47 protein-coding genes, 1 tRNA gene and 1 riboswitch (2 of these 49 only partly in view) are annotated in these 57671 nt (G+C 65.4%); of the genes, 26 read left to right on the top strand and 22 right to left on the bottom strand.

Annotation, left to right across the window (positions count from 1 at the left end; genetic code table 11):
• Positions 1-93, top strand: partial view of an outer membrane beta-barrel protein gene (locus BRSPCE3_RS14265; protein WP_375709912.1) — the 3' portion only. The gene continues 1659 nt to the left of window position 1, outside the view; 93 of the gene's 1752 nt are visible here — the last part of the coding sequence; its start codon lies off the left edge, out of view; its stop codon occupies positions 91-93.
• Between the two features lie 23 nt (positions 94-116).
• On the opposite strand, the gene BRSPCE3_RS14270 is transcribed toward BRSPCE3_RS14265, so the two are convergent.
• The 3 genes from BRSPCE3_RS14270 to gltB all read right to left on the bottom strand — a co-directional run bounded on the left by BRSPCE3_RS14270 (position 117) and on the right by gltB (position 7359).
• Complete coding sequence (locus BRSPCE3_RS14270; RefSeq protein WP_244066440.1) at positions 117-815, bottom strand: haloacid dehalogenase type II; 699 nt, start codon at positions 813-815, stop codon at positions 117-119.
• Between the two features lie 211 nt (positions 816-1026).
• Positions 1027-2484 (bottom strand): glutamate synthase subunit beta, encoded by a 1458-nt coding sequence (locus BRSPCE3_RS14275; RefSeq protein WP_244066441.1) that lies wholly within the window; start codon positions 2482-2484, stop codon positions 1027-1029.
• 138 nt (positions 2485-2622) lie between these two features.
• Positions 2623-7359 carry a glutamate synthase large subunit gene (gltB, locus tag BRSPCE3_RS14280; protein ID WP_244066442.1) on the bottom strand — a complete coding sequence of 1579 codons (4737 nt, stop codon included), beginning with the start codon at positions 7357-7359 and terminating at the stop codon, positions 2623-2625.
• A gap of 491 nt (positions 7360-7850) precedes the next feature.
• Here gltB and BRSPCE3_RS14285 point away from each other — a divergent pair, with 491 nt between their 5' ends.
• Positions 7851-8594 carry a hypothetical protein gene (locus tag BRSPCE3_RS14285; protein ID WP_244066443.1) on the top strand — a complete coding sequence of 248 codons (744 nt, stop codon included), beginning with the start codon at positions 7851-7853 and terminating at the stop codon, positions 8592-8594.
• A gap of 179 nt (positions 8595-8773) precedes the next feature.
• Here BRSPCE3_RS14285 and BRSPCE3_RS14290 read toward each other — a convergent pair whose 3' ends face one another.
• Positions 8774-9250 (bottom strand): Hsp20 family protein, encoded by a 477-nt coding sequence (locus tag BRSPCE3_RS14290; protein WP_244066444.1) that lies wholly within the window; start codon positions 9248-9250, stop codon positions 8774-8776.
• A 222-nt stretch (positions 9251-9472) separates the two neighbouring features.
• On the opposite strand from BRSPCE3_RS14290, the gene BRSPCE3_RS14295 reads away from it, so the two are divergent.
• On the top strand, positions 9473-10420 hold the full coding sequence (locus tag BRSPCE3_RS14295; RefSeq protein ID WP_244066445.1) for an alpha/beta hydrolase: 948 nt from the start codon (positions 9473-9475) through the stop codon (positions 10418-10420).
• A 46-nt stretch (positions 10421-10466) separates the two neighbouring features.
• Here the strand turns inward: BRSPCE3_RS14295 and BRSPCE3_RS14300 are convergent, their stop codons facing one another.
• On the bottom strand, positions 10467-11126 hold the full coding sequence (locus BRSPCE3_RS14300; protein ID WP_244066446.1) for a hypothetical protein: 660 nt from the start codon (positions 11124-11126) through the stop codon (positions 10467-10469).
• A gap of 60 nt (positions 11127-11186) precedes the next feature.
• Positions 11187-12986 (bottom strand): adenylate/guanylate cyclase domain-containing protein, encoded by a 1800-nt coding sequence (locus BRSPCE3_RS14305; RefSeq protein WP_244066447.1) that lies wholly within the window; start codon positions 12984-12986, stop codon positions 11187-11189.
• A 227-nt stretch (positions 12987-13213) separates the two neighbouring features.
• Between BRSPCE3_RS14305 and BRSPCE3_RS14310 the strand changes: the two genes are divergently transcribed.
• Complete coding sequence (locus BRSPCE3_RS14310) at positions 13214-13849, top strand: LysE family translocator (RefSeq protein WP_244066448.1); 636 nt, start codon at positions 13214-13216, stop codon at positions 13847-13849.
• A 48-nt stretch (positions 13850-13897) separates the two neighbouring features.
• Here the strand turns inward: BRSPCE3_RS14310 and BRSPCE3_RS14315 are convergent, their stop codons facing one another.
• Positions 13898-14650 (bottom strand): sulfite exporter TauE/SafE family protein, encoded by a 753-nt coding sequence (locus BRSPCE3_RS14315; RefSeq protein ID WP_244066449.1) that lies wholly within the window; start codon positions 14648-14650, stop codon positions 13898-13900.
• A 91-nt stretch (positions 14651-14741) separates the two neighbouring features.
• On the opposite strand from BRSPCE3_RS14315, the gene BRSPCE3_RS14320 reads away from it, so the two are divergent.
• Positions 14742-15635 (top strand): LysR family transcriptional regulator, encoded by an 894-nt coding sequence (locus tag BRSPCE3_RS14320; RefSeq protein WP_244066450.1) that lies wholly within the window; start codon positions 14742-14744, stop codon positions 15633-15635.
• An 8-nt stretch (positions 15636-15643) separates the two neighbouring features.
• Here the strand turns inward: BRSPCE3_RS14320 and BRSPCE3_RS14325 are convergent, their stop codons facing one another.
• The 3 genes from BRSPCE3_RS14325 to BRSPCE3_RS14335 form a co-directional block, all read right to left on the bottom strand.
• Positions 15644-16618 carry a Bug family tripartite tricarboxylate transporter substrate binding protein gene (locus BRSPCE3_RS14325; RefSeq protein WP_375709906.1) on the bottom strand — a complete coding sequence of 325 codons (975 nt, stop codon included), beginning with the start codon at positions 16616-16618 and terminating at the stop codon, positions 15644-15646.
• 77 nt (positions 16619-16695) lie between these two features.
• Positions 16696-17475, bottom strand: a complete 780-nt coding sequence (gene hisN / locus BRSPCE3_RS14330) for a histidinol-phosphatase (RefSeq protein ID WP_244066451.1) — start codon at positions 17473-17475, stop codon at positions 16696-16698.
• Between the two features lie 564 nt (positions 17476-18039).
• Positions 18040-18927, bottom strand: coding sequence for an N-formylglutamate amidohydrolase (locus BRSPCE3_RS14335; RefSeq protein WP_244066452.1), 888 nt, complete (start codon positions 18925-18927; stop codon positions 18040-18042).
• 304 nt (positions 18928-19231) lie between these two features.
• On the opposite strand from BRSPCE3_RS14335, the gene cpdR reads away from it, so the two are divergent.
• Together cpdR and BRSPCE3_RS14345 are read left to right on the top strand one after the other, a co-directional pair.
• Positions 19232-19591 (top strand): cell cycle two-component system response regulator CpdR, encoded by a 360-nt coding sequence (cpdR, locus tag BRSPCE3_RS14340; RefSeq protein ID WP_016843340.1) that lies wholly within the window; start codon positions 19232-19234, stop codon positions 19589-19591.
• Between the two features lie 79 nt (positions 19592-19670).
• Positions 19671-19745, top strand: a tRNA-Val gene (locus BRSPCE3_RS14345).
• A 339-nt stretch (positions 19746-20084) separates the two neighbouring features.
• On the opposite strand, the gene BRSPCE3_RS14350 is transcribed toward BRSPCE3_RS14345, so the two are convergent.
• The 3 genes from BRSPCE3_RS14350 to BRSPCE3_RS36110 all read right to left on the bottom strand — a co-directional run bounded on the left by BRSPCE3_RS14350 (position 20085) and on the right by BRSPCE3_RS36110 (position 23309).
• Positions 20085-20921 (bottom strand): hypothetical protein, encoded by an 837-nt coding sequence (locus tag BRSPCE3_RS14350; protein ID WP_244066453.1) that lies wholly within the window; start codon positions 20919-20921, stop codon positions 20085-20087.
• Positions 20918-22492, bottom strand: coding sequence for a bifunctional diguanylate cyclase/phosphodiesterase (locus tag BRSPCE3_RS14355; protein ID WP_244066454.1), 1575 nt, complete (start codon positions 22490-22492; stop codon positions 20918-20920). The genes BRSPCE3_RS14350 and BRSPCE3_RS14355 overlap by 4 nt, the downstream gene beginning before the upstream one ends.
• Positions 22493-22877: 385 nt before the next feature.
• Entirely contained in the window at positions 22878-23309 is a 432-nt protein-coding gene (locus BRSPCE3_RS36110) for a hypothetical protein (protein ID WP_309296301.1), read from the bottom strand.
• 245 nt (positions 23310-23554) lie between these two features.
• Between BRSPCE3_RS36110 and BRSPCE3_RS14365 the strand changes: the two genes are divergently transcribed.
• The 5 genes from BRSPCE3_RS14365 (at position 23555) to BRSPCE3_RS14390 (ending at position 32566) form a co-directional block, all read left to right on the top strand.
• On the top strand, positions 23555-23989 hold the full coding sequence (locus BRSPCE3_RS14365; protein ID WP_244066455.1) for a hypothetical protein: 435 nt from the start codon (positions 23555-23557) through the stop codon (positions 23987-23989).
• 732 nt (positions 23990-24721) lie between these two features.
• The gene (locus tag BRSPCE3_RS14370; RefSeq protein ID WP_244066456.1) at positions 24722-25774 is read left to right on the top strand and encodes a helix-turn-helix domain-containing protein; all 1053 of its coding nucleotides are present in this window, start codon (positions 24722-24724) and stop codon (positions 25772-25774) included.
• Between the two features lie 336 nt (positions 25775-26110).
• Positions 26111-31231, top strand: a complete 5121-nt coding sequence (locus tag BRSPCE3_RS14380) for an S-layer family protein (RefSeq protein WP_375709907.1) — start codon at positions 26111-26113, stop codon at positions 31229-31231.
• Positions 31228-31803: an invasion associated locus B family protein gene (locus tag BRSPCE3_RS14385; protein WP_244066457.1), complete on the top strand. Its 576-nt coding sequence runs from the start codon at positions 31228-31230 to the stop codon at positions 31801-31803. Before BRSPCE3_RS14380 ends, BRSPCE3_RS14385 begins: the two co-directional genes overlap by 4 nt.
• A 7-nt stretch (positions 31804-31810) precedes the next feature.
• Entirely contained in the window at positions 31811-32566 is a 756-nt protein-coding gene (locus BRSPCE3_RS14390) for a hypothetical protein (protein WP_244066458.1), read from the top strand.
• A 31-nt stretch (positions 32567-32597) separates the two neighbouring features.
• Here BRSPCE3_RS14390 and BRSPCE3_RS14395 read toward each other — a convergent pair whose 3' ends face one another.
• Entirely contained in the window at positions 32598-33479 is an 882-nt protein-coding gene (locus BRSPCE3_RS14395) for a 3-oxoacyl-ACP reductase family protein (protein ID WP_244066459.1), read from the bottom strand.
• Positions 33391-33957: a TetR/AcrR family transcriptional regulator gene (locus BRSPCE3_RS14400; protein ID WP_244066460.1), complete on the bottom strand. Its 567-nt coding sequence runs from the start codon at positions 33955-33957 to the stop codon at positions 33391-33393. The genes BRSPCE3_RS14395 and BRSPCE3_RS14400 overlap by 89 nt, the downstream gene beginning before the upstream one ends.
• A 191-nt stretch (positions 33958-34148) precedes the next feature.
• On the opposite strand from BRSPCE3_RS14400, the gene BRSPCE3_RS14405 reads away from it, so the two are divergent.
• The 10 genes from BRSPCE3_RS14405 (at position 34149) to uca (ending at position 46092) form a co-directional block, all read left to right on the top strand.
• Positions 34149-35021, top strand: a complete 873-nt coding sequence (locus BRSPCE3_RS14405) for a helix-turn-helix domain-containing protein (protein WP_244066461.1) — start codon at positions 34149-34151, stop codon at positions 35019-35021.
• A gap of 121 nt (positions 35022-35142) precedes the next feature.
• A complete protein-coding gene (locus BRSPCE3_RS14410; RefSeq protein ID WP_244066462.1) occupies positions 35143-36339 on the top strand; it encodes a CaiB/BaiF CoA-transferase family protein in 1197 nt (398 codons plus the stop codon).
• Between the two features lie 65 nt (positions 36340-36404).
• A complete protein-coding gene (locus BRSPCE3_RS14415) occupies positions 36405-37148 on the top strand; it encodes an SDR family NAD(P)-dependent oxidoreductase (RefSeq protein WP_244066463.1) in 744 nt (247 codons plus the stop codon).
• Between the two features lie 4 nt (positions 37149-37152).
• The gene (locus tag BRSPCE3_RS14420) at positions 37153-37797 is read left to right on the top strand and encodes a glutathione S-transferase family protein (protein WP_244066464.1); all 645 of its coding nucleotides are present in this window, start codon (positions 37153-37155) and stop codon (positions 37795-37797) included.
• Between the two features lie 299 nt (positions 37798-38096).
• A riboswitch (guanidine-I (ykkC/yxkD leader) is annotated at positions 38097-38207 on the top strand.
• Positions 38208-38285: 78 nt separating this feature from the next.
• Positions 38286-39359 (top strand): putative urea ABC transporter substrate-binding protein, encoded by a 1074-nt coding sequence (locus BRSPCE3_RS14425; protein ID WP_244066465.1) that lies wholly within the window; start codon positions 38286-38288, stop codon positions 39357-39359.
• A 34-nt stretch (positions 39360-39393) separates the two neighbouring features.
• A complete protein-coding gene (locus BRSPCE3_RS14430; RefSeq protein WP_244066466.1) occupies positions 39394-40212 on the top strand; it encodes an ABC transporter permease in 819 nt (272 codons plus the stop codon).
• Positions 40209-41042: an ABC transporter ATP-binding protein gene (locus BRSPCE3_RS14435; RefSeq protein WP_244066467.1), complete on the top strand. Its 834-nt coding sequence runs from the start codon at positions 40209-40211 to the stop codon at positions 41040-41042. Before BRSPCE3_RS14430 ends, BRSPCE3_RS14435 begins: the two co-directional genes overlap by 4 nt.
• Positions 41039-41884, top strand: a complete 846-nt coding sequence (locus tag BRSPCE3_RS14440) for an urea amidolyase associated protein UAAP1 (RefSeq protein WP_244066468.1) — start codon at positions 41039-41041, stop codon at positions 41882-41884. Before BRSPCE3_RS14435 ends, BRSPCE3_RS14440 begins: the two co-directional genes overlap by 4 nt.
• Positions 41881-42546 carry an urea amidolyase associated protein UAAP2 gene (locus BRSPCE3_RS14445; protein WP_244066469.1) on the top strand — a complete coding sequence of 222 codons (666 nt, stop codon included), beginning with the start codon at positions 41881-41883 and terminating at the stop codon, positions 42544-42546. Before BRSPCE3_RS14440 ends, BRSPCE3_RS14445 begins: the two co-directional genes overlap by 4 nt.
• Before the next feature lie 3 nt (positions 42547-42549).
• Positions 42550-46092, top strand: coding sequence for an urea carboxylase (gene uca, locus BRSPCE3_RS14450; RefSeq protein WP_244066470.1), 3543 nt, complete (start codon positions 42550-42552; stop codon positions 46090-46092).
• A gap of 60 nt (positions 46093-46152) precedes the next feature.
• Here the strand turns inward: uca and BRSPCE3_RS14455 are convergent, their stop codons facing one another.
• Complete coding sequence (locus tag BRSPCE3_RS14455; protein WP_244066471.1) at positions 46153-46770, bottom strand: GNAT family N-acetyltransferase; 618 nt, start codon at positions 46768-46770, stop codon at positions 46153-46155.
• A gap of 68 nt (positions 46771-46838) precedes the next feature.
• Between BRSPCE3_RS14455 and BRSPCE3_RS14460 the strand changes: the two genes are divergently transcribed.
• Together BRSPCE3_RS14460 and BRSPCE3_RS14465 are read left to right on the top strand one after the other, a co-directional pair.
• The gene (locus BRSPCE3_RS14460; protein ID WP_244066472.1) at positions 46839-47753 is read left to right on the top strand and encodes a LysR family transcriptional regulator; all 915 of its coding nucleotides are present in this window, start codon (positions 46839-46841) and stop codon (positions 47751-47753) included.
• A gap of 107 nt (positions 47754-47860) precedes the next feature.
• Entirely contained in the window at positions 47861-49636 is a 1776-nt protein-coding gene (locus BRSPCE3_RS14465; protein ID WP_244066473.1) for an adenylate/guanylate cyclase domain-containing protein, read from the top strand.
• A gap of 116 nt (positions 49637-49752) precedes the next feature.
• Here the strand turns inward: BRSPCE3_RS14465 and BRSPCE3_RS14470 are convergent, their stop codons facing one another.
• From BRSPCE3_RS14470 to BRSPCE3_RS14495, 6 genes are all read right to left on the bottom strand, one after another.
• Positions 49753-50448: an ABC transporter ATP-binding protein gene (locus BRSPCE3_RS14470; protein WP_223966928.1), complete on the bottom strand. Its 696-nt coding sequence runs from the start codon at positions 50446-50448 to the stop codon at positions 49753-49755.
• Positions 50448-51197, bottom strand: coding sequence for an ABC transporter ATP-binding protein (locus tag BRSPCE3_RS14475; protein ID WP_244066474.1), 750 nt, complete (start codon positions 51195-51197; stop codon positions 50448-50450). The genes BRSPCE3_RS14470 and BRSPCE3_RS14475 overlap by 1 nt, the downstream gene beginning before the upstream one ends.
• Positions 51194-52486: a branched-chain amino acid ABC transporter permease gene (locus tag BRSPCE3_RS14480; RefSeq protein WP_244066475.1), complete on the bottom strand. Its 1293-nt coding sequence runs from the start codon at positions 52484-52486 to the stop codon at positions 51194-51196. The genes BRSPCE3_RS14475 and BRSPCE3_RS14480 overlap by 4 nt, the downstream gene beginning before the upstream one ends.
• The gene (locus BRSPCE3_RS14485) at positions 52483-53430 is read right to left on the bottom strand and encodes a branched-chain amino acid ABC transporter permease (protein WP_244066476.1); all 948 of its coding nucleotides are present in this window, start codon (positions 53428-53430) and stop codon (positions 52483-52485) included. Before BRSPCE3_RS14485 ends, BRSPCE3_RS14480 begins: the two co-directional genes overlap by 4 nt.
• 134 nt (positions 53431-53564) lie before the next feature.
• A complete protein-coding gene (locus tag BRSPCE3_RS14490) occupies positions 53565-54803 on the bottom strand; it encodes a branched-chain amino acid ABC transporter substrate-binding protein (protein WP_244066477.1) in 1239 nt (412 codons plus the stop codon).
• A 273-nt stretch (positions 54804-55076) separates the two neighbouring features.
• A complete protein-coding gene (locus BRSPCE3_RS14495) occupies positions 55077-56303 on the bottom strand; it encodes a TetR/AcrR family transcriptional regulator (protein ID WP_244066478.1) in 1227 nt (408 codons plus the stop codon).
• Between the two features lie 122 nt (positions 56304-56425).
• Here BRSPCE3_RS14495 and BRSPCE3_RS14500 point away from each other — a divergent pair, with 122 nt between their 5' ends.
• Together BRSPCE3_RS14500 and BRSPCE3_RS14505 are read left to right on the top strand one after the other, a co-directional pair.
• The gene (locus BRSPCE3_RS14500; RefSeq protein WP_244066479.1) at positions 56426-57490 is read left to right on the top strand and encodes a ketopantoate reductase family protein; all 1065 of its coding nucleotides are present in this window, start codon (positions 56426-56428) and stop codon (positions 57488-57490) included.
• A 138-nt stretch (positions 57491-57628) separates the two neighbouring features.
• Positions 57629-57671, top strand: partial view of a hypothetical protein gene (locus BRSPCE3_RS14505; protein ID WP_244066480.1) — the start only. Its footprint extends 152 nt past the window's final position; 43 of the gene's 195 nt are visible here — the first part of the coding sequence; its start codon is at positions 57629-57631; its stop codon lies beyond the right edge, outside the window.

Raw genomic sequence — 57671 nt, forward strand, 5'->3', positions numbered from 1 at the left:
GGCACCATCCGCCGCGACTGGCTGGATTCAAACCTGGCGGGACAGAGCTCGGCGTCGACGGTGGTGATGCTCGGCGTGCGGGTGCAGAACTAGCTGATTTCGCTTCCCCTGCAGCCTCACATCCAGCCGGTCGCGTGCAGCAGCTCGGGCACCCGATCGAGCGTGCCGGCCGTCGCGTTCGGCACATAGTCCGGCAACGGCTGCCGTCCGGTGCCGCGATCGATCCAGATCGCCCTGAACCCAAGTTCGCGCGCGGCCGCGAGGTCGAGATGCGGGCTGGCGCAGATGTGCAGCAGCTGGTCCTTGCCGACGCCGATGGCGCTCCAGGCGTGTTGGAAGATCCGTGGCGACGGCTTGTAGGCTTCGGCCTGCTCGGCGGTGATGACGCGATCGATGTGGCCGCCGAGTTGCGCGACATTGCCGGCGATGATCGCATCATCGGTGTTGGAGATGATCGCAAGCTTGAAGCCGGCGGCCTTGAGGCGGCTCAGCGTCCCGACCACCTCCGGAAAGGGCGGCATCGCGCTGATCGATGTTATCAGAATCTCGGCCTGGCTGGCGTCGAAGGGCAGCGCCAGTTCCGCCATCGTCAGGCGCAGCGCTTCGGCACTGACGTCCCTGAATGACATATGCGGGCGCTGCTGCTCCAGGCGATGCTCGTGGCGGTCGTAGATCGCGAGCAGCTCATTCGGATCGGCCGATCCGCCGCTGCGGGACAGGATGCTGCGAACCGCAGCGGCCAGGCCTTCGTCCCATTGGATCAGCGTCCCGTAGCAATCGAAGGTCAGCCATTCCGGCCGCGGTCCTGCCAGCATCGTTTCAATTCCTCGCCATGCGGCGATCCTGACAGCTGTGACGGGCGCGGTGAAATGAATTGAGCCACTGATCCTGATTAAGAATGCAAATGGTGGCGATCAGCCGTGGCGCCGGAATATCGAGCAGACGCTTCTGGAATACTGGATCGCCCGCTTTCGCGGGCGATGACAGTTCAGCTGTGGAGATCGTTTGCCGAAACGGCCGGGGCGCTTACCCCGGCAAGTCGGTCTTGCCCATCAGGAAGCTGTCGATCGAGCGCGCGCACTGGCGGCCTTCGCGGATCGCCCAGACCACCAGCGACTGGCCACGGCGCATGTCGCCGGCGGAGAAGATCTTCGCCCGCGAGGTCTGGTAGTCCTGCAGGCTGGCCCGCACGTTGCCGCGCTGGTCGAGCTCGACGCCGAGCGTCTTGAGCAGGCCCTCATGCACCGGATGGACGAAGCCCATCGCCAGCAGCACAAGCTCGGCGTCGAGCGTGAACTCGGTGCCGGGCAGCGGCTTGAACTTGTCGTCGACCTTGACGCAATGCAGCTTTGTGACCTTGCCGTCGGCGCCTTCGAACTTGGTCGTCAGCACGGCGAATTCGCGCACCGCGCCTTCGGCCTGGCTCGACGAGGTCCGCATCTTCAGCGGCCAGTTCGGCCAGGTCACGCCCTTGTTCTCGTGCTCGGGCGGCGCCGGCATGATCTCGAGCTGGGTCACCGACTTGGCGCCCTGACGGAACGAGGTGCCGATGCAGTCCGATCCGGTGTCACCGCCGCCGATCACGACGACATGCTTGCCGTCGGCGAGGATGTCGGCGGTGCCGTTCAGCGGCTCGCCGGAGACGCGGCGGTTCTGCTGCGGCAGGAAGTCCATCGCGAAGTGGATGCCGGCGAGGTCGCGGCCGGGGATCGGCAGGTCGCGCGGGGCTTCCGCGCCGCCGGTCAGCGCCACCGCATCATACTGCCTGGCGAGCTCCTGCGGATCGATCGCACCCGGCGTCGAGCCGCCGACGGCCTTGCCGTAGTGGAAGGTGACACCCTCGGCTTCCATCTGCGCCACGCGGCGGTCGATGACGTCCTTCTCCATCTTGAAGTCGGGAATGCCATAGCGCAGCAGGCCGCCGGCCTTGGCGAACTTCTCGTAGACATGCACCTCGTGTCCGGCGCGCGCGAGCTGCTGGGCTGCGGCCATGCCGGCGGGGCCCGAGCCGATCACGGCGACCTTCTTGCCGGTCTTCGAGGCTGCGATCTCCGGCTTCAGCCAGCCATTGTCCCAGGCGCGGTCGACGATCGCGCATTCGATGGTCTTGATGGTGACCGGGTTGTCGTCGATGTTGAGCGTGCAGGACGCCTCGCACGGCGCCGGGCAGATCCGGCCGGTGAATTCGGGGAAATTGTTGGTCGAGTGCAGGTTGCGCGAGGCCTCTTCCCAGTTGCCCTGATAGACGAGGTCGTTGAAATCGGGGATCTGGTTGTTGACCGGGCAGCCCGGCGTGCCCGGCGCGGTCGAGCCGGTGCCATGGCAATAGGGGATGCCGCAATTCATGCAGCGCGCGGCCTGGTCGCGCGTGTCCTTCTCGCTCAGCGGAATGACGAACTCGCTGAAGTTCTTGAGCCGATCGGCGACCGGCTCGTACTTGCGGTCATGCCGCTCGATCTCGAGAAAACCTGTGATCTTACCCATTGAAACCCGATGCCCCTGCATCTCAGTTGTCCGTCATTCCGGGCTACGCCGCGAGGCGCAGACCCGGAGGTCTCGAAGTGGTTTGGCGAGATTCCGGGCTCGCGCTCATCGCGCGCCCCGGAATCACGCCCGGTGATATTACGCGCCGATCGCGATTTTCGGCTCGGCGTCGGCGTTGGCCTTCATTTCCTTCAGCGCGCGGCGGTACTCCACCGGCATCACCTTGCGGAATTTCGGCAGCCAGGCCTTCCAGTTGGCGAGGATCTCCGCCGCCTTCCTCGAGCCGGTCAGCTTGGCGTGACGCGTGATCAGAACGTGCAGCCGCTCCACGTCGGAGTCGAGCAGGTTCTGGAACACGTCGACCCGGCCATGCGCCTCGAGATCGCCGGAGTGATGGTAGGTGTCGGCGTTGATCATCTCTTCCGACAGCACGGGCTCCAGCTCGACCATCGACAGGTTGCAGAGCTTGCTGAAGTCGCCGGCCTCGTCCAGCACATAGGCGATGCCGCCGGACATGCCGGCCGCGAAGTTGCGCCCGGTCTTGCCGAGCACCACCACGATGCCGCCGGTCATGTACTCGCAGCAATGATCGCCGGCGCCTTCGACGACCGCGACCGCACCGGAGTTGCGCACGGCGAAGCGCTCGCCGGCGATGCCGCGGAAGTAGCACTCGCCCGCGATCGCGCCGTACATCACGGTGTTGCCGACGATGATCGACTCTTCCGGCACGATGCCGGAGTTCCTCGGCGGCTTGACGATGATGCAGCCGCCGGAGAGGCCCTTGCCGACGTAGTCGTTGCCTTCACCCTCGAGCTCGAAGGTGACGCCGTTGGCGAGCCATGCGCCGAACGCCTGTCCCGCCGTGCCCTTCAGGCCGACATGGATGGTGTCCAGCGGCAGGCCGGCATGACCGTAGATCTTGGCCACCGCGCCCGACAGCATCGCGCCGGCGGAACGGTCGGTGTTGTTGATCTCTTCCTCGATCCTGACCGGTGCGCCGCGATCGAGCGCGGACTGCGCCTGCTCGATCAGCCGGCGGTCGAGCACGGCGTCCAGATGATGGTTCTGGCTCTCCGAGTGATAGATCGTCTGGCCCTTCTCTTCCTTCTGCCGCACGAACAGCTTGGAGAAATCGAGGCCCTTGGCCTTCCAGTGCGAGACCAGCGCGGTCTGGTCCAGCATCTGGACCTGGCCGACCATCTCGTCGAACGACTTGTAGCCGAGCTGCGCCATGATCTCGCGGACTTCCTCGGCGACGAAGAAGAAGTAGTTGATGACGTGCTCGGGCTGGCCGGTGAAGCGCTTGCGCAGCACCGGATCCTGGGTCGCAACGCCGACCGGGCAGGTGTTGAGGTGGCACTTGCGCATCATGATGCAGCCCGCCGCGATCAGCGGCGCGGTGGCGAAGCCGAACTCGTCGGCCCCGAGCAGCGCGCCGATCACGACGTCACGACCGGTGCGGAAACCGCCGTCGACCTGGACCGCGATGCGGCTGCGCAGCTGCTGGCGCACCAGCGTCTGATGGGTTTCGGCAAGGCCGATCTCCCACGGCGAGCCGGCATGCTTGATCGAGGTCAAAGGCGAGGCACCGGTGCCGCCCTCGAAGCCCGCGATCGTGACATGGTCGGCGCGCGCCTTGGCGACGCCTGCTGCAACCGTGCCGACGCCGACCTCGGACACCAGCTTGACTGAGACCTGGCCGTCAGGATTGACGTTCTTGAGGTCGTAGATCAGCTGGGCGAGGTCTTCGATCGAGTAGATGTCATGATGCGGCGGCGGCGAGATCAGGCCGACGCCGGGCGTCGAATGCCGGACGCGGGCGATCGTCGCGTCGACCTTGTGGCCGGGCAATTGGCCGCCCTCGCCGGGCTTGGCCCCCTGCGCCATCTTGATCTGCATCATGTCGGAGTTGACGAGGTATTCCGTCGTCACGCCGAACCGGCCCGAGGCGACCTGCTTGATCGCCGAGCGCATGCTGTCGCCGTTGGGCAGCGGCTTGAAGCGGTCGGATTCCTCGCCGCCTTCGCCGGTGTTCGACTTGCCGCCGATCCGGTTCATCGCGATCGCGAGCGTGGTGTGCGCCTCGCGCGAGATCGAGCCGAACGACATCGCGCCGGTCGAGAACCGCTTGACGATGTCCTTGGCGGGCTCGACGTCCTCGAGCTTGACCGGCTTGCGCTTGTCGTCCTCGGCGCTCTTGATCCGGAACAGGCCGCGCAGCGTCAGCAGACGCTCGGACTGCTCGTTGAGGATCTTGGCGAACGCCCGGTAGCGCTCCAGCGAGTTGCCGCGCACGGCATGCTGCAGCGTCGAGACCGATTCCGCGGTCCAGGCGTGGTCCTCGCCGCGGGTGCGGTAGGCATATTCGCCGCCGACATCGAGCGCGGTCTTGTAGATCTGGCCGTCACCGAACGCGTCGGTGTGGCGCCGCACGGTCTCCTCGGCGATCTCGCCGAGGCCGACGCCCTCGATCCGGGTGTGGGTGCCGGCGAAATACTTGGCGACGAAATCCGCCTTGAGGCCGACCGCGTCGAAGATCTGCGCGCCGCAATAGGACTGGTAGGTCGAGATGCCCATCTTGGACATCACCTTGAGCAGGCCCTTGCCGATCGACTTGATGTAGCGCTTGACGATCTCGTAGTCGTCGAGCGCGCCGGGCAGCCGGTCCTTCATCGCGAGGATGGTTTCGAACGCGAGATAGGGGTTGATCGCTTCGGCGCCGTAGCCGGCGAGGCAGGCGAAGTGATGCACCTCGCGCGGCTCACCTGACTCCACGACGAGGCCGACCGAGGTGCGCAACCCAGTGCGGATCAAATGATGATGCACGGCGGCGCAGGCGAGCAGCGACGGGATCGGAATCCGGTCGGTGCCGGTCATGCGGTCCGACAGGATGATGATGTTGATGCCCTCGCGCACCGCGCCCTCGGCGCGCGCACAGAGCTCGTCGAGCACCTGCTCCATGCCCGCCGCGCCGAACCCGGCGTGGAAGGTGGTGTCGAGCGTGCGCGACTTGAAGTGGGTCTCGGCGACGTCGGAGATCGAGCGGATCTTCTCCAGATCCGCGTCGGTCAGGATCGGCTGCCGCACCTCGAGGCGCTTGGTCGAGGCGACGCCCTGCAGGTCGAACAGGTTCGGCCGCGGCCCGATGATCGAGACGAGGCTCATGACGATTTCCTCGCGGATCGGGTCGATCGGCGGGTTCGTCACCTGGGCGAAGTTCTGCTTGAAGTAAGTGAACAGCTGCTTCGGCTTGTCCGACAGCGCCGAGATCGGCGTGTCGTTGCCCATCGAGCCGGCGGCTTCCTCGCCGGTGGCGGCCATCGGCGTCATCAGGATCGCGATGTCTTCCTGGCTGTAGCCGAACGCCTGCTGGCGGTCGAGCAGCGGCAGGTTGGAGCGCACGCCCTTGGCCGGCGCGTCCGGCAGCTCCTCAAGCTGGATCTGGGTGCGATGCAGCCAGTCGCTGTAGGGATGGCTCTTGGCGAGGTCGGCCTTGATCTCGTCGTCGGGAATCAGGCGGCCCTGCTCGAGGTCGACGAGCAGCATCTTGCCGGGCTGCAGCCGCCACTTGGTGACGATCTGGTCCTCCGGAATCTTCAGCACGCCCATTTCGGACGCCATCACGATGCGGTCGTCCTTGGTGACGAGATAGCGCGCCGGGCGCAGGCCGTTGCGGTCGAGCGTGGCGCCGATCTTGCGGCCGTCGGTGAAGGCGATCGCGGCCGGGCCGTCCCACGGCTCCATCAGCGCGGCGTGATATTCGTAGAAGGCGCGGCGCTGCTCATCCATCAGCGGATTGCCGGCCCACGCTTCCGGAATCATCATCATCACGGCATGCGGCAGCGAGTAACCGCCCTGCACCAGGAATTCGAGCGCGTTGTCGAAGCAGGCGGTGTCGCTCTGGCCCTCATAGGAGATCGGCCACAGCCGGCTGATGTCCTTGCCGTAGAGCTCCGAATGCACGGAAGCCTGCCGCGCCGCCATCCAGTTGACGTTGCCGCGCAGCGTGTTGATTTCGCCGTTATGGGCGATCATCCGGTAGGGATGCGCCAGCGACCAGGTCGGGAAGGTGTTGGTCGAGAAGCGCTGATGCACCAGCGCCAGCGCGCTGTCGAAGTCCGCTTCGTGCAGGTCGGGATAGTACTTGCCGAGCTGGTCGGCGAGGAACATGCCCTTGTAGATCACGGTGCGGCACGACAGCGAGCACGGATAGTAGCCCGCCATGCCGCGGTCGCGGCGCTGATAGATCGCCTGCGAGATCGACTTGCGCAGGATGTAGAGCCGGCGCTCGAAATCGTCCTCGTTCTTGGCCGCACCGTTGCGGCCGATGAAGACCTGCATGTGGTAGGGCTCGGTCGGCTTCACGGTGACGCCGAGCGAGGAATTGTCACTGGGCACATCGCGCCAGCCGAGCAGCTTGAAGCCCTCGTTCTTGATCTCGTCGGCGATGATGCTCTTGATCACGTTGCGCCACGCGGCATCGCGCGGCATGAACAGCGCGCCGATGGCGTATTCGCCGGGCTGCGGCAGCTTGAAGCCGAGCTCGGAGGTCTTGCGCGCGAAGAAGGTGTGCGGGATCTGCACCAGGATGCCGGCGCCGTCACCGGCGCGCGGGTCGGCGCCGACGGCGCCGCGATGCTCCAGGTTGCACAGGATGTTCAGCGCGTCGGAGACGATCTGGTGCGACTTCTGGCCCTTGATGTTGGCGATGAAGCCGACGCCGCAGGAGTCCTTCTCCAGGCTCGGATCAAACAGGCCTTCGGCCTCGGGACGCCATGTGTGGAGCTCACGCGCGGGTTCGGCGGCTTTCGAGTCCGCGGTCGCCGACAGCGTTTCTGCCACGATGTTTTCGCGCTCGAATTCCGACCCGCTCATGTGTCCTCTCCCTTGCGTAAGGGCCCCACCGTATTTGGCGCACCTTGGACGTTGCGGCACCCACCGGGCCACCGCTCGTCCGCCGCGAGCCGCATTTTCCTAAATTCAGACGACGGGCATTTCAACGTCCCCTGCGGGACGGCCCTGCCTGCAGCATTCTCGGAGCCCGGGGCGCCGAGGTCCTCCTTGCGGAGGGTCTCGTTGCAATCCCTGTGCCGGGATGGCCTCGAAATTGAGACAGTCTTACTGTCCTAACTCCGACCTTGCCAAATTTTTGTCTATCACACAAGCGCGAGTAAGTCCTCGCCCGCATGCTTGGATCGAGCGGCTCGGCCGGCGGCACGGCGCCCCTGATTCGAAGCAAACACGCCGTGATCTGGCCCAAGGAGGGACCAAGGACCGCCGAATTTAAAACCGAAATTTTGCCCCTGGGCAAGCCAGCGAGAGAGAGCGGGAACGCTTCCAGGGCGGGGCAGACAGGAGTTACGGCGATGAAGTTGTTCACAGGTTCGGTTGCAGCCGCCGCCCTCGCGCTCAGCGTAGCCTCGGCCCAGGCCCAGCTGGCGACCTCCGCCAGGATCGGCAGCCCGCTTCTGGTCAGGGTATCCGACATGGACGGGCCCTACGCCGCCATGCCCGAGGTTCCGCCGCCGCCGCGCTTCGGCCGTGTCCCGAGCCTGCTGCCGCCGGTGGAGGTCTACACAGTGCTGCGCGAGAACGGCTATCTGCCGCTCGGCGCGCCGCAGCAGCGCGGCTTCGTCTACACGATCTCGGTGATCGACCAGGGCGGCGACGACGGCCGGCTGGTGATCGACGCCCGCGACGGGCACATCATCCGCTTCACCCCTGCCTATCGGCTCGGCGACAATTACGAGGAGGAGATGAGCGCGACCTACGGAGCGGTCGGTCCGATGCTGCGGCCGATCCAGGCGAGGGTGCCGCGGCCACCGGCCCCGATCCCGCATGTCGCGAACCGCGTGCCGGTGCCGAAGCGGAGCCCGCTCGCGGCCAAGGCCCAGGTTCCAGCGGCCCCCGTGCCGGCCGAACAGGCAGCCGCAGCACCGAAACCGTCCGAAGCCCAAGCGACCCAGGCCCAAGCGACCCAAGCCCCGGCGGCGCAGCAGCCCGTTCAGCGGGCGGAAGTGCCGACCGTCGGTCAGGCCGCTCCGCCACCGGTACCCCCGCCGGCGATCCTGCCGACCCAGGAAATGCCCAAGGTGCAGGGGTTGGAGTGAACAAGGTCGCTGCGTAGCCCGGATGGAGCGCAGCGCAATCCGGGGACCTTCGCCGCGGCGGGACCGTCCCGGATTTCGCTGCGCTCCATCCGGGCTACAAACTGTCGACAACAAAAAACGCCCCGGTTTCCCGGGGCGTTTTCGCGTTCAGCCAATATCTGCTGACGCGGATGTGTCGCTTAGGCCGCGACCTTGCCGGCCGAGCCGTCAACCACCTGCGGAGCCCTCTCGGCGCCGCCGATCGGAATGCTGCGCGGCTTCTTGGCCTCGGGAATCTCGCGGACGAGATCGACGTGGAGCAGGCCGTTCTCGAGCGAAGCGTTCTTCACCTGCACGAAGTCGGCAAGCTGGAAGGCGCGCTCGAAGGCGCGGGAGGCGATGCCGCGGTAGAGCACTTCGGAGCCATTGCCGGAGTTCTCATTGGCGGATTTCTCGCCCTTGATCGTCAGCGTGTTCTCCTTCGCGACGATCGAAAGCTCGGCCTGCGAGAAGCCGGAGACCGCAACGCTGATCCGGTAAGCATTCTCGCCGGTGCGCTCGATGTTGTAGGGGGGATAGCCGGGGCTGCCGTCCGAGGTCACCTGATCGAGCAGGTTGAAGAGGCGGTCGAAGCCGACGGTGGAACGGTAAAACGGAGTGAGGTCGTAGCTACGCATAGAATAGTCCTCCAGTGAGCGACTGTTTCAGTTACCCGCCCGCCATCGGGCCGGGCTTAGATGTGTGCAGCCTCATGTTCGGGGTCCCGAAACACTGGTAGCGGCCTGCACTGAAGTGATATGGGAGGGGCCACGTCGCGTTCAAGAGGCGGAAACCGCGTCGCTTTTTTCGGGCGCCGGCGTCCTTGATCTCCACCCTGTCTCACCATTCCGGTCTCCTGCATGACGCTCGTCTCGATTCCCGCCAACCCGGTTCCGGACGACGTTGTCAGTGGCACCATCAAGACGCCTGACGGCGCCGAGCTGCGCTTTGCGCGCTGGGCGCCGCCGCCGGGCCGCAAGGGCACGGTCTGCGTGTTCGGCGGGCGCGGCGAGATGATCGAAAAATATTTCGAGACCGTGCGCGATTTGCGCGATCGCGGCTTCGCGGTGGCGATGATCGACTGGCGCGGGCAGGGCCACTCGTCGCGGCGGCTGCGCGATCCGCGCAAGGGCTATGTGCGCGACTTCGCCGACTACGAGGTCGATGTCGAGACCTTCGTGCAGCAGGTGGTGCTGCCGGATTGCCCGCCGCCCTATTTCGCGCTGGCGCATTCGATGGGCGGCGCGGTGATGCTGCGGGTCGCGCATGCCGGCAAGCGCTGGTTCGACCGCATGGTGCTGTCGGCGCCGATGATCGACCTGCCGCGCCGCCGCGTCTCGTTCTTTCCGAGCGCGCTGCTTCGCATCATGCGACTGGCCGGACAGGGCGGCCGCTACGTGCCTGGCGGCAGCGACGAGCTGGTCGGGCTTGCGCCTTTCGTAGGCAATCCCGTCACCAGCGATCCGGTGCGCCACGCGCGCAATGCCGCGATCCTGGACGAAGACCCGACGCTCGGCATCGCGGCGCCGACGATCGCCTGGGCCGACACCGCGTTCACCGCGATGCGCACCTTCCGCGGGATGTCGTATCCGTCCGAGATCCGCCAGCCGATCCTGATGCTGGCGGCAAGCAATGACGAGGTGGTGTCGACGGCAGCGATCGAGGAATTCGCCTATCACCTGCGCGCCGGCTCGCATCTCGTGATCGCCGGCTCCAAGCACGAGATCCTGCAGGAGCAGGACCGCTACCGTGCGCAATTCTGGGCGGCGTTCGACGCCTTCGTGCCGGGCACACCGCTGTTCAAGTGAGCCTTGGCGTTGTTGAAGTGAGCCTTGGCGTTTTCGAAGGCGCTATCTAGCCCTTGAGCAGCGCGACGATGCGCTCGGGAAAGCGCTTCTCCACGAACAGGGTCCTGACTTCGGCGACGCTGAGATAGCGGTCCTTGCCTTCGCCCTTGCCCATGATGTCGAGCAGCACCGGCCACTCGCCGAGCATCAGCAGCGGATAGTAGCAGTGCAGGACACCGTAGGACGGCGGATGCTCGTCCTTGGCGCGCTGGAAGTTCGCCGCCATGAAGGTCTTGATCTCGGCGGCCGACAGCCCGCGTTCGACGCTGCCGCCGGGTGCCTTGTAATCGCTGCCGAAGGTGGCAAGCCGCGCGATCTCGTCCTCATGCACCACGGCATGCTGGTCGAGGATGCGCGAGCCGGCGCCGTGCTTGTCGAGCGGGCCGTTACGCAGCTCGTCGAGGATCGCGCCCTGCAGCAGGCTGCGCACCTGGCTGAAGGGACCGACGCCGTTGGCCATCTGCGCGACCATGAAGATCTTGGCCTTTGCGTCAGCGCCCGCCAGACCGGTCTTGCCGGTTGCGCGCCCGATCGTCCCGGTCAGTTCGGGCAGCGGCACGATATGACCGCCGACATAGTCGCCGGCGACCAGCGCGCGCAGGAACGGGCAGGGATTGTCTGGGGAGACCTGCGGGGCGGGCAGAGCGCTTGCAGCCGTATCGGACATCAAACCACATCCTGAAAAGCGTCAGCCTAAAAAGCATCCATTACCGGTGGATGAATTCGCTCAGGAATCAACGGCGAATTTCGATGTGGATGCAACCAGAGCGAGTTTGCCGAAGGGGAGGCCGGCTTTCAAGAGGCCGTCGCGATAATGCGCGATGTCGGCCGGGTTCTTCCAGTGGAAATTGCGCAAGTGACGTTCGACCGTCAGCTCGGGATGGTTGGCGAGCAGCGCCTCTGCCGCCTGCGCCGCCTCGTCGGTGCGGCCGAGCTGGGCGAGCGCCGCGGTGCGCACCGCGAGGCACTGCAGATGGTTCGGATTGAGATACAGCCCCTCGCGCGACCACGACAGCGATGCATCGTACTGTCCGAGCAGATAATGGCTGAACGCGTTCAGCGCGGCCCATTGGTAGCGCGGGTCGCTGTTGCCGCGCTGGACCGCCGTCGAGAACAGATCGACCGCCTTGCGATGATCGCCGATCACCATGTGGCAGATGCCGAGCACGCCGCGCGCGCCCATGTCGTAGGGGTTGAGCTCGATCGCCCGCTTGATTGCGTCCATTGCGGCCTCGTAATGGCCCTGCATCGCGTGCAGATAGGCCAGCAGCGAGAACGCGAACGAGGAGCGCGGGTCGAGCCGGACGCTGCTCTCGGCCAGGCTGACCGACGAGGCCCACAAGTCGCGCGTGCTCGCAATCCAGCCGAACTGCACACTCTGGATCTGGATCAGCGCCAGATAGGCGCGCGCGATCGAGAGCGCGGGGTCGAGCTCGATCGCCTCCTTGAACAGCGCGATCGCGGTTTCGCAATCGTCCTTGGTCTGGTGGTAGTAGTGCGACAGGCCCTTCAGGAAGCGATCCCACGCGGTCAGTTCGGCGTTAGGCGAGCGCGCCGGTGCCGAGGCCTCGGCGCGATAAATCTCCTGGGCGACTGCGGCGGAGAGATTCGCGGTGATCTCGTCCTGCATCGCGAACAGGTCGCCCATGTCGCGGTCGTAGCGTCCGGTCCATAGCTGCTCGCCCTTCTCGGGTGCGATCAGTTCGGCGGAGACGCGGATCTTGTTGCCGGCTCGCCGCACCGAACCCTGGATCAGATAGGTCGCGTCGATCTCACGCGCGATCAGCCGCGTGGAGACGTTCTTGCCCTTGTAGGCGAAGGTCGAGTTGCGGCTCAGCACACGATAGAAGGATTGCAGCGACAGCGCGTGGATCAGGTCCTCGGTCAAGCCGTCCGAGAAATACTCGTCGGCGCCGCCGCTCAGATTGTCGAACGGCAGCACGCCGACGATCGCGGTCCGGTATTGCCCCGGCAGATGCGGTCCGTCCTCCGGAACCTGCTCCTGGAGATCGGATCCGGCCGGCGCCCAGGTCCAGACATTGACCGGTTCACTGATGTTCTTGAAGCGGTGCGGGCCGGCATCGATCAGGCTGACGGCAAGCCGCCGCCCGGCCTCGGTGCGGGCCTTGTCCGATACCGCGATGCCGCCGGGCACTGCGACCGTCTCAAGACGGACGGCGATGTTGACGTCGTCGCCGAACACCTCGTCCTCGTCGGCCATGACGTCGCCCATGTGGACGCCCATCCGGAAATGCATGGCGCGGTCGGCCGGCAAATGCTCGTTGCGCTCGGCCATCAGGGTCTGCATGGCGACGGCGGCCTCGATCGCGCCGATGATGCTCGGAAATTCCAGCAGGAAGCCGTCGCCGGTGTTTTTGACGATTCGGCCGCCATGATTGAGGATGATGGGGTAGATCGCGCTGCGGTGCGCCTTGAACGAGGCATGCGTCCCCGCCTCGTCGACCCCCATCATGCGGGAATAGCCGGCGATATCGGCGCAAAGAATGGCAGCGAGCCGTCTTTCCATGTCTCCTGTGCCCTGGAATGGCCACTCAGCCGATGTGACCGAATCCGATACTTACAAGATGGGCCGGGTCCGGCGGAAGCTCGGTTTGCAGGCACCTATAATGCATAGTAGCAGGAATTGGCATGCGACCAACGGATCGTACAGTCGTTTCTCTACTGAATTCGTGTGTCGCCGGGATGGCGGGTCGCCTTTCCGGACGGTTACTCACATAGGTTAAGTTCGCTGACATGCTGGGAATTCACGAACTTTGGCTCTTCGTCCTGTCCGGGCTGCTGCTCAACATCACGCCGGGGCCGGATACCGCTTATATCATTGGGCGCACGATTCAGCTCGGATGGCGTGGCGGCGCCGCTGCGGCGATCGGTATCAGCGCCGGCTGCCTGGTTCACGTGCTCGGGGCGGCGATCGGGCTGTCGGCGCTGCTGATGGCGTCCTCGACCGCCTTCCTGGCCGTCAAGCTGATCGGCGCGGCCTATCTGGTGCTGACCGGTCTGCAGATGCTGCTGTCGCGCGCCAAGCCGGTCGCCGACATCACGGGGCAGGGCGGCGAAACCTCGATCTCGCGCGTGTTCTGGCAGGGCGCGCTGACCAACATCCTCAATCCCAAGGTGGCGCTGTTCTTCCTGGCCTTCCTGCCGCAATTCGTGGCAGCGGACTCAGCCCACAAGACGCTGGCCTTCCTGGTGCTCGGGCTGATCTTCATCACCGGCGGCACGCTGTGGTGCTTCGGTCTCGCGGCCTTTGCGGCACGGGCCGCCGGCCGCATCCGGCAATCGGCCGGCGTGATCGCCTGGATCAACCGCTCGCTCGGCGCGCTCTTCATCTATCTGGGCGTCCGCGTCGCGATGCTGGAGGCGCGCTAGTCATCACTTGCGCATGATGAACCGCTACACGCTTTTCCGGATCATGCTCTAGCCGTGGATCTTGAGCAGCGCACTGCCGGCCAGATAGATGCCGAGCAGGATCATCGAGATCAGGAACCAGCGGCGGAACACCTCGGGCTGCATCCGGGTGCGGACCGCCTGGCCGATGAACATGCCGATGAAGGATGCCGCCATCGCCACCGCGCCGGGCAGCGCGGTCGCCGCCGTCAGCAGGCCCGAGGCGGTGAGGTTGAAGGCAAGCGCGATCGTTGCCGTGGTGAAGAAGACGCCGAGCGCCTGCACCAGCTCGTCCTTGTCCATGCCGATCGCCTGCATGAACGGCATCGACGGGATGACCTGCACGCCGGTCGCCGCCGAGATCATGCCGGTGATGACGCCGACGATGCCGCCCACCCATTTCTCGTGGCGCCGCGCGACCTTGAAGTTGAATCGGCTCAGCCCGACGATCGCGTAGATCACCAGCAGCGCGCCGAGCACGACGGTGCCGTAGGCCGCGTACGGTCCGGTCAACAGCCCGGCATTGATCCAGATGCCGAAGACGGTGCCGAGCATCAGTGGCCATAGCCGCTTGAGGATGTCGCGCAGATAGGGACCGACGAAGGTCTGCCAGATATTGGTGACGATCGCCGGCACGATCACGATCGCAATAGCCTGGCCCGGCGCCATCGTGGTCGCGAGCAGCCCCATCGCGACCGTCGGCAGACCGAGGCCGAGCGTACCCTTGACGAAGCCGGCGAGCAGGAAGGCGAAAGCGATGAAGATCAGAAGATGGTCGACCATGCCGACACATTGACCGGTCGAGCCGATCGGCACAATCTGGAGGTTACGGAGTCAGCCTTCGGGCAGACCGAAGGGCGGGGTGGGAAACGTCATGCGATTCGACCTGATCGATCTGCAACTGTTCATCGCGGTGTCGGATGCACGCAGCATCACCCAGGGCGCGGCGCGCGCAAACCTTGCGCTGGCCTCGGCCAGCGAGCGGATCAAGGGGCTCGAGGAGGCGCTCGGCGTCGCCTTGCTCAAGCGCGGCCGCCGCGGCGTCGAGCTGACAGCGGCGGGCGAGAGCCTGCTCGGTCACGCCCGCATCGTGATCCACAATGTCGAGGCCCTGCAAAGCGATCTCGCCGCCTACGCCAGCGGCGTCCGCGCCAACGTGCTGCTGCTCGCCAATACCTCGGGCCTGTCCGAGCATCTGCCGCGTGCGCTGGCGGCCTTCCTGCACGAGCATCCCGACATCAGCGTCGACGTCGAGGAGCGCGAGAGCACCGATATCGCGACCGCGATCGCCAGCGGTGCCGCCGATCTCGGCTTCGCCGCGGAACACGCGCTGCCCGACAGCGTCGAGCGCTTCCTGTTCAGCGAGGACCGCCTGATGCTGGTGGCGTCGCGGCGCAGCGATCTCGGCGGCCGCCGCCAGATCGACTTCCAGGAGGTGGTCGGCCGCGATTTCGTCGGCCTCACGGCGACGTCAGCGCTGCAGGTCCATATTTCCCGGCACGCGGCAAAGCTCGGGGCGCGGCTGCGCTTCCGCGCCCGGCTGCGCGGCTTCGATGCGATCTGCCAGATGGTCGCCGCCGATGTCGGCATCGCCGTGATCCCGGAAACCGCGGCGCGGCGCTGCGCGGCGGCGATGCCGATCACGACGATCCGGATCCGCGACGCCTGGGCCAACCGCCGGCTGACGATCTGCGCCCGCAGCTTCAAGGCGCTGCCGCGGGCGGCCAAGCAGCTGGTGGAATATTTGCGCGCCGAAGCGCAGCGCTGACCGCGCTCCTACTTCGTCGTCACCACGCCGGCGTCCTGGATCACCTTCGCCCATTTCTTGATGTCGGCGGCGATGAAGTCGCGGAAATGCTCCGGCGTGTCGCCGGCCAGTGTCAGGCCTTGCTCGGCGAGCTTTGCCTTGACTGCCGGATCGGCCATCGCATCGGTTGCGAGCTTGTTCAGCCTGGCAACGATCGCAGGCGGCGTTCCGGCGGGGGCGACCATGCCGTACCAGTTCTCGATGATCAGGTCGGGCATGCCGGCCTCCGCCGTGGTCGGCACGTCGGGCGCGGTCGGGGCACGCTCGCGATCGCCGAGCGCGATCGGCCGCAGCGCGCCCGCCTTGATCTGCGGCAGGATCACCGGCAAATCGAGGAAGGTCATCTGCACCTGCTGGCCCAGCAGATCGTTCACCGCCGGCGCCGCGCCGCGATAGGGCACGTGCACGATGTCGATCTTCGCCGTCAGCTTGAACAATTCGCAGGCAAGATGCGGCAGGCTGCCGGGACCGGAGGAGGCGAAGTTGAGCTTGCCCGGCTGCGCCTTGGCGAGCGCGACCAGCTCGCTCATGTTGTTCGCCGGCACGTCGGTGGCGACCACCAGCATCTCCGGCACGGTCGCGACCAGCGTGACGGGCGCGAGATCCTTCAGCGCGTCGTAGGCGACCTTCTCCATGCTCGGGCTGATCGCCAGCGCCCCGGCGCTCGCGATCGCAACGGTGTAGCCGTCGGGCGCCGACTTCGCGACCGCGTCGGTGCCGAGCACGCCGCCCTGGCCGGCGCGGTTGTCGACGATGACCGGCTGCTTTGCGAGCTCCGACATCTTCTGCCCGATCACCCGCGCGATGATGTCGTTCGGCCCACCGGGCGGGAACGGCACGATCAGCCGGATCGGCTTGGTCGGGAACTGCTGGGCACTGGCTGTGACGGACGCGAAAAGGAGAATGGCTGCCAGCAGCCTGCCGCACATCGTCATGTCGCCCATCCCTGACGTTTCTGGTTGCGGTCAGGATGGGCGCAGACCGATCGCCCGGCAACTCAAGAAATCAGGCGAAGGAAGACTCAGCCGTTGAGCAGCTTCATCGCGGCCTCATGCACGCGCGGATCGCCGGCGGCGATGATGCGGCCGCCGGTTTGTGCCGGCTTGCCGTCCCAGCTGGTGACGACGCCGCCGGCGCCGGTGACGATCGGGATCAGGCCGGCAATATCGTAGGGTTTCAGCTCGGTCTCGATCACGAGGTCGAGATGGCCGGCCGCGAGCATGCAATAGGAATAGCAGTCGCCGCCATAGCGCGACAGCCGCGCCGTATTCTCGACGCGGCCGAAGCGGGCGCGGTCGTCCGGATTCATCAGCAGCGGGCTGGTGGTGAAGACGGTCGCTTCCTTCAACGCGCCGCAGCGCCGCACCGAGAGCCGCCGCTGGCCCGACGGGCCGGAGTAATGTGCCGAGCCGCTGTCGCCGGAGAAGCGCTCGCCGATATAGGGCTGGTGCATCATGCCGAATACCGGCGTACCTTTGTGCAGCAACGCGATCAGCGTGCCCCAGATCGGAAAGCCGGCGATGAAGGACTTGGTGCCGTCGATCGGATCCAGCACCCAGACATAATCGGCGTCCTCGCGCTCATTGCCGAATTCCTCGCCGACGATGCCGTGCTGGGGGAAGTTCGACTTGATCAGCCGCCGCATCACCGCTTCCGCGGCCCGGTCGGCCTCGGTGACCGGATCGAAATCGTTCGAGCTCTTGTTGTCGACCGACAGCGAGGTGCGGAAGAAAGGCAGGATGGTTTCGCCGGATGCGGTCGCCAGGCGGCCGATGAAGGCGGTAAAGTCGATGACCGTCACGGCATGTCCCTGAAAATGCGCAAACGACGCGATAGATGCGTTCTTGCCTAGCCCAATCCGATCCGGCGCGCACGATTAACGGAGTGTTATCCCAGTCTGATGGCGGGTTCCGGACTTTCGATTTGCTTCGGATTCGAAAGCCTCCCCGGCCCAAACCCGGATCACGAAGTTGCGAGTTCTGGTATACAAGCTATGCGCAGAGCGCTGGCCGGCCAGGACTTCCGCTGTAAGATATTGATACTACATACGGAAAGCCGTTCCCGTCGGCCTGTTGCAGTTTCGCCAGCCTTTCTAACATTACCCAGGAAATGTTTCGAAAGTTCTTGCGTTTTGTGCAGCGCGGTCGCATATTGTTGCGGTGCGGTAGCGCCTCGCGCTATCGCTGCCCTCCTTGGGCGTTTCCTCCCTAGACTTGGGCCGCTTGTTCATTCAAGCGGCCCTTTTTTCTTTGGGCCGTCATTTCCGCAAGTGAACTGAGAATCCAATTCGGCGCTTAAGCGCGTCGTCGATTTGAATTCCCGGTTCACGACTTCATCGGCATCGCAGTGCCCGACCAAGGATTGTCTATTCCGCAGCCGCCTGGAACGGGCCGAGATCCCCGAACGGAATCTTCGCCAGCGCATCCGCAAGCGTCGCAAAGTCTGTCGCCACCTGGGCGAAGCGCGGTCCGCGCTCGCGCCGCCGCTCATCCATATAGACCGCGCGGTTGAGCTCGATCTGAACGGTGTGCAGGCCGCTCGCCGGGTTGCCGTAATGCTCGGTGATGAAGCCGCCGGCATAGGGCTTGTTGCGGCCGATCGAATAGCCGAGCGAGCCCATGATCTCCTCGACCAGGTCGGGCAATAGCGGCGCGCAGCTTGTGCCGTAGCGGTCGCCGATCACGACGTCGGGCCGGCGCGGCTCGTCGCGCGACACGCCGACCGACGGCATCGAGTGGCAGTCGACCACGATCACGGCGCCGAACGCCTGATGCGCCTTGTTGATCAGCCGGCGCAGCGCGCGGTGATAGGGCTTGTAGAGCACCTCGATCCGCCGCAACGCCTCGTCGACGTCGAGCCGCTCGCGGTAGATCTCTTGGCCGTCGCCGACCACGCGCGGGATGGTGCCCAGCCCGCCGGCGACCCGCATCGAGCGGGTGTTGGCAAAACTCGGCAGCCGCCCGGTGAACATGCGCGGGTCGAGCTCGTAGGGCTCGCGGTTCACGTCGACATAGGAGCGCGGGAAGTTGACGCGGACGATCGGAAAGCCGCGATCGCTCAGCCCCGCGATCAACTCGTCCATGAAGCTGTCTTCGGAGCGGCGCAGCGCCGCCACATCGATTCGCGACGCCTCGAGGAATTCGGCCGGATAGACCGAGCCCGAATGCGGGGAATTGAAGATGATGGGCGCGCGCCAGGCCGGCGGCTCAACGATCTCGAACGGGGGCGACAATTCGCCAGCAAATTCGCTCATTCCCTTGGCGCCGTCCCTTGCGTCCGCCTCGCCCCGCAACAACTGATTCTGCCGGAAAAGCGGAGATTTATAGGCGGGCATTGTCGGTAATCGCGATCATTCTGCCAAGTGAAAAGAGCGTGCCATCGACTGGAACGCGTCTTAAAGGCAGCAAATGCCGCACCAGGTTGCTTCGCGGCGTGGTTCAGTCCACAAATAGGTGCCGCTCGACGCCTCAGGCTTGACGCAAATTTCACCCGAAATTTACCCTCTGTCGGGCTTACTGTTCGGACAGGTCCTCCAGCCGGATTCGACGATTCCAGTCATGCCTAAAATTCTTCTCGCCGAAGACGACACCGATATGCGCCGCTTTCTGGTCAAGGCGCTGGAAAACGCGGGTTTCAAGGTCTCGCCGCACGACAACGGCATGTCGGCCTACCAGCGGCTGCGCGAGGAGCCGTTTGAAATGCTGCTCACCGACATCGTGATGCCCGAGATGGACGGCATCGAACTGGCGCGCCGTGCCTCGGAACTCGATCCCGATATCAAGATCATGTTCATCACCGGCTTCGCCGCGGTGGCCCTGAATTCCGATTCGGAGGCGCCGAAAAACGCCAAGGTGCTGGCCAAGCCCGTGCACCTCAGGGAATTGGTTAGCGAAGTGAACAAGTTGCTGGCGGCCTGATTCGCCAAAAAACCTTCACTTTGTATCCTTGCCTGCCCCGTCCGGGTCCGTTATAGGGACCCGATCCAAACATGGCTTTGGGTGCGTAGCTCAGCGGGAGAGCACTACCTTGACATGGTAGGGGTCACAGGTTCGATCCCTGTCGCACCCACCACGCTTCGCCCTGACGGGCTTTGCGTGGCGCAGCCACGCTGGAGACCGTCAGGTCGAAGCGTGTCCGGCGTAGCTTGAGCTTGCGAAAGCGAAGACGGACTGTCGCCGCAAGCAAACTGGTTCGTCACGAAGCGAAAGAAGGATGCCGCGCCCAAGCCCAACGGCGGCGGGCCGTTGGCCGCGAGCTTCGGCTCGGCAAGGCACACTTCGCGATGACGGCTGCTTTCAGATTCAACCTGTCAAACGGCGCGTTCGACGGCACGTCCCTATCCGCGTCGTCCTGGCTTTCGCCAGGACGACGATGTGGATGCGTCGCAATTCAAGATGGCGCGGCGTTGATTCAGTGCTGCAGGTTCCTGCCGCTCCAGGGCGAGGGCCGCGCCGGCGCGGCTGCGGCGCCGACCAGCGGACGCCGATTCCAGTCCAGCACGGAATCGCTGTGCAATTGCTCGACCACCCACAGGAAATAGACCGAGGCGGGAATCCCGATCAGGTCGAACATCAGCATCGACCCGCTGCCGTGCGTCGTGGCGTCGATCAGATGGATCAGGGCGCAGCTGAAGAATACACCCGCCAGCGCCGTCCCCGACAGCGACCAGACACCGGTCGCCAGATAGCGGCGCACCTGATGGTCAGCCAGATACCAGCCGACCAGGCCGTAGGTCACGGTGACGAACACATTGGCGTAGAACGTGGCCGAGGCAACGTCGATCCAGCTGCCTGGGGCCGCCACCCGCGCGGCAAGATCGGCCGACGTGCAAAGGAACGGGACGTTGGCGCCGGGCTGGGCCATCGCCCAGGCCGCAAGCCAGCCGGCCGTGATGGCGAAGCCTGCGACCAGCAGCATCGCGCGATGCGGCGAGAGGGCGATCGACCGCTCTCCCTGACCGCCCAATATCGTCTCGAACCGCAGGAACACGAAGGTCAGACCCGCCGGCAGCCCAAGCAGGGTGACGGCGAACATCGACCAGGACACGCTCTCGCCCTGCAGCACCTGGACGCCATGCACCAGATGATGCGGGCCGCAGCTCGCGGCCATCATCGAAAATCCGATGCCGAAGCGGGACCAGCCCCGATAACGATGCAGGCTGACGGTCTCCCAGGCCGACAACACGCCAAGGCCGGCGTAAGCCAGGCCAATCGCCAGATTGCTCAGACCAATGACGAGATACATCATCGCGAAACCATCGCCTTGGTGCCCATCGGAGCGCCGATGTGATCGAGGAATTCATCGATGAAATAGTGATGGCCGCGCCGCACCGGTCCTTCCACCGGCTGCGCGGCGTGCAGTGCGCGTCCCGAACTCGGATGCCAGAGCGCCTTGCTCAGCATCGGCGCGATCTGGTCGGCCGCAACGGGCCGCGAAAAGAAATAGCCCTGGGCGACGTCGCAACCCATGCGGAGCAGCATTGCGGCCTGCTCGCTGCGTTCCACGCCCTCGGCGATGGTATGCTTGCCCATCGCGTAAGCGAGGCTGAGGATCGACGACACGATCGCCGTATCGCCGGGCTCGCTGCTGAGACCGTCGATGAAGCTGCGGTCGATCTTCAACACTTCGGCCGGCATGTCGCGCAGGCGCGACAGCGAGGAGTGCTCGGTGCCGAAATCGTCGATCGCGACGAACACGCCGAGCTGGCGGATCTGATCGAGCACCTGGACGACCTCCTCCGGCGCGCTCATCATGACGCTTTCGGTGATCTCGAGACACAGCGTGGTCGGATCGACATTGGTGTCGGCGAGAACCTGGCACAGCTGCTGGATGAAGGTCGGCTCCGCGATCTCGCGCGGCGACACGTTCACGGTCATGGCGAGCGGGCAGCCCGGCATCTGCCGGGCCCATTCGGCGAGCTGGCGGCAGGATTCCTGCAGCACCTGCCGTCCGATCTTGACGATCAGCCCGCATTCCTCGGCGACCGGGATGAAGTCGGCCGGCGAGATGATGCCACGCTCGGGATGCCGCCAGCGCACCAGCGCCTCGACGCCGACGACGCATCCGTCCTTCAGGCGGACCTGCGGCTGATACTCCACGAACAGCTGTGATTCCCGCAGCGCCGCCCGCAGATCGGATTCGATCTGGACGCGCTTCTCGGCGCGGGCATGCAGCTCGTCGTTGAACTCCGCCAGGCGCGCACGGCCACGGACCTTCGCCGCGTAAAGAGCGGTGTCCGCCTCGCGCAGCAATTGCTCGGCGCGCTTGGTGCCGGGATTGCAGTGCGCGAGCCCGACGCTTGCCGATACCACGACCTCCTTGCCGGAGAGCAGGATCGGCTCGGCCAGCGCGGCAAGGATCCGCCTGCCGAGGTCCGCTCCGGAACCGGCCGAGGCGCGCGGATGCAGCACCACCATCTCGTCGCCGCCGAACCGGCTCGCGGTGTCTTCCGGTCCAAGGCAGGTGAGGATACGCCGGGCCATTTCGCACAGCACCTTGTCGCCGCTGCTATGGCCGAGTGAATCGTTGACGAGCTTGAAGTTGTCGAGATCGACGAACAGAACCGCGATCCGCGTGTCGTCGTCGGCCTCGCGCGCCAGCTCGCGATCCAGCCGTTCGAGCAGCAGGCTGCGCCTCGGAAGCCCGGTCAGCTGGTCGTGCGCCGCCGTGTGCATCAGGCGCGCAATCACGCCGCGCAGGCGCTCGATCTCCGAGATTGCTCCGGTCGACGGAACGGCAGCATCACCCCCGACGCCGGAATGCAGTTCCCTGATCGCGGCCCCCAGCCGTATTGGAATATTCGGCCGCAGCCCAGCCATTTGCCGTCCCCACTATCAATAGAATATCCGGCGACGGTAGGCAGTCTGGAGTTTGCAAAAGGTTGCGTGAAGGCGGTGCACGAGTTTTGCGCGATAACGATTTGCAAGATGGTTACAAATCTACGACGGGTGCGCGGTCCATTTGTTGAGACTTTCGTCGTGAGTAAAATTACCGTGCCGACCCAAGGGTTATTCGAGGTTGTTCGGAGACGGATATGGTGGAACGCATGATCGGCAACCCAATGGTTCCAACATGCGAGACGCGCGACCATCGGGTTCCGCGGACGCGCAATGTCCGCCGGCGGTGCCATCGCCGGTGGGTCTCGTCATCATGCCGGACGAGCAGCCAAGCCCGCGCGCAATGCGGCGGGCTTGTTTTTGATCGTTACCAATGGTGCCAGCGATGATGCCAGCGCGGATAGCCGCCGCGATAATAGGCGTATGCCGGCCGCACCACGTGACGATGGCGGTAGCCGTAATAGCCCGGCTGATATCCGCTGTAATAGGTCGTGGTGTATCCGCCGCCCCAACGATACGGCGCGTAGCCGTAGTCGTCGTCATAGCCGTAGGCGCCGTAGCCGGACCCATAGTAGGCGGGTGCGTAGCCATCATAACCGTACGCTGGATAGCCGCCGTAGCCGTAACCGGGGCCCCAGCCATAGGCTGACGAGGCGATGCCGCCGACCACGGCGCCGGCGATCAATCCGCCTGCGAGCGCGGGACCGAATCCGCCGCGCGCTTCGGCCGGCGCCGGGGCCGCGACTGCGCTCACCCCAAGCGCAGCGGCTGTCGCCAGAACAAGGGCTGTTCTCCTCATGAGATCCTCCTCGATCGTGACTGCCCGGCCGGTCAACGGCGCAGGATAGTATTGGTTGCAAACGTCAGCGCTGCGCGGAACAGGTTCGCGAAGCGAACGTCGGACCGCAACACGCATGGCGCCGGGCCGCCGGGCAGTTCGGCGATCCGCGTCTCGACGATCGCCGCGCGCCGGGTAATAAAAGGCGAGGAGCAGGTCGCACGGGGCTGCTGGCGCGATCACGGACGGTCGAAGGAGACATCGCAGTGCTCGATCATATCCTGAAGTTCATGACGCTCGGGACCATCATCGTCGGCATCACCGCGATCTACACGGCGCTGCATACCAACAACCGGCGTCTGGGAGCCGACATCTTCCTCAGATATTCCGAGCGCATATCCGATCTGCGGCGTCGCCTGCCGACGGCGGCGTTTCATGACGCGGGTGCTGACGGCACCATCGAGATGACGCCGGACGAACGCCGCATCGTGCATGAAGTCATCTTCTCGATCTTCGAGCTCTATGAGCTCAAGGTGCATGGCTTCGTTCCGCCGGGAATCTGGAAGATCAGGGAGCCCGACATCGAAAGGGTGCTCTCGCTGCCGGTCTTTCAGCAGGAGTTGGCGGTCGTGCAAGGAAGGTTCGCAAGGCATCCGCGCTTTACGGCATGGCTCGATCGGATCGGGCAAAGCGGGGCATAGCCGGGCGACGCGCGATCGCGGATTGCATTCTCCGCCGTTGCGGGCGTCGGTGCATCGCTGGCACGGCGCGTGCTAGCCGGGCAAATATGACGACCGTTGTGACGTTCGTCATCTCGACGTCGACGTGAGAATGTCGCAGCCTACGACAAATTGTGCGCCTTGTGCGGTGCGCGCATTCGCATCGATTGCATTCACGTCGCACGTGGTGGATTGCCGCATGATTAGGCAAACGGTCTCGGGCGCGGTCGACGCGAATCCCATGCGCCGGCTTCCGGATATGTCGCGTACCGTGCGTAGATCGTGGTTCTCTTGCGAGACGCGTTTCGTCGCAGCGCGGAGATCGAGAAAATTTTCTGAAGACTCCGCGATGATGCGTTGCCCGAGCGCATCGCATCAACGCAATCTTGATTTCTGCACGGCGTCGCGTTGCCGCCCCTCTGGTTCTCGCGCAGATTGTTGTCTAGATCAGTCAAATCGACTCGGTGATGAAGCTTCCGAGCCGGACCCGGCCATGACGCGACAATGATGAATGCCATGTGTGAGCAAGACTGCCGCAGGAACCGTCGGCCGTATCAGGAGCGGCCGGCGTAGGCGGGTGATGTCCGCAACCGAAATTCCGCTTCCTTGTCCGCTCGAAATTCGCCGGCCCGCCAGCGGCCGGCGACGCAACCTTGGGAATGCGCCCCCGTTGAGACGACGTTCGTCGTTTGCGACAGCGGGGGACGAAAGTACATGCAAGAAGACGACAACACGCCGGTGAGCGCAGCGAAGCTCCTGGAGCAAGTTCCCTTGCCGCGTGAACCCAGCAACATCAGGGACAGGGCTGCGGCGGCGCCGCGGCTCTTCACGACGCTTCTGTATCCGCCGTCGGAGCAGTTCGAGGTCTGGCAGACGCGCATGGCCTCGCTGGTCGATGTGGCGCCCGCGGACGGCCACAGCCCTGCGCAGGGATTCGAGGTCGAGTATCTGACCTGCAACATGGCCGATGTCATCTTCACGTCAGGACGCTTTGCCGCGCAGACATTCGCGCGCGCCGCCGAGCCGTCGCAGGGCGCGCCGGTCGATCTCTGGTGGCTGTTCCGCCTGCGCTCGGGCGAAGCCCGCTTCGAAACCGCTGGCCGGCACCTTCACGCCGGGCCGGGCGCGATGTTCCTGATCTCGCTCGATGACGATTTCCGCGGCAGCTTAACGGACTTTGAAGGCCTGGTGCTGGCCTTGCCGCGCCGGTCGTTCGTCGATGAGGCCGATCAGCTCAACGACGTCTGCAACATCCTGCTCTCGGGCAATTTGGTCGAGCTGTTGGCCGACTATCTCGACAGGCTGGAAACGCGCGTCGTGCTGATGTCCCCCGATGAGTTGAGACGGGCGGGGCGAGCGACCGCGCAGATGATCGCCGCGTGCATTCAGCTGTCCTCGGATCGGCTGGAGCAGGCGCGCGGCGCGATCGAGCCGGTGCTGTTCGAGCGTGCGCGTCTTTATATAGAGACGAACCTGCGTGACTTCGACCTGACGCCGGATCGCATTGCGCAGCAATTGCGGACCTCGCGCTCTGCACTCTACCGTGCATTCGAGAGCGTCGGCGGCGTCGCCGGCTATATCATGCGCAAGCGGCTGCGCGCGGCGCATGCCGAGCTGATCGCGGCCACCGACCGGCAGGTGCAGGAGATCGCCTATCGTCACGGCTTCAAGCTGGCGTCGGATTTCACACGTGCGTTTCGCCGCGAATTCGGCGTCAGTCCACGCGAGATGCGCGAACGCGCGCGCCGCAAATCAACTGGCGGTTGAGGTGTGCGAAAACAACTCATGGTGCATCGAACATATCATTCAACTTGTGAGACGATCTGCCCGATATTTGGACGGCCTGCTGAGTGACGTTGCGGAATATGTGTCTATCATTTTCATTTATGACGACTCGGGGCACATTGATGGGGCAGTCGAGCGGGCGCGGGGTGGCAACATGCGCTCGTTGAGTTCGACACATCATCGGCCAGGACAAGAAGGCAGGCGCAGGTCGCGCTGTCTTCATTTCGTCACATGCGGTCCCAAGGGGCGCGCATGTCGGCACAGTCCGCGGCATGGCACCCCCGACGTCTGGACAAGATGTCACAAAGGGGTCGCACCATGGTTGTCGCACGCAACGCATCCGAATCGCTGAAGCGTCAAGGCCGCGCCGGCTTCGTCCGGAGCTGGGTTGCTTCGGGCGACGCGGACAGCCGCTCGCTGCGGCGCCGGCTGCTGGCGGTGCTGCGCCAGGCGCATCGGGTGCTCGGCGTGAAGCGCGACCGGCTTGGGCTGGGTTCGCTGGGCGTCTCGGGAGCCGTAGCACCACGGTTGTTCAGCGGTGGGTTCGCTGGTTGGGCGTCGTTCGTGCTGGTAGCAGCGAGTTTTGCTGCCATCCCTCAAACGGCGAGCGCGCAGGCCTACCAGGCAGGAGGAGGTTCCGCGACAGGCGGCAATGCCGTGGCGGTCGGACCTGGCTCGACGGCCAGCGGGTTGCGTGGCCTCGCGCTTGGAAGCGGAGCAGCGGCTTCGGGACTCGATTCCGTCGCCCAAGGCACGAGCACGAGCGCAGGCGCTCAGAATGCCGTCGCGATCGGCTTCCAGGCGATCGCGTCCCAGTTGAACTCCATCTACCTTGGCTCGCGCACTGTTGTGGGATCGGGTGCTACCGCTGCAAGCGCCATCGGCATTGGCACGGACGTGACAGCATCCCAGGCCGACGCCATCGCGCTTGGACGTACGTCCGTCGCATCGGCACAGTATTCGGTGGCGCTCGGCCTGAACGCGAAGGCCACGGGCACTGGCGGCGCGATGGCGTTGGGCCAGGGCACGGTCTCAAGCGGCGTCAACTCGGTTGCGCTCGGCGTTCAATCCGTCGCGACCGGCGCCGGCACGAGCGCCTTGGGCACTTTCGCCAATGCCACGGGAGGCAATGCCACCGCGGTCGGCGTCAGCTCCTTGGCGAGCGGCAACTTTTCGTGGGCCGGAGGCTGGGCATCCGTTGCCTCGGCGGACAGCGCGACCGCGCTTGGCAAGCAGGCGACCGCGTCGGGGATCAACTCATTCGCCGGAGGCAGCTCCAGCAACGCAGCCGCAGATTTCGCCGTGGCTGTAGGCAACCAGGCGCAGGCGCTGAGCACCGGCGGCTCGGTCGCGATCGGATCGGGCGCAATCGTCAACAGTGCAGCGACGGGCGGCATCGCGATCGGCAACAATGCGGCATCCGCCGGCATCAGTTCGATCGCGACCGGCGTTGGGGCTAGTGCCTCCGCCGCCGCCAGCACTGCGGTTGGCAATACGGCCGTTGCCAGCGGCCAAAACGCCTCCTCATTCGGATCTGGAGCGAGCGCGGCAGGAGACAATTCTCTCGCTGCCGGCGTCAGTGCCAGCGCCAGCGGAACCGCCAGCACCGCGCTCGGCATCGGCGCCAAGGCGTCGGCTACAAGCGCCGTCGCTGTCGGTAACAATGCCGCGGCCAGTTCCGCCAATGCGGTCGCCGTGGGCACCAATTCGATAGCCGCCGGCGGTCAGGCCGTCTCGATCGGCGCGAACAACACCGCCTTTGGCAACGGCGCCGTGGCGATCGGCGATCCCAGCTATGCCAGCGGCACCGGTGCCTTCACCGGCGGCGCCAACAACATCGCCAACAGCGACGGCACGGCCAGCGCCACCGCCGCGAACCAGGCCAACGGCGCGGTTGCGATCGGCAACAACAACAAGGCGATCGGGCAGGGCTCCGTGGCGCTCGGCAACGGCTCCACGGCGGGCGGTGCCGGTCTTGCCGGCAATATCGCACTGGGCGACGGCGCCACCGCGGCGGCGAAATCCGGCGATGTCGCGCTCGGCTCGGGCAGCGTCACGGTTGCCGCGGTCGGCACGCCTAACGCTGTCATCAACGGCATCACGTTCGGGAACTTCGCCGGCACCACGCCCGGGTCCACCGTCAGCGTCGGCGCGGTCGGCGCCGAACGCACCATCACGAACGTGGCGGCAGGCCGGGTCACGCAGACCTCGACCGACGCCATCAACGGCTCGCAGCTCTACAGCGTCGCCAATACGCTCTCGAGCCAGATCACCGCCGGCGCGATCCACGACTACAGCGTCAACAGCGTGACGCCGGGAACCGACACCAACTACAACAACGCCGGAGCCACCGGCGCCAACGCGCTCGCGGCCGGCGTCAGTGCGAGTGCCGCCGGCGCGAGCAGTGTTGCGGTCGGCGCTGGCGCCGCGGCAGCGGCGTCATCCGACACGGCACTCGGTTCGGGCGCGCGTGCCGCGTCGCTCAGCAATTCGCCGCTGACCGGGGCGATTGCCGTCGGTGCGGGGCAGGCCACGAATGATGGCGCCATCGCGATCGGCGACGGCTTCGGCGGCGGTCCGAAGGCATCCGGTCGCGATTCGGTTGCACTCGGCACCGGTACCACCGCGTCAGGCTCGGCGTCCACCGCCCTTGGCGCCGGTGCGACGGCGTCGGGCACCAGCGCCTTTGCCGGCGGTACGTCCGCGACGGCCAGCCAGGCCAATTCGCTGGCGCTCGGCGCCGGCGCGAACGCCGCCAACGCCGGTGCTGTCGCGCTCGGCTTCAACAGCGTCACCGTCGCCGCGGTCGGCACGCCCAACGCTGTCATCAACGGCATCACGTTCGGGAACTTCGCCGGCACCACGCCCGGGTCCACCGTCAGCATCGGCGCGGTCGGCGCCGAGCGCACCATCACCAATGTCGCGGCGGGCCGGGTCACGCAGACCTCGACAGATGCCATCAACGGCTCGCAGCTCTACAGCGTCGCCAATACGCTATCGAGCCAGATCACCGCCGGCGCGATCCACGACTACAGCGTCAACAGCACGACGCCGGGAACCGACACCAACTACAACAACGCCGGAGCCACCGGCGCCAACGCGCTCGCGGCCGGCGTCAGTGCGAGCGCCGCCGGCACGAGCAGTGTTGCGGTCGGCACCGGCGCCACGGCAGTGGCGTCATCCGACACGGCACTCGGTTCGGGCGCGCGCGCCGCGTCGCTCAGCAATTCGGCGCTGACCGGGGCAATTGCCGTCGGTGCGGGGCAGGCCACGAATGATGGCGCCATCGCGATCGGCAACGGCTTCGGCGGCGGTCCGAAGGCATCCGGTCGCGATTCGATAGCTCTCGGCACCGCTGCGACCGCCGCCAATGACGGCGCTGTCGCGCTCGGCTCGGGCAGCCAGACCACCGCGGCGGTCGGCACCTCAGGCATCACCATCGGCACCACCGCCTACAGCTTCGCCGGCACGACACCGCTCTCGACCGTCAGCGTCGGCGCCGTTGGTGCCGAGCGCACCATCACCAACGTCGCCGCGGGACGGATCAGCAACGGCTCGACCGACGCGATCAACGGTTCGCAGCTGTTCGCCGCGACCTCGGCGATCGACAGCCTTTCGACCGTCGTCAACAGCGGCCTGACGCATTACTATGGCGTCAACGACGGCGGCACCCAGCAGGCCAACTACAACAACAACGGCGCGACCGGGACCAACTCGATGGCGGCCGGCGTGGCCGCGTCGGCAGCGGCGGCGAATTCCAGCGCGATTGGCTTCAACAGCAGCGTCACGGTCGCCGACGGCGTCGCGATCGGTTCGGGCTCGGTGTCCAACCGCGCGATCGCGCCGGCATCCGGCAAGATCGGCGGCACCGTCATCCCCTACAACACCACCGATCTCACCCTGCTCGGTGCGCTGTCGGTCGGCAATGCGACGAGCTATCGGCAGATCACCAACGTCGCCGACGGCACCCAGGACAGCGATGCCGTCACCGTGCGGCAGCTGACCGGCGCGCTGACCTCGTTCGCGACCACGACCACGAAATACTTCCACGCCAACTCGACGCTCGCCGACTCGCTCGCGGTCGGCAACAACTCGGTCGCGGTCGGACCGCAGACCGTGGTCAATGGTGACAACGGCATCGGCATGGGCAATGGCGCAACCGTGGCGCAGACCGCGCCCGGCGGCATCGCGATCGGCCAGAACTCGACGTCGAACTTTGCCGACTCGATCGCGTTCGGCACCAATGCGACGGCCAACGGCATCCAGTCGGTATCGATCGGCGCCGGATCCCAGACCACCAACCCGACCAGCGTCGCGCTCGGTCCGAACGCCAAGGCGACGGCGCAGGCCGGCGACGTCGCGCTCGGCGCCAATTCCACCACCTCGACGGTGGTCGCGACCAAGAGCACCACGATCGCCGGCACCACCTACAACTTCGCCGGCACCACGCCGACCTCGACCGTCAGCGTCGGCAGCGCCGGAGCTGAGCGCACCATCACCAATGTGGCCGCCGGCCAGATCAGCGCGATCTCGACGGACGCGATCAACGGCTCGCAGCTCTGGGCCACCAACACCTCGCTCGCCGCTCTCTACACCACGGTGAGCAACATCTCGACCGGCGGTGGCGGCGTGAAATACTTCCACGCCAATTCGACGGCGGCGGATTCCATCGCGAGCGGCGCGGAGAGCGTTGCGATCGGACCGCAGTCGGTGGCAAGCGGCGCCAATGCGATCTCGATGGGCAACGGCTCGGCCGCCTCGGCCGACAATTCGGTCGCGATCGGCGCCGGCGCCAAGGCAACGGCGGCCAACTCGCTGGCATTGGGCGCCAACTCGACCACGACCGCGAATCTCAGCGATGCGGCCTATACGCCCGTGGTCGGCAAGGCCGTCGCGGGCGTTGCGACCGGCGAAGTCTCGGTCGGCTCGGCCGGCGCCGAACGCCGCGTCACCAATGTCGCCGCCGGCTCGGCCGCGACCGACGCAGTCAATGTCAGCCAGCTGCAGGCGGTTGCGTCGAGCTCGATCCGCTACGACAGCGACGGCGCCGGCGGCACCACCAACAGGGTGACGCTGAACAGCGGCAATACCGGGCCGGTGACCATCAGCAACGTGGCGGCGGGCGTCGCCGGCACCGATGCGGTCAACGTCAACCAGCTCAACAGCGCGTTCCAGCAACTCAACGGCCAGATCGGCGAGGTGCGGCAGGACGCCTGGCGGGCAGCCGCGATCGGCATGGCCGCGGCATCGCTGCGCTATGACGACCGGCCCGGCAAGATCAGCGCCTCGGCCGGCGGCGGCGTCTGGCGCAGTCAGGGCGCGCTTGCCTTCGGCATCGGCTACACCAGCGAGAACAGCCGGCTGCGCAGCAATCTGGCGGCGACCACCGCCGGCAGCGACTGGGGCGTCAGCGCCGGCGTGAGCCTGACGCTCAATTGACCCTGACGGCGACGAGGCGGCTGGCGTGTCTGGCTTTGGCGATCTGGCTCGGGGCGGCGGCAAGCGCCGCCGCGCAGGGCACGCCGCCACCTGCCTACAGCGTGAAGCCGTCCGACGTCGTGGTGCCGGAAGGCGAGACGCTCGGCGAGTTCAGGCGGATGATCCAGCCGTTCAAGAACTGGACGCTGATCTGCGACGAGAGCCTCAAGTCGAAGCGCCGGGTCTGCAACGTGACGCAATCGATCGTCAACGCGCAGGGCGCGGTTGCCTTCAACTGGTCGCTGATCGCGACCGCCGACGGCAAGCCGCTGATGGCGATGCGGATCCCCGCAGCCGCCGGTGCCGGTGCGCGGATCGAGCTCGCGATGGGCGATAGTCCGGACCACATCGTCGCGCAGACCGATCGCTGTGACGGCAATTTCTGCTTCGCCACGGTCGCAATCGGCAACGTGCTGAGGCGGCACATCCGCGCCGCGACGCCGTGCCTGGTGTCCTATCAGCTTCCGCAAGGGCCGGTCGCGCTGGAGGCGCCGCTCGACGGACTGTCCGGCGTGCTGGCGAAACTCAAATGACAGGGAATTGGATGCGGACCGCAATTCGGAGCGCCGCGTCGAGCTGCAGGACAACACGATGAAGACGCCGATGCGACTGAAGACCCCCATCCTGATTTTCACGGCGGTCGTCGTGGCGGCGCTCAGCGCGGCCGGCGTCGTCGTCTACGCGCAACAGAGCCAGCCGGTCCCATTGCAGCCGGCCGCGCCAGCACCGGCCAAGAAGCCCGCTGCCGCCGCGAAGCCGCAGCCGCACAAGCAGCGTGCGCCGGAGACGCCGCCGGCCGCAGCGGCGGCCGTTCCGCCGCAGCAGGGCGGACAGCAACCGACCGTGTTCGACGAGCAGGCGCGGCAGGCCAACATCGCGACCTGTGCCAATCTGTTCGGGACACTCGGCCGCGGTCTCGCGATGAACTCCACCTACACCGCGCAGTCGCAGTGGGACGCCAAGGCCGGAAATTCGCATTCGGTGCAGTCGCTGGTCGCGCTCGCACCGAACCAGGCCCCGCAGAGCCAAACCGCGCAGGGCAGCGCCGCTAGCCAGCCGGCGGCCGGCATCGTGTTTGCCGCGCCGGTCGGATCCTCCTGCGAAGGCAATCTGGTGCGGGTGACGCCGCGCGCCGAGAATTGTTCGACGGTCGCCGCCGAGCTCGCCAAGCTCAATGGCCAGGCCGGTGCGCTCGGCGAGCTTCCGACGGTGGCGCTGCCGAACGGCGCGCAGGTAGTGTTGATCCCGTTCGGCAATGCCTGCATCGCGGTGACCGCGCTCAGGATCGCGGGATAGTTCGGCGCTCTTGCATCGTGGAGCCGCCCGATCAGAGAACGTAGCCGCCGTCGATGGTGATGCTGGTGCCCGTTATCAGGCTCGCGCCGTTGCCGGCCAGGAAGCAGACGGCCGATGCGATGTCGTCCGGATTGTTCAGGCGGCGCAACGGAATCTTCTGCTGTAACCAATCGGCCATGCCGGCGGTCATGTCCGTGGCCGTCGGTCCCGGCTGCAGATTGTTGACCGTGATCTGCCGCGGGGCCAGGTCGAGCGCTGCGGTCTTGACGAGTGAAGCGACCGCGGCCTTCGTCATTGCATAGGCGCTGCCGCCGGCGGCGCCGGTCCTGATTGCCGTATTGCTCCCGATCGTGATGATCCGCCCGCCGTCACGCATGGCGGCCGTGGAGGCCTGCATCGCGAGGAACACGCCGCGGACGTTCACATCGAGCAGCAGATCGAGGTCCTCTGGGTTGAATGACTCGATTGATCCGAGGCGAAGCACGCCCGCATTGATGACCGCGACGTCGAGCAGTCCGAGCTGATCGGTGGCCTCAGCGACCGCGCGCCGGATCGCGGCGGGTTCGCCGCTGTCGGCATGGATCGCGACCGCCTTGGCTCCGGCCGCGGAAATCGCATCGCACACCTCACGTGCCTTGTCGGGGCTGCTCACATAGGTGAGGGCGACCGAGAAGCCCTCGTGCGCAAGGCGCCTGGCGATCGCGGCGCCAATCCCCCGCGAGCCACCGAATACGAGGGCGTTCCGCGGCTTTTCCGATGCAGTAGAGGTCATGTCCATGCTTCCTTTCTTGGTGGAATGATCGTTCCAGAATAGGCCAAAAAAATTACGCGAGGGCCCGCAGCGCCAACTGGCCGAGTGCCCGCAATCGCCGGTGGCCGGCGCCGCCGCGAGCGGCGACCCGGATCCCCGCAAACGATGCTTGGAGGAACTCGGTTGCGCTCGACGGGTCGATGTCGGGGGCAACGTCGCCCTCCACTTGAGCCTCGCGGATTCTCGCTACGATGGCCCTGGTCAGCGTCCGTCCCGCATTGTCACGGATCGCCGCAAGCTCCGGCTTGCCGGTGCCGAACTCGCAGATCGAGTTGACACCAAGACACGCCTCCGCTGCGTCATCGACCACGCGCTCGACCATGGCCCGGAGACCGTCGACCGCGCGCGGCGCGCTTGCCAGGGCTGAAAGATGTGCCTCGGTCTCTCGCGCGGCGTAGCGCTGCACCGCGGCGAGATAAAGCTGCCACTTGCCGCCGAACGTGTCGTAAAGGCTTTGCCGGCCGATGCCGAGCGTCCGCACCAGCATCTCGGCCGACGTGCCTTCGAAGCCGTGCTCGCGGAACACGCCGATCGCGGCATCGAGCGCCTCTTCCGCAATGAATTCCTTCGGTCTTGCCATTGCCTGGACATGCCTGATTTGGAACGATCAGTCAAGAATGAATGAGATCACGGTCGCGTGCAACCCGATACCTCCGCAGGCCGGCCGCTAACATCTTGGCGATCAGCCATCAAAGGGCTGGATTTCCGGCCGCGGATAGTCAATTCTGATTTGGAACTTACCATCCGTGCCATACGCGGAGGAGATGTCCCATGGAGGAAGCGCGTCCGGAGCGGTTTGTCCGCAAGGTCGGCGGTGAACTTGTGTCGTCCGTCATCGCGCGGTCGGAGCCGATCAGGGTCGAGCTGCTCAGCCGAACCTCGCGGCCCCGCATGAACTGGCACTTCCGCCAGCCCGAGCTGACGTTGTTCTGGTTCCGCAACGGCTGCTCGCGACTGCAGGCCACGATCAACGGCCGTCCGGTTGAGTATGATTTCTCCAGGGCCGCCAACCTCGCGCTGTTTCCCGCCGGCACAGAGATCGAGGGCGAGTGGTCGGTCGGGCCGGCGTTCGACTATGTGGTCGTCTTCGTCGACCCAAACTTCATGCAGAGCCGTCTCAATGGCCTGATCGAAACACCGGCGATTGCGTTCGGCCATGACCAGCTCTGCCGTGGTCTCTCCGAACTTTGCCAGGAAGCGACCACGCCGGACAATCTGTTCGATCTGTTCGCCGAAGGCTGGGCCAGCCAGGCGCTGGCGCACATGGCGCGGCTGTCGCGCGGCGCGGAACCGGCGAAGCCGCCGAGCCGCGGCGGACTGCCGGCGCTCAAGCTGCGCAGGATCGAGGAGTTCGTCCGGGCCAACCTCGGCGAGACGATCTCCCTGTCGGCACTGTCAGATGTTGCGGGCCTCAGCAAACGGCATTTCTTGCGCGCGTTCCAGGAGAGCACGGGCACCAGCCCCCACCGCTATTTGCTGGGCCTCCGCATCGAGGCCGCCAAGCATCGCCTCAGCGATACTGACGAGAGCTTGACCAGCATCGCGCTGGCGTCGGGGTTCAGCCACGCCCAGCATTTCTCGTCGACGTTCAAACAAGTCACGGGTGTCAGCCCGTCGGTGTTCCGGCAGCAGGGGAGGGCGTGAGTTTCGGCGCTTTTTTGCAAATCGGGGCGCTTTCCCGCAAGCGCCGGCGCCGGGTCCATCGTATGCCGAGGGTGCGCGCAAGGCTTGGTGGTGTCCGCGCATTTGGAGAGGGATGCAAAGCATGCCAGGGCCATTGGCGGGAGTTCGCGTACTTGATCTGACCGGTGTCGTCTCGGGCCCGTTCGCGACGATGTTCCTGGCCGATCAGGGCGCGGACGTGCTGAAGGTCGAGCCGATCGGCGGCGACATCACCCGCCGCAGCCGGGCCAATGTCGACAAGACCGGCGAGTTCTCGGCGCTGTTCATCTCGTCGAATCGCGGCAAGCGTTCGCTCTCGATCGACATGAAGACCGATGCGGGCCGCGAGGTGCTGGGCAAGCTCGTCATGCAGGCCGACGTGCTGGTGCAGAATTTCCGTCCCGGCACGATGGAACGTCTCGGGCTCGGTCCGGACCAGGTGCGCCAGAAGAATCCACGGCTGATCTATGTCTCGATCAGCGGCGTCGGCGAAGACGGGCCGTACGCCAGGAAGCGGGTCTACGATCCCATCGTGCAGGCCCTGTCGGGCTTCTGCGATATCCAGGCCCAGCCGGTGACCAACCGTCCGCAGATGATCCGGACCATCGTGGCCGACAAGACGACGGCGGTCTATGCTGCGCAGGCGATCACGGCGGCGCTCTACGCGCGGGAAAAATCCGGCAGTGGCCAACACATCCAGGTGGCGATGCTCGATGCGATGATCGCCTATCTGTGGCCGGAGGGCATGATGCAGTACACGGTGGTCGGCCGGGAGCAGACCACGTCGGATCCGAACGACCGGCCCGATCTCGTGTTCCAGACCTCGGACGGATACCTCACCTGCGGGACGATCTCCGATTCCGAATGGCAGGGCTTCTGCAGGGCTACCGGCGATCCGGAACTGGCCAACGATGCGCGCTTTGCCACGCCGGCCTCGCGCTCGGTCAATGCCACGGCGCGCATCAACAAGATGCAGGACTATCTCGGCAAGCATACTACAGCCGAATGGCTGGTGCGGCTTGATGCGGCCGACGTGCCCTGCGCGCCGATCCTCAGGCGCGGCGAAATCATCGCCAACGAGCAGGTGGTCGCCCGCGGGCTGATTGCCGAGCTCGAGCAGCCGGGCGTCGGAACCGTGCGCCAGCCCAAGCCCGCGGCGCGCTTCGAGGTCGATGCCGCAGCGATCGGCGGCCCGGCCCCGCGTATCGGCCAGCATACAAGGCAGGTGCTCTCCGACCTCGGCTACGGCGATGCCGCGATCGCAGAGATGATCGAGCAGAAGGCCGTGCGCGCGGTTTGAGCGGCCGCGCCGCGCAACGTCATCATTGCTGAACCAAAACAACCGCCGTCGGTGGGAGATGTCCTATGGCCGAGACGAACAAGACTGCCTTATTGGTTGGCGCGGGCGATGCGATCGGTGCTGCGGTGGCGCGGCGCTTCGCCGCCGGCGGCTACTCCGTGTGTATCGCGCGGCGCGATGCCGCGAAGTCGAGCGCACTGGTGGAGGAACTGACCGGCGCCGGACGCCAGGTGCATGCATTCAGTGTCGACGCGCGGCGCGAGAGTGAGGTGCAGGAGCTCTGCGAGCGGGTCGAACGCGAGATCGGGCCGATCGAGGTCTGCCTGTTCAATGCCGGCTCGAACGTCAAGAAAGAGCTGCATGAGACCAGCGAAAAACTGTTCTTCAAGGCCTGGGAGCTCGCCTGTTTCGCCGGCTTCCTGGTCGGACGCGAGGCGACCCGGCACATGCTGCGGCATGGCCGCGGCACCATGCTGTTCACCGGCGCGACCGCGAGTGTGCGCGGCAGCAGCGGCTTTGCCGCCTTCGCATCCGCCAAGTTTGGCTTGCGCGCGGTCGCCCAGGCGATGGCGCGCGAGCTCGGGCCGAAGAACATCCATGTCGCGCATCTCCTGATCGATGCCGGTGTCGACAGCCCGGCCATTCACCAGCGGATGAAGGCCGCCACGGGCGTCGCTGCATCGGAGATTCCACAGGATTCACTGACGCGGACGTCCTCGATCGCAGAGGCCTATTGGTTCCTGCACCAGCAGAGCCGCGACGGATGGAGCCATGAACTCGACCTGCGTCCGTCAGTCGAGAAATGGTGACGCCATGTCGGACACGCTGACGCTGTGGGGGGTAGGGACATCGCGGACGATCCGGGCCCACTGGGCCTTGCACGAGTTGGGGCTGGACTATCACTGCAAGCCGATCCTGCCGCGCTCGGGCGAGACCAAGACACCGGAATACACCTTGCTCAATCCGAGGCAGAAAATTCCCCTCCTGCAGGACGGCGACTTCACGATCGGGGAGAGTGCGGCCATCGTCGCCTATCTGGCGCGGCATTACTCCAACCCGAAGATGTCGCTCGTTCCGGTCGCGGAGCGCGACTTCGCGCGGTGCCTGGAATGGTGCTTCTTCATCGTGGCCGAACTGGATTCGACCAGCCTCTACGTGATGCGCCGCCATGACGTCCAGGGCCTCGCCCACATCTACGGCCATGCGCCTGACGTGGTCGTGAAAGCGGCCGAGTATTTCCGCCAGCAACTGCGCCACGTCGAGGTCGCCTTGTCGGACGGGCGGCAATATCTGATGGGCGATCAGTTCACCAGCGCGGATATCCTGCTGACGACCTGTCTGGTGTGGGCGATCGACTATGGTGTCGGGGTCTGCGACGTCGCAACGCCCTATCTCGACCGCGTCACGTCGCGGCCGGCCTACAGGGAAAGCGTCGCGGTCAACACCGCGAAGAACTGACCGGTCACACGCGCCAGAGCCTGGTTCTCGCCGGACCGCCGACATCGCATCGCGGCGTCAGGCCGTAGCGGCCATGCAATCCGCGCCAGAGGGCAGTCAAGAGCCAGCGCATCGAACATCCTCTCGACATCAGCGATAGCAGGCATCCTGCTGACGTCGTCGGCGGAATGACAGAGCCAATTCTGGGCACGCCTGCGTAGTTTTTGAGCAGAGCGCTCTCGCGGCCGCGCCGCGCGTGCCGAAAAATCCCATGAGATTCAGCTACCGGCGCTGTGGCACGTCTCGTGCATCAAAGGCCGCGAGTTGGCCGCTAGGGTTCCGGTCTTGCCAGGCAAGATGCTGGTCCGAGAGCAGCCGCTTGCGGGGGAGACATCCCCGCAGGTGCACGGCGGGATAAAAGCCCGGGAGACCTCGTTAGCCAAGGGATTGGCGGAGCGATGGTCTTTTCGCCAGTCCCTTTTTGTGAAGTTTCGCAAGAGGGATCGGCAATGAACAAGTTCTCTTTCTTCCTCCGCTCTGTTGTCGTCGGCTGCGCGATCGTGCTCGCGGCGGCGCCTGCGGCCGACGCCGCACCGAAGAAAAGCTTCAAGGTCGCCTGGTCGATCTATGTCGGATGGATGCCGTGGGGCTATGCCGCCGACACCGGCATCGTCAAGAAATGGGCCGACAAATACGGCATCACGATCGAGGTCAAGCAGTTCAACGACTACGTCGAATCGATCAACCAGTATACCGCCGGCGGCTATGATGCCGTCACCATCACCAACATGGACGCATTGTCGATTCCCGCGGCCGGCGGCGTCGACACCACCGCGGTCGTGATGGGCGACTTCTCCAACGGCAATGATGCCGTGATCCTGAAGAACAAGTCCGACCTCGCCGCGATCAAGGGACAGACCGTCAACCTGGTCGAGTTCTCGGTGTCGCATTATCTGCTGGCGCGAGCGCTCGAGACCAGCAAGCTGAGCGAGAAGGACGTCAAGGTCGTCAACACCTCGGACGCCGACATCGCTGCCGCCTACAAGACATCAGACGTCAATGCGGTCGTGACCTGGAATCCGATCGTGACCGAAATTCTTGGCTCGCCCGACGCCAAGAAGGTGTTCGACTCCTCGCAGATCCCCGGCGAGATCATGGACCTGATGGTGGTGAACACCGCGGTCGCCAAGGACAATCCGGATTTCGCCAAGGCGCTGGTCGGCATCTGGTACGAGACGCTCTCAAAAATGACGGCGAACGATCCCGCCGCGAAGGCCGCCAAGGAGGCGATGGCCAAGGCCTCCGGCACTGATCTGGCCGGCTTCGACAGCCAGCTCTCGACCACCAAACTGTTCGACAAGGCAACCGACGCCGAAGCTTTTACGCGCAGCAAGACCATCGGCGTGACCATGGATCGGGTCCGCAAGTTCCTGTTCGAGAAGGACCTGCTCGGCAAGGGCGCAAAGTCGGCTGACGCCGTCGGCATCGAGCTCGCCGACAAATCGGTGCTGGGCGACAAGGCGAACGTCAAGCTGCGCTTCGACCCGACCTTTATGGACGAAGCCGCCAAAGGCAAGCTCTGACGCGCACAACGCCGACCTCTGGCAGGAGCCGACGATGCGACTTGTGAACATACGGCCGGGACGGCAGACGCGGTTCTATCTGCTCGCGCTGCCGTTCCTGTTGGTCGCGATCGCGTATTTCGCCGGCTCCAGCGCGCGGCTCGCGCAGAACCCGAACGACAAGCTGCTGCCGGCGCTGCCGAGCATGGTGCAGGCCGTCAAGCAGATGGCGTTCGAGGTCGACCCGCGGACCGGCGGCTATCTGATGGCCTCCGACACCGTCGCCAGCCTGGGACGGTTGGGGTCGGCGCTGGCGATCTCGACCGTGGCGGCGCTGGTGCTCGGCATCGTGATCGGGCTGTTGCCGGGCGCCAACGCCCTGCTCGGGCCGTTCGTGTCGGTCACCTCGATGGTGCCGCCGCTGGCATTGCTCCCGATCCTGTTCATCGTGATGGGATTGGGCGAGAACTCGAAGATTGCGCTGATCGTGATCGGGACGCTGCCCTGCATGATCCGCGACCTCGCGATGAAGGTGCAGGAGTTGCCGCGCGAGCAGATCGTCAAGGCGCAGACACTCGGCGCCTCGACCTGGCAGATCGCGCTGCGGGTCGCCATGCCGCAAACCCTACCGCGGCTGATCGACGTGCTCCGGCTGCAGCTCGGCCCGGCCTGGCTGTTCCTGATCGCGGCCGAGGCGATCGCCTCCGATTCCGGACTCGGCTACCGGATCTTCCTGGTGCGGCGCTATCTCGCGATGGACGTCATCATTCCCTACGTCGCCTGGATCACGCTGCTGGCGTTCCTGATCGATGTCGGCCTGCGCGTCCTGCAACGCAAGGCGTTTCCCTGGTTTGCGTCGGTGAGGGCGGAATGAGCGCGATCCGGTTCGATGACGTCTGGAAGGAATATGGCGACCACATCGTGCTCGAGCGCATCACGATGGAGGTCGAGCCGCGCGCCTTCATCGCGCTGGTCGGTCCGTCCGGCTGCGGCAAGACCACGCTGCTGCGGATGCTGCTCGGCGAAGAACAGCCGAGCCGCGGCCAGATTCTGGTCGACGGCAAGCCGCTGCCGGCCGAACCGGATGCCGACCGCGGCGTGGTGTTTCAACGCTACTCGGTGTTTCCGCATCTGACCGTGCTGCAGAACGTCATGCTCGGCCGCGAATTGCGCGATGCCAAATTCTCCGCGCGCTTGTTCGGCGCCGCGCGCCGCGCCGCCATGGACGATGCGATGAAGCTCTTGGCCGAGGTCGGGCTTGCCGGCCAGGAGAGCAAATATCCATCCGCGTTGTCCGGCGGCATGCAGCAGCGCCTCGCGCTGGCGCAGGCGATCATGCGCGGGCCGAAGATCCTGCTGCTCGACGAGCCGTTCGGCGCGCTCGATCCGGGAATCCGCGCCGATATCCATCTGTTGATGAAACGGCTCTGGACCGAGACCCATCTGACGGTCGTGATGGTGACGCATGACCTCAGTGAGGCGTTCGGCCTCGCCACGCGCGTGATCGCGCTGGAGCGGTCGCGCAACCGGCCCGAGGAGCGCGAGCGCTACGGCGCCACGGTGTCGCGCGACCTCGAGATCTTCCCACGCCGCAGCGCCGAGCTGCGGTCATCGGTTCAACCAGCTCCGGCCGGGACGACCCGGTCAGGCAAGGAGCATCAGCCGGGACGGCCCGGCGCTCTCGTCTTGAAGGAGCAACCATGATCCTCACAGAGGAACAGAAGGCCGAGATCGCGGCACATACGCGGCGCTACAACGAGCTGAAAGCGGCCGGGCAGGAGCACGCGCCCCGGGCGCTGCCGGCGCCGACCTCGCGCGACGCCGCGCCGATCGCCGTTGATGCAATCATCCATCGTGAGACGGTTCCGGCCGGCTGGTACTGGACCACGCAGCTGAACCGTGGCGAGACGTTGCGCATCGTCAACACACAGGGGATATCGACCGTCAGCCTGCTCGCCTGGAATGCCGCCGACACCACCGAGCGGCTCAACCACGCCGACACCATCAAGGTGCAATGGGCGGCGCGACTGCAGAAGGGCCGTGTGTTGCTGTCGGACATGGGCCGGGCGCTGCTCGGCATCACCGAGGACAGCAGCGCCGCGCATGATGCCGTGGTCGGCGGCTCGACCGCGGCGACCAACCGGGCAAACTACGGCGAAGGCGATTTTCGCAACACGCGCGACAACTTCATTCTCGCCGCGGCCAAGCTCGGGCTCGATCGCCGCGACGTCCATCCCTGTGTCAGCTTCTTCGCGCCGGTCGCGATCGACGCCGACGGCAAGTTTGTCTGGTCTGACGCGCGCAGGCAGAAAGGGGACTTCGTCGAGCTGCGCGCGGAAATGGATCTGCTGATTGCATTGTCGAACTGTCCGCATCCGCTCGATCCGGTCAGGACCTATCCGCAAGCGAGCGTCGAGATCGTGCGCTATCGCGCCGGTGCGCCCGCGGCTGACGATTTGTGCCGGACCGCGACCGCCGAGGCGGTCCGCGCCTATCAGAACAATGCGCTGTATTTCGGCGAGACCAGCGAAGGAGCCGGGCAATGACCATGCAATCCGTTCGGACCGGCCGCATCGTTCTCGATGCGGAAATTGCCGCACGCAAGCCGTGGTCGGCTGTCATCCGCAAGGGCCAGGCGCTGCGGATCACCGATACCCATGGCCAGCAGGCGGTCGATACGCTGTTCTACCGCGCCGACGACTATCAGGAGCGCTACAGCGGCCAGGATACGCTGCGCGCGCAGGGCTCGGCCTATGTCGGGCTCGGCACCAGGATCATGTCCAATGAGGGCCGGGTGATGCTGCGCGTCACCGCCGACAGCTGCGGCCTTCACGACACTTCCGCGGGCGCCTGCTCCTGCGAGAGCAACACCGTACGGTTCGGCCACCAGACCCGCTACCAGCACGCATGCCGCGAGAATTTCGTCATCGAAGCCGCGAAATACGGCATGTCGAAACGCGACATCGTGCCGAATCTGAACTTCTTCATGAACGTGCCGATCGATCCCGCCGGCAATTTCACCGTGGTCGACGGCGTCTCCAGGCCCGGCGACGCCATCGAGCTGGTCGCCGAGATGGACGTGCTGTGCCTGATCTCGAACTGCCCGCAGATCAACAACCCCTGCAACGGCTTCTTCCCGACGCCGGTCCAGGTGACGATCTACGAGCCCGCGATCGTCGAGCCCACGATTTTCAAGTCGGGAGCGTGAGGCATGTTCAGCAAGGTCCTGATTGCCAACCGCGGCGAGATCGCCGGGCGGATCGGCAGAACATTGCACCGCTTGGGCATCGCTTCGGTCGCGGTCTATTCCGATGCCGACCGCTTCACCCGGCCGGTGCTCGACGCCGACGAGGCGGTGCGGATCGGCCCCGCGCCGGCAGCCGAAAGCTATCTCAACGTCGATGCGATCATGGCGGCGTGTCTTGCGACCGGCGCGCAGGCGGTGCATCCCGGTTACGGTTTCCTGTCGGAGAACCGCCGCTTTGCCGAACGGCTCGCCGAGCACGGCATCAGATTCATCGGGCCGCGGCCGGAGCATCTTGACGCCTTCGGCCTCAAGCACAAGGCACGCGAGATCGCCGAACGCAGCGGCGTGCCGCTGCTGCCGGGCTCCGGCCTGCTGGAGACCATCGACGAGGCGGTGCGCGAGGCTGAGAGAATCGGCTTTCCGGTGATGCTGAAGAGCACGGCGGGGGGCGGTGGCATCGGCATGCAGCTCTGCCACAATATGGCGGCCTTGCGCGAGCGATTTGAATCCGTGCAGCGCACGGCGCGCGCAAGCTTCGGCGACGCCCGGGTCTATCTCGAACGCTTCGTCGCCCAGGCGCGCCACATCGAGGTGCAGATCTTCGGCAACGGCAAAGGCGACGTGGTCGCGCTCGGCGAGCGCGACTGCTCGCTGCAGCGGCGCAACCAGAAGGTCTTCGAGGAGACCCCGGCGCCGGGGCTGTCCACCGAGATCAGGCGGCGGCTGCATGCGGCTGCGGTGTCGCTTGGCAAGGCGGTGGCTTACGAATCCGCTGGCACCGTCGAGTTCATCTACGACGTCGCGCGCGAGGATTTCTACTTCCTCGAGGTCAACACCCGCCTCCAGGTCGAGCATCCCGTCACCGAGCAGGTCACCGGCGTCGACCTCGTCGAATGGATGATCCGGCAGGCGGCCGGAGAAGACGTGCTGGGCCAGGCGGGTCAGCTCGAACCAAAGGGCGCGGCGATCGAGGTGCGGCTCTATGCCGAGAACCCCGGCGCCGCCTTTCGCCCGAGCGCGGGCCGGCTGACGAAGGTCAGCTTCTCGCCAGACGCGCGGATCGACGGCTGGATCGAGACCGGGACAGAAGTGTCGCCGTTCTACGATCCGATGCTGGCCAAGATCATCGTGTCGGCTGAGACGCGCGAGGCCGCGATCGCGAAGTTGAGCAAAGCGCTCGATCAGACGGTGGTGGCCGGGATCGAGACCAATCTCGACTATCTGCGTGCGATCGCTGTGTCCGACGTGTTCCGCAGCGGGCAGGTGGCGACCAGCGTGCTTGGCGCCTTCGCCTATCGTCCCCGTACCATCGACGTTGTCGCGCCCGGTGCGCAGAGCGGCGTGCAGGAGCTGCCCGGCCGCCTGCATCTCTGGCATGTCGGGGTGCCGCCGAGCGGCCCGATGGACGAGCGGTCGTTTCGCCTCGCCAACCGCGTCGTGGGCAATCCGGAAGTAACGACCGCACTGGAGCTGACGGTCAACGGGCCGACCCTGCACTTCAACACCGATGCGATCGTCGCGCTGTCGGGCGCGCAGATGAAGGCGGCGCTCGACGGTGCCGATGTCGGCCATGACGAGCCGGTCGCGGTCCGCGCCGGTCAGACGCTTGCCATCGGCAGCATCAAGGGGCCGGGGCAGCGCACCTATCTGGCTGTGCGCGGCGGCATCGACGTGCCGGAGATTCTCGGCTCGCGCGCCGTGTTCGCGCTCGGCGCCTTCGGCGGCCATGCGACGGGTTCGCTGAAGGCCGGCGACGTGCTGCATATCGGCGCGGAGAGCCCTGACCTTGCGGCGCCGCGGTGCGCAACGGAGGACGAACGTCTGCAGCTGACATCTGCCTGGAAGATCGGCGTGGTCTACGGTCCGCACGGCGCGCCGGATTTCTTCCTCGACGACGACATCGAGACGCTGTTCGCATCGAGCTACGAGGTGCACTTCAACAGCGCCCGCACCGGCGTGCGGCTGATCGGGCCGAAGCCGCGCTGGGCCCGTGCCGATGGCGGCGAGGCCGGACTGCATCCGTCGAACATCCACGACAACGCCTATGCGGTCGGCTCGATCGACTTCACCGGCGACATGCCGATCATTCTCGGGCCCGACGGACCGAGCCTCGGCGGCTTCGTCTGTCCGGCGGTGGTCGCGCGCGACGAACTCTGGAAAATCGGCCAGCTGCGGCCCGGCGACACCGTCCGCTTCGTGCCGGTGAAGCGTGACGATCCGGTTGCCGGTCCCACGGTGCTGCATGCACCCGAGCTCGGCTCGGCCATCGTCGGACGCAATGATGATGGCCCGATCCCGGTGGTGTATCGCCGCGCCGGGGACGACAATCTCCTGGTCGAATATGGCCCGATGGAGCTCGACATCGCGTTGCGGCTGCGCGTCCATGTGCTGGCGCAGGCGCTCGATGAGGCGAAGCTCGGCGGCCTCATCGACCTCACGCCCGGCATCCGCTCGCTGCAGATCCATTATGACGGCACTACGCTGTCGCGAACGAAGTTGCTCGACCTGCTCAGGCGGATCGAGCGCGAACTGCCTGATGTTGATGCGATGCGGGTGCCGAGCCGCACCGTGCATCTGCCGCTGTCATGGCGCGATCCGCAGGCCGAGCTCGCGATGCGCAAGTATCAGGAGCTGGTGCGCGCGGATGCACCATGGTGTCCGTCGAATGTCGAGTTCATCCGCCGCATCAACGGGCTCGGCAGCGAGGATGACGTCCGCCGCATCGTGTTCGACGCGGACTATTTCGTGCTCGGCCTCGGCGACGTCTATCTCGGCGCGCCGGTGGCGACCCCGCTCGACCCGCGGCATCGCCTCGTGACCACGAAGTACAATCCGGCGCGGACCTGGACGCCGGAGAACGCGGTCGGCATCGGCGGCGCCTATATGTGCATCTACGGCATGGAAGGGCCGGGCGGCTACCAGCTGTTCGGCCGCACCATCCAGGTCTGGAACAGCTGGCGCACCACGCGGGTGTTCGAGCCTGGCCATCCCTGGCTGTTGCGGTTCTTCGACAAGATCCGCTTCTTTCCGGTCGATGCCGACGAGCTGCTCGACGCCCGCGCCGCATTCCCGCACGGCCAATACGACATCAGGATCGAGGAGGGCGAATTCTCCTACGCCGACTACGCGAAGTCGCTGGCCGAGACGCAGCCGTCGATCGCGGCGTTCAAGGCGACGCAGCAGGCCGCATTCGATGCCGAGCGTCAGCGCTGGCGCGCAATGAAGCTCGACGAGGCGCCGGTGGAGTCGATCGATGTCGGGGCCTCGGCAACCGGCATTCCCGACGGTCAGCTCGGGGCCTTCTCTGAAGTACCCGGCAACATCTGGAAGATCCTGGTCGAGGAGGGCGCCAAGGTTGCGGCCGGCGACGTGCTTGCGATCATCGAGTCGATGAAGATGGAGATCAGTGTGCACGCGCCAAGCGCGGGCAGCATTGCGTCGATACCGGTCAAGCCCGGCCAGACGCTGAAGGCGGGCGATGTCGTGGCGCTGATCCGGCCGGAGTAGATTCAGCCGTGTCACGAGTTTTTCGTGCAGATCTGTTGCGGTCCTGTCTCCGTCATTGCGCTATGGCGGGCGATCGGACGGCAGCCGACAGCGCCACGCTTCGCTGGCAAGCAGCCGGCGCTGTCGGTCGGCGATGGCAGGCCATCCGGAGCGCACCACGCTGAGCACCGCAGCGTCGGCGGATGGGCCTTGATTACAGGCAAAATAGCCGCGAAGCCGTCCTTCGCAGTGGAAGCCGAGGCCGGTGTAGAGCTCGAGCGTCCGCCGCAGGCGCCAATCCAGATGCACCTCGGCCCGCTCGACCGCGAGCACCTCGAACGCATGGCGCGTCATGAGATGCGTGACATGGCTGATGAGCACGACCTCGTCCAATCGTCCGCTGCTCCAGATCGGCGCCAGCGTCGCCCGCTTCTCCTCCGGCTCGAGCGCCGCGACAGCGGTAAGGCCGATGATGTCGCCTGACCCGGCGTCCTCGATCGCCAGGGCCGCCGTGACATTCGCGCAGCTCAGCGTGGCCGCCACGCGCGCGGCCGCCGCCTGGCCGGAGCCGCAGCGATCGAGCTGCCGAAGCGTGCCGGCGTCCCCGAGCTCCTTCACCCGCGAGATCCCGGAACCGTGGATCCTGGTGAGCAGGATGCGGTCGGTAGCCAAGGCTTCATGGCTGTCTGCGAATTGCATGCCCTATTGACGCATCGAACCAACATGCCGTCAAATGACTGGAATGGCAGTTCATATGCGGATTGGTCATGTCCCTGAATCCGAGACACGTTGACCTGTTTCGCGAGGTCGTGCGTCACAACGGAATCACCAAGGCAGCGCTCAGTCTGCGGATCGGGCAGCCCTTTGTCAGTCGCGCCATCGCGCGGCTGGAGCGCGAGATCGGTTTCGCGCTGTTCGAACGCGGGCGCGGCGGCGTCACGCTGACGCCGGAAGGCGAGATCTTCCTGCATGAGGTGGAGCGCAACCAGGCCGGGCTGGAGTATCTGGCGCGTGCGGCGCGCGGCATTCGCGCGCGGGGCAGCGGAACGCTGAGGATCGCCTGCCTTCCGGCATTCACCTATTCGTTGATGCCGCGGATCGTCAGCAGCTTCTCCAGGAAGAACCCCGGCATCATGCTGTCGGTCGCCGTGCACAGCCCTGAACGGGTCTGGAGTCTGGTCGCTGCAGGCCAGTGCGATGTCGGGCTGGCGCGACCCCAGTCAGGTTTTGCGGCGGTCGACGACGAACTGCTGATGACGACCGACGCAATCTGCGTGCTGCCGCGTCAGCACGGGCTGAAGTCCAAGCGATTGATCAGGCCAAAAGACCTGCACGGCGAGGCGATGATTGCGCCGGCGCCGGGCGCGCCGCATCGCACGCGCCTCGAGCGCGCCTTCGAGGACGCCGGGGCCGAGGTCAGAACGGTGGCCGAGATTCAGTACAGCATGCAGCGCTGCGCCCTGGTTGCGCAGGGACTGGGCTTCTCGATCGTCGATCCCGTGGTGGCGCGCGATTTTGCCAGCGCCCGGATCGTGCTCAAGCCGTTCACGCCGCGGCTGGAGCTCACCACGGTGCTGCTGTTTCCGTCGCAACGGCCGCGCAGCCGTCTTGCGCTCGAATTCTGCGAGCTGGTTCGCGCCGAGACTGCGGAATACAGAAAGCCCGCCCGCGCTCCGGTCTGACCTCTGTGTCACGTTCCGGACAATGCCACTCCGATCGGCGACAGCTGGGCTTCTGGTATCAACCTCTGATCTGTTCTACACTATGCCAACCGGTTGGATTGCCAGTCATGGTGCAAGAGCAGCCAGCGCGAGTCGAGCGTAGATTGTCGGCGATACTGGCCGCCGACGTGGCTGGCTACTCGCGGCTCATGCACGATGACGAAGAGACCACGCATGCAAAGCTTGGCGGGCTCCTGACAGATGCCGTTGAGCCCGCAATCACCGAACACCGTGGCCGCATTGTCAAGCGAACCGGAGATGGGTTCCTGGCGGAGTTTCCGAGTGCGGTCGAGGCGGTCAGAGCTGCTGTACGGTTTCAAGCCCGTATCTCCGAGCTCACGGCCAGTGACGCGAATGACAGGCGCATTGCTTTCCGTGTCGGCGTCAATATCGGCGACGTCATCGTCGAGCCGCATGACATCTTTGGAGACGGCGTTAACATTGCCGCGCGGCTTGAGGGCATTGCAGAACCCGGTGGCATCTGCATCTCGTCTTCCGCTTACGAGCAAGTCCGAGGCAAGGTTGGCGTTGAGTTCGTCGATTTGGGCGAGCGGAGTCTCAAAAATATCGATCGCCCGGTCCGCGCCTATGCCACGGTTCCGTCGACACGAGCGGAAGGCGCAAGAGCGAGCCCGATTTCACCGCCGCCTCTTTCGATCATTGTATTGCCGTTCGCGAATCTCAGTGGTGATCCCAAGCAGGATTACTTTGTCGACGGTGTCACCGAGAGCCTGACTACCGACTTGTCGCGCATCAGGGGCTCGTTCGTGATCGGTCGCCACACCGCATTCACCTACAAGGACAAATCGATTGATCTCAAGGAGATTGGCCGTGAATTGAGCATCCGCTATGTGCTTGAGGGCTCGGTTCAGCGCAGCGACAACCGGCTTCGAGTGAACGTGCAGCTTGTCGATGCCGAAACCGCCCACCACCTCTGGGCCGAGCGTTTCGACAAAGCTGTTACCGATCTTTTCGACGTGCAGGACGAGATCGTGTCCCGGCTCGCGAACACCTTGAATGCTCAACTGATCGCGGCTGAGGCGAGGCGAGCAGAGCGCTCATTACAGCCCAATTCCTTGGATCTCTATTTTCGAGGCATGGCGCACTGGAACAAGAGTTGGACCCCGGAGCACATGAAGCGAGCGCGGGGCTATTTCGAACGTGCGCTGGAACTTGATCCTGAAAATGTGGATGCATTGGTGGGAATTGCAGCGATCGACACGGCCAGTGCCGTCCATTTTATTGTCGATGATGTGTTTTCCCGGTTTCAATCGGCCGAGGCATATCTTGTGAAAGCCTTGTCGCTGGCCCCGGAACATGCCGCGGCCCACATGTTCCTGGGCTGTGTCCAAGTCTGCTCCGGTCATGCAGCGCAAGGCTTGGCGGAATGCGAGCACGCACTGGTCTTGAACAGGAATCTGGCCGAAGCGCATAGTACGCTCGGTGCCATCAAGGCGATGGTTGGCCGGCCGACGGAAACCGAGGCACACATACTGGAAGCGCTTCGATTGTCCCCGCTCGACGGGGCGGCGCATCGATGGATGAGTTATGTGGCGTTTTCCAAATTGTACGTCGGAGCCGATGCCGAGGCGGTGATATGGTTACGGCGATCTCTGAAGGCCAATACAAACTATCCTTGGGCTCACTTCGCACTCGCCGCGGCATACTCGCTTTCCGGTGAGCTGGAAGAGGCGAAAGCTGCTGCGAAAGCCGGACTCGCGCTTGATCCCGGTTTCACCATCCGCCGATTGAAGGCCTTTCCATTCTCGGGCGATGAGTCGTTCCGAGCCGGAATCAGGCGATTGATCAAGGGCATGCACTTGGCCGGGCTACCGGAGGGGTGAGTTCGGCGATGTCGGAATTGGGTGAGAACCGGCAATGCTCTGATTGAGAGCAGGTTTCTGCTCAGCACCGAACAGGCAATATTGCGAAGGCTGGTCCGGTTCGGCCGGCCGCCGCCTCACACCTCGAGCCATTCCTCGCGGACCGCGGCATTCGCCTTGAGCTGGTCGGGGGTGCCTTCGAACACCACGCGGCCGTGGCCCATGATGTAGACCCGGTTCGAGATCTTCATCGCGATCGACAGCTTCTGCTCGACCAGCAGGATGGCGACGCCGGCCTTGGCGATCCGCGCGATCAGCTCGCCGACCTGCTGCACGATCAGCGGCGCCAGACCCTCGGTCGGTTCGTCGATCATCATCAATTCGGGATCACCGAGCAGCGTGCGGCAGGTGGTCAGCATCTGCTTCTCGCCGCCCGACAGCACGCCGGCCGGCGTGTCGGCGCGGCGGGCGAGGTTGGGGAACATGTCCAGCATCTCTTGCAGCCGCCACTTGCCGGGGCGGCGCGGGTCCTTGATGCCGAGGATCAGGTTCTGCCGCACCGTCAGGCTCGGGAAGATGTCGCGGTGCTCGGGCACGTAGCCGAGGCCGAGGCGGGCGATCTTGTGGCTCGGCAGGCCCGCAATGTCCTGGCCCTTGAAGCGGATGGTGCCCTGCGGCGGCACTTCGCCCATGATGGCCTTGACGGTGGTGGAGCGGCCGACGCCGTTGCGGCCGAGCAGGCTGACCACCTCGCCGGCGGCGATGTCGAGATCGACGCCCTGCAGGATGTGGCTCTTGCCGTAATAGGCGTGAAGATTCCTGACCTCGAGCATCAGTCGACCTCCTCGCCGAGATAGGCTTCCTTGACCTTCGGATTGCCGCGGATCTCCTCCGGCGTGCCGGAAGCGATGATGTGGCCGTAGACCAGCACCGAGATGCGATCGGCGAGGCCGAACACCACGCTCATGTCGTGCTCGACGATCACGAGCGTGCGTCCTTCGGTGAGGCGGCGGATCAGTGCGACGGCGCGCTCGGTCTCGGCGTGGCTCATGCCCGCGGTCGGCTCGTCCAGCATGATGACGCTGGCGCCGCCGGCGATCGTGATGCCGATCTCGAGCTCGCGCTGCTCGGCATAGGTCAGGAGACCCGCCGGCACGTCGCGGCGATGGCTGAGATGAATGTCGTCGAGGATCTGCGCGGTGCGCTGCTTCACTTCGGGCAGAGTGTCGACGTTCTTCCAGAATGCGTAGCGGTGGCCGGTCGCCCACAGCACGGCGCAGCGGACGTTCTCCCACACCGTCATGCGGGCGAACACGTTGGTGACCTGGAACGAGCGCGACAGCCCGCGGCGGTTGATCTCGAATGGCCGCAGGCCGGAAGTGACCTCGCCGTTGAGGCGGATCTCGCCCGAGGTCGGCTTGATGTGGCCGGAGATCAGGTTGAACGTCGTCGACTTGCCGGCGCCGTTCGGGCCGATGATGGCGTGACGCTCGCCCTTGGCGACGCTGAGGTTGAGGTCGCGAATGATCTGGACGTTGCCGAAGCTCTTCTCGACGGCGTTGACTTGGATGGCTGCGGTCATGCGAGATACCCCCGATCACGGGCCACCGTCGCGGCGCGATCCCAGGCTTCCGCGACGCGCCGCCAGGTGATGCGGGCGACCAGGAAGCCACCGATCACCAGGACCGCCGCGGCCGCCCAGGTGGTCGGCGCGGTCGCGACGAAGGGAATGCCGAGCAGCTTGATGGCGTCGCCGCCGGAAAACCGCGCGACGGTTTCGATGGTCAGGATGATGCCGAGCGCCAGCGCCAGCGTCGGGATCGCCGCAACCAGATAGGACGGGATCACGGTGCCGAGCGTGCCGGCGCGGATCAGCGGACGGTGCTTCATCAGGATGCCGGCGATGCCGCCCGGCGCGAACATCACGATGCCGATGAAGATGACGCCGAAATAGAGCTGCCAGACCGAGGTCACGCTGGTCAGGCCGAGCTGCAGATAGGTCACCAGGATGGCGCCGAGGATCGGGCCGAAGAAATAGGCGGTGCCGCCGATGAACGCCGAGAACAGCACCAGGCCCGATTGCGTCGCGCCGAGATAGGCCGAATTGGCGATCTCGAAATTGATCGCGGTCAGGCCGCCGGCGATGCCGGCGAAGAAGCCGGCGAACATGTAGGCGAGATAGCGCACCACATGCGGATCGTAGCCGATGAACTCGACGCGCTCCGGATTGTCGCGCACCGCGTTGCAGATGCGCCCGAGCGGCGTGCGGGTCAGCGCGTACATCGCGATCGCCGACACCATCACCCAGAATGCGATCAGATAGTAGACCTGGATCTGCGGCCCGAAGGTCCAGCCGAACATCGGCATCAGCGAGGTGCGGTCGGTGGTGATGCCGGACTCGCCGCCGAACACGCTGCGCAGGATCAGCGACGACGAGGCGACCAGCTCGCCGATGCCGAGCGAGATCATCGCAAACACGGTGCCGGCGCGCTTGGTCATGACCCAGCCGACCAGCAACGCGAACGCCATGCCGCCGATGCCGCCGGCCAGCGGGATCACCGGCAGCGGGATCGGCCAGTTGTGGCTGGCGACCGCGTTCATGACATGCACGGCGAGGAAGCCGCCGAGGCCGTATTGCACGGCGTGTCCGAACGACAAGAGGCCGGTCTGGCCGAGCAGGATGTTGTAGGACAGCGCGAAGATGATCGCGATGCCGATCAGGCTGAACGAGGTCAGCGAGCCGCCCGACGAGAAGATCAGCGGCAGCACGACGAGCGCGATCGCGCCCAGCAGCCAGACGCCATAGAAGCTCAGGGCGCCGCCGGGCTCCTGCTTCGCCGCGGCAATTGAGGGCGTGGGAGCGTTGCTCATGACTCGCGCGTCCCCAACAGGCCCATCGGGCGGAAGATCAACACCAGCACCAGCAGCACGTAGGGCAGGATCGGCGCGATCTGCGCGATCGTGACGTTCCAGATGTCGGTGAGCGGCGAGGGGCCGAGGCTTGGATCGAGCGGACCGAACACGCTGGCGAGCGAGCCGTTGAGCGCGACCGCAAAGGTCTGGATCAACCCGATCAGCAGCGAAGCGACGAAGGCGCCGGGCAGCGAGCCGAGGCCGCCGAACACGATGACGACGAACAGGATCGGGCCGAGCAGCGCGGCCATGTCGGACTGCGTCACCAGCGAGGGGCCGGCGATAACGCCGGCGAGGCCCGCCAGCGCGCTGCCGACGCCGAACACCAGCATGAAGACGCGGCCGACATTGTGGCCGAGATGGCCGACCATGCTGGGATGGGTCAGCGCGGCCTGCACGATGAGGCCGACCCGCGTCCGCTTCAGCGTGACCAGCAGCGCGATGAAGATCACGACGGAGACCACGAGCATGAAGATCTTGTAGGCGGGGTAGTTGGTCGAGAACACGGTGAAGGCCGGGAAGTCGAGCGCCGCCGGGACCCGATAGTCGACCGGGCTCTTGCCCCAGATCATCGAGACGATCTCCTCGATGGCGAAGGCGAGCCCGAAGGTCAGCAGCAGCTCGGCGACATGGCCGTGCTTGTGGGTGTTGCGCAGGCCGTAGCGCTCGACGCCCATGCCGACCACGCCGACCAGGAGCGGTGCGATCACCAGCGCCGGCCAGAAGCCGATCCAGCGGGTGAGCTGATAGCCGAAGAACGCGCCCAGCATGTAGAAGCTCGCATGCGCGAAGTTGAGCACGCCCATCATGCTGAAGATGACGGTGAGCCCGCTGGACAGCAGAAACAACAGCATGCCGAACAGCACGCCGTTGAGCGTCGAGATGACGATGAGTTCAGCCACGGCGCACCCGCTTGAGACCGGAACGGTTCACGTGATCAAAGACCTGTCGGTGAAATGAACTCCGGCACACCACGCTGCCGGAAGACGAACGCCCCCGCAACCCCGTGGTCGCGGAGGCGCCTTGCGGTGGCCGATCAGGGCCGCTTCATGTTGCAGGTGGTCGGAAGCATGGTCTGATCGGTGTCGATCTTGGAGACGATGCGCCAGCCCCAGCCGGTGTTTTCCTCGTCGAACGGCTCCTTGGCCTTGTCGGCCGGCGCGCCGAACGCGGAGATGTAGATCGGCTGGAAGAACTGGTGGTCGTCCTTGCGCATGAAGCCCTCGCCGCCGTCGAACACGTCGAACTTCATGCCTTCGAGCGCCGCCGCGACCTTCACCGGATCGATCGAATTGGCCTTCTCGGCGGCCGCCTTGAACATCCGCATCTCGTTGACCGCGCGCGGATACCACACGGAAATGCCGGTCTTGGCGCGGAAGTCCTTCTCGAACTCCATCGCCGCCTTGTTGCCGGAGTTCGGCACGCCTTCGCTGATCTGGAACACCTGGTTCTCGAGGCCGGTCTGCTTGATCGCAGTCGGTCCGCCGGCGCCGCCGGCATAATAGGTGTACCAGTTGACCTTGAGGCCGGCGTCAGCCGCCGCCTTCAGCAGCAGCGCGAAGTCCTGGCCCCAGTTGCCGGTCACGACGGTGTCGGCACCGGACGCCTTGATCTTGGCGATGTAGGGCGAGAAGTCGGTGACCTTGAGCATCGGGTGCAGTTCGTCGCCGACGACCTGGATATCCGGCCGCTTTTCGCCCAGCATCTTGCGCGCCGCGGTCCGCACCGACTGGCCGAACGAATAGTCCATGTTGATCAGATAGACCTTCTTGATGGACGGCTGGCCCTTCATGTAGTTGGTCAGCGCTTCCATCTTGATGTCCGAGTTCGCATCCCAGCGGAAATGCCAGTAGCTGCACTTCTCGTTGGTCATGCTCGGATCGACCGCGGCGTAGTTGAAGTAGAGCACTTCCTTGCCGGGGTTGCGCGAATTGTGCTTGGTGACGAAATCTTCCAGCGCCGCACCGACCGACGAGCCGTTGCCCTGCGTGATGTAGTGGACGCCGGCGTCGACCGCCTTCTGCGCCTGCACCAGGCTTTCCTGCGGATTGGTCTTGTTGTCGAGCGGGACGATCTCGACCTTGTGGCCGAGGATGCCGCCCTTGGCGTTCAATTCGTCGGCGAGATACTGGAACGTCTTCAGGCCGCCTTCGCCAACGCTGGCGCCGCCGCCGGAGAGCGGGTCGATATAGCCGATCTTGATGGTTTCCTGCGCGGACGCCGCGCCTCCCAACACCGTCAGCGCTGCCGTAGCGGCAACGATCAGCTTACGCATCCTGGTTTCTCCCTTGCTCGTGTTTCTTGATCTTGGCGATCGAAGCCGTCTCATAGCCTCAATTGCCGAGCCTCCGCAACTTTCGCTTTGAATACTGCGTCAAGTTTTAGCGGAAGGTATTATAATGTTATAGGCTATCCATCAGCTGGGTCCGGCACAATTTTGAATTGGCAGTAAACTTTTGGATGAGGGCACGCGCTGGTTTCCGGTCGGGAACCAGTGCCATTCCGTGGTCAGGGGGAGGGAGAAGGTCGGATCGCGGCCGTGGCGGATCTAGCCCGGAAGCCGGCGCGGCTTGAGGCCCGCGAGAAACAGCCGCGCGAAATGATCTGCGATCTCTGCCGGAGACCAGTCGCGCCTGGTCTTGAACCAGATCGGATACCAATGGCCCATTCCGGTCAGGATGCGCTCCGCAAAGTATGTATCGATGCGGCGGAAGCGGCCCTCGTCGATCCAGCGCTGATAGCTGTTCTGGTCCTCCCGGATCGTCGCCAGCACGTCGCCGACATAGGCCTTGCGGTCGACGTCGCTGAGATAGTTGATGTTGTGGTAGGTCGCCTTCGGGCCGCACGGCGTGTCGTGCAGCATCAAGAGCAAGCGGATGCGCTGCACGATCTGATCGAATGCGCCGAGGCGCTGGGCTTGCAGATGCTCGCGGATGCCGACCTCGCCGGCGAGCCCGCGTCGCAGGCAGGCCAGCAGCAGGCTCTCTTTCTCGCTGAAATGATAGTAGATGCCGGCGCGCGTCATGCCGGCATCCGCGGCGATGCTTTCGAGCGACGTGCCCGACGCGCCCCTGCGGTTGAAGCTGTCGGAAGCAATCGACAGCATCCGGTCGAACTTCGCGGCGCGCTTGTTCAATGCCGCGCGCGCCGCGAGGAAAGGCGCGATGCTGAGCGGTTCGGGCATCTCGGGGATTGCGATCCCGCGCCGGTAGACGCCGTGCGTGATGATGTCGTCGATCGCATCGATTGCCTGCTGGCGCGTGTAGTAGTCGCGTTCGGACAGCCAGAACGGCACCCAGTCGAGGATCGAGATCAGCGCCACCGCCGTCAGCAGCGGTTCGTCGCAGGCGATCGAGCCGTCGGCAACGCCGCGTTTCAGCACGTCCGCCAGCAGTGCGGCGTTCTGCCAGCGCTTGGCGTGGACCTCACTGCTGTAGGGCGCGGCCAGCGCATCGATATCGCTGAACAGGATCATGCGCTGGCCTTCGGGCCGCAGCCTGCCGCGGACGAAGCGCCTGACGATCTCGAGCCCGTCGATGCCGGGCTCGGCGGCCGCCTCGATCTCGTGCCGATAGATTGCAAGGCCCCGCAGATAGCAGTGGAAGATCAGATCTTCCTTGTCGCGGAAATAGTGATACAGCGCGCCCGGCACGGCCCGCACCGACGCCGCGACCTGCTCCATCGTGACGTTCGCGTAGGAGTGGCGGGCAAACAGCCGGGACGCCGAGACGAGGATTTCTTCAGCCCGATCCGTCGGGTCGGCGGCGACTTGCAAGCTCGAATGCCCTTCCTGATCGCGGAACGAAAATCCGCACGCGAGATAATCCCCTTGGCAGCCGCTTGTCGATCTGCGATAGACGGTGGCATACCATACACCAGCGGTCTTTTGGAGAGAGCATGGCGCGCAACATTCTGATCCTTGGAGCTTCCTACGGCTCCCTGCTGGGGACCAAGCTTCTGATGGCGGGTCACAACGTGTCGCTGGTGTGCCGCAAGAACACCGCCGACCTGATCAATCGCGAAGGCACCGAGGTTCGGATCAAGCTGCGCGACGAGAAGGAGCACCGCTCGATCTTCTCGCGCGACCTGCCCGGCAAGCTCGACGCCGTCACGCCCGCCGATGTCGACGTGTCGCGCTACGACATGGTTGGCCTCGCGATGCAGGAGCCGCAATACACCAACCACACGGTTCGCGTGCTGATGATCAAGATCGCGGCGGCGAAGCTGCCGTGTCTCTCGATCATGAACATGCCGCCGCTGCCGTATCTGAAGCGGATCCCCGCGCTCGCCGGCATGGACCTCGAGGAGGCCTATACCAACGCGCAGGTCTGGGAGCGCTTCGAGCCGGGCCTCGTCACGCTGTGCTCGCCGGACCCGCAGGCGTTCCGTCCGCCGGAGGAGAAGGCCAATGTGCTGCATGTCGGCCTGCCGACCAACTTCAAGGCTTCGGCCTTCGCCGACGACAAGCACAACAAGGTGCTGCGCGAGCTCGAAGCCGACATCGACGCGGTGACGCTCGACGGCCAGGACGTGCCGGTGAAGCTGAAGGTGTTCGATTCGCTGTTCGTGCCGCTGGCAAAGTGGTCGATGCTGCTGACCGGCAATTACCGCTGCATCACGCCATCAGAGCCGCAATCGATCCGCGACGCCGTGCACGGCGACCTGACGCGCTCGCAGGCGATCTATGACCATGTCGACGGCATTGCCCGCAAGCTCGGCGCCGACCCGGCGGACCAGGTGCCGTTCGCGAAATACGCCAAGGCGGCGGAAAGCCTGCTCAAGCCGTCCTCGGCGGCTCGCGCGGTCGCCGCCGGCGCGCCGTTCATCGAGCGCGTCGATTTGCTAGTGAAGCTGATCTCGCACCAGCTCGGCACGCCGAGCGCCGAGATCGACCGCACGGTGGAGACCGTCGATCAGAAGCTGAACGAGAAGATCGTGCAGGGCGGCTCCGGCGCGGAGTGACGCGCGCTGATGGCGGGGGCAGCAACGCCCTCGCCATGCATCGGCGATCGGCAAGGCGCGCGATTGCGGCCGCCGAACGCATGGCTCGGCCCTGTCCGCTGAGGTAGGCTCACCCAGCTGCGGTTGGGAGCCACCGACATGCCGATCAAATCGCTTCCTCACCTTGCCATCTACGGCGACC

It is taken from the genome of Bradyrhizobium sp. Ce-3, from assembly GCF_022835695.1.
Taxonomy (GTDB): domain Bacteria; phylum Pseudomonadota; class Alphaproteobacteria; order Rhizobiales; family Xanthobacteraceae; genus Bradyrhizobium.

What these genes read in the sequence shown, in the direction of transcription:
- BRSPCE3_RS14355 (WP_244066454.1), bottom strand. Translation starts at nt 22,492, where the DNA reads ATGGCTGGGCTGCGGCCGAATATTCCAATACGGCTGGGGGCCGCGATC.
- BRSPCE3_RS14295 (WP_244066445.1), top strand. Translation starts at nt 9,473, where the DNA reads ATGACGCTCGTCTCGATTCCCGCCAACCCGGTTCCGGACGACGTTGTC.
- BRSPCE3_RS14275 (WP_244066441.1), bottom strand. Translation starts at nt 2,484, where the DNA reads ATGGGTAAGATCACAGGTTTTCTCGAGATCGAGCGGCATGACCGCAAG.
- BRSPCE3_RS14440 (WP_244066468.1), top strand. Translation starts at nt 41,039, where the DNA reads ATGATCCTCACAGAGGAACAGAAGGCCGAGATCGCGGCACATACGCGG.
- BRSPCE3_RS14290 (WP_244066444.1), bottom strand. Translation starts at nt 9,250, where the DNA reads ATGCGTAGCTACGACCTCACTCCGTTTTACCGTTCCACCGTCGGCTTC.
- BRSPCE3_RS14465 (WP_244066473.1), top strand. Translation starts at nt 47,861, where the DNA reads ATGGTGCAAGAGCAGCCAGCGCGAGTCGAGCGTAGATTGTCGGCGATA.
- BRSPCE3_RS14490 (WP_244066477.1), bottom strand. Translation starts at nt 54,803, where the DNA reads ATGCGTAAGCTGATCGTTGCCGCTACGGCAGCGCTGACGGTGTTGGGA.
- BRSPCE3_RS14305 (WP_244066447.1), bottom strand. Translation starts at nt 12,986, where the DNA reads ATGGAAAGACGGCTCGCTGCCATTCTTTGCGCCGATATCGCCGGCTAT.
- BRSPCE3_RS14405 (WP_244066461.1), top strand. Translation starts at nt 34,149, where the DNA reads ATGGAGGAAGCGCGTCCGGAGCGGTTTGTCCGCAAGGTCGGCGGTGAA.
- BRSPCE3_RS14370 (WP_244066456.1), top strand. Translation starts at nt 24,722, where the DNA reads ATGCAAGAAGACGACAACACGCCGGTGAGCGCAGCGAAGCTCCTGGAG.
- BRSPCE3_RS14400 (WP_244066460.1), bottom strand. Translation starts at nt 33,957, where the DNA reads ATGGCAAGACCGAAGGAATTCATTGCGGAAGAGGCGCTCGATGCCGCG.
- BRSPCE3_RS36110 (WP_309296301.1), bottom strand. Translation starts at nt 23,309, where the DNA reads ATGAGGAGAACAGCCCTTGTTCTGGCGACAGCCGCTGCGCTTGGGGTG.
- BRSPCE3_RS14325 (WP_375709906.1), bottom strand. Translation starts at nt 16,618, where the DNA reads ATGGGCGACATGACGATGTGCGGCAGGCTGCTGGCAGCCATTCTCCTT.
- BRSPCE3_RS14335 (WP_244066452.1), bottom strand. Translation starts at nt 18,927, where the DNA reads ATGAGCGAATTTGCTGGCGAATTGTCGCCCCCGTTCGAGATCGTTGAG.
- BRSPCE3_RS14315 (WP_244066449.1), bottom strand. Translation starts at nt 14,650, where the DNA reads ATGGTCGACCATCTTCTGATCTTCATCGCTTTCGCCTTCCTGCTCGCC.
- BRSPCE3_RS14415 (WP_244066463.1), top strand. Translation starts at nt 36,405, where the DNA reads ATGGCCGAGACGAACAAGACTGCCTTATTGGTTGGCGCGGGCGATGCG.
- uca (WP_244066470.1), top strand. Translation starts at nt 42,550, where the DNA reads ATGTTCAGCAAGGTCCTGATTGCCAACCGCGGCGAGATCGCCGGGCGG.
- BRSPCE3_RS14300 (WP_244066446.1), bottom strand. Translation starts at nt 11,126, where the DNA reads ATGTCCGATACGGCTGCAAGCGCTCTGCCCGCCCCGCAGGTCTCCCCA.
- BRSPCE3_RS14285 (WP_244066443.1), top strand. Translation starts at nt 7,851, where the DNA reads ATGAAGTTGTTCACAGGTTCGGTTGCAGCCGCCGCCCTCGCGCTCAGC.
- BRSPCE3_RS14435 (WP_244066467.1), top strand. Translation starts at nt 40,209, where the DNA reads ATGAGCGCGATCCGGTTCGATGACGTCTGGAAGGAATATGGCGACCAC.
- BRSPCE3_RS14475 (WP_244066474.1), bottom strand. Translation starts at nt 51,197, where the DNA reads ATGACCGCAGCCATCCAAGTCAACGCCGTCGAGAAGAGCTTCGGCAAC.
- BRSPCE3_RS14425 (WP_244066465.1), top strand. Translation starts at nt 38,286, where the DNA reads ATGAACAAGTTCTCTTTCTTCCTCCGCTCTGTTGTCGTCGGCTGCGCG.
- BRSPCE3_RS14445 (WP_244066469.1), top strand. Translation starts at nt 41,881, where the DNA reads ATGACCATGCAATCCGTTCGGACCGGCCGCATCGTTCTCGATGCGGAA.
- BRSPCE3_RS14480 (WP_244066475.1), bottom strand. Translation starts at nt 52,486, where the DNA reads ATGAGCAACGCTCCCACGCCCTCAATTGCCGCGGCGAAGCAGGAGCCC.
- BRSPCE3_RS14380 (WP_375709907.1), top strand. Translation starts at nt 26,111, where the DNA reads ATGGTTGTCGCACGCAACGCATCCGAATCGCTGAAGCGTCAAGGCCGC.
- BRSPCE3_RS14350 (WP_244066453.1), bottom strand. Translation starts at nt 20,921, where the DNA reads ATGATGTATCTCGTCATTGGTCTGAGCAATCTGGCGATTGGCCTGGCT.
- BRSPCE3_RS14420 (WP_244066464.1), top strand. Translation starts at nt 37,153, where the DNA reads ATGTCGGACACGCTGACGCTGTGGGGGGTAGGGACATCGCGGACGATC.
- BRSPCE3_RS14470 (WP_223966928.1), bottom strand. Translation starts at nt 50,448, where the DNA reads ATGCTCGAGGTCAGGAATCTTCACGCCTATTACGGCAAGAGCCACATC.
- BRSPCE3_RS14430 (WP_244066466.1), top strand. Translation starts at nt 39,394, where the DNA reads ATGCGACTTGTGAACATACGGCCGGGACGGCAGACGCGGTTCTATCTG.
- BRSPCE3_RS14270 (WP_244066440.1), bottom strand. Translation starts at nt 815, where the DNA reads ATGCTGGCAGGACCGCGGCCGGAATGGCTGACCTTCGATTGCTACGGG.
- BRSPCE3_RS14460 (WP_244066472.1), top strand. Translation starts at nt 46,839, where the DNA reads ATGTCCCTGAATCCGAGACACGTTGACCTGTTTCGCGAGGTCGTGCGT.
- BRSPCE3_RS14500 (WP_244066479.1), top strand. Translation starts at nt 56,426, where the DNA reads ATGGCGCGCAACATTCTGATCCTTGGAGCTTCCTACGGCTCCCTGCTG.
- BRSPCE3_RS14320 (WP_244066450.1), top strand. Translation starts at nt 14,742, where the DNA reads ATGCGATTCGACCTGATCGATCTGCAACTGTTCATCGCGGTGTCGGAT.
- BRSPCE3_RS14310 (WP_244066448.1), top strand. Translation starts at nt 13,214, where the DNA reads ATGCTGGGAATTCACGAACTTTGGCTCTTCGTCCTGTCCGGGCTGCTG.
- gltB (WP_244066442.1), bottom strand. Translation starts at nt 7,359, where the DNA reads ATGAGCGGGTCGGAATTCGAGCGCGAAAACATCGTGGCAGAAACGCTG.
- BRSPCE3_RS14410 (WP_244066462.1), top strand. Translation starts at nt 35,143, where the DNA reads ATGCCAGGGCCATTGGCGGGAGTTCGCGTACTTGATCTGACCGGTGTC.
- BRSPCE3_RS14455 (WP_244066471.1), bottom strand. Translation starts at nt 46,770, where the DNA reads ATGCAATTCGCAGACAGCCATGAAGCCTTGGCTACCGACCGCATCCTG.
- cpdR (WP_016843340.1), top strand. Translation starts at nt 19,232, where the DNA reads ATGCCTAAAATTCTTCTCGCCGAAGACGACACCGATATGCGCCGCTTT.